The sequence below is a fragment of the Bradyrhizobium sp. BRP56 genome, assembly GCF_020194035.1.
Taxonomy (GTDB): Bacteria; Pseudomonadota; Alphaproteobacteria; order Rhizobiales; family Xanthobacteraceae; genus Bradyrhizobium; species Bradyrhizobium australafricanum.
This window is the reverse complement of sequence record NZ_JADYVV010000048.1, coordinates 1-57,671: the sequence shown is the minus strand read 5'-3', so window position 1 is coordinate 57,671 and position 57,671 is coordinate 1. Positions and strand designations below refer to the sequence as shown.

At 65.1% G+C, this 57,671-nt stretch carries 47 protein-coding genes, 2 pseudogenes and 1 riboswitch (1 of these 50 running past the window's edge); of the genes and pseudogenes, 18 read left to right on the top strand and 31 right to left on the bottom strand.

The window, feature by feature from the left end; genetic code table 11:
* Together I6F38_RS28905 and gluQRS are read right to left on the bottom strand one after the other, a co-directional pair.
* On the bottom strand, positions 1–697 hold the 5' portion of the coding sequence (locus tag I6F38_RS28905) for an ATP-binding protein (protein ID WP_225162768.1). Its footprint begins 665 nt before the window's first position; 697 of the gene's 1,362 nt are visible here — the first part of the coding sequence; the start codon lies at positions 695–697; its stop codon lies off the left edge, out of view.
* Between the two features lie 116 nt (positions 698–813).
* Positions 814–1,683 (bottom strand): tRNA glutamyl-Q(34) synthetase GluQRS, encoded by an 870-nt coding sequence (gluQRS, locus tag I6F38_RS28900; protein ID WP_225162767.1) that lies wholly within the window; start codon positions 1,681–1,683, stop codon positions 814–816.
* 133 nt (positions 1,684–1,816) lie between these two features.
* Between gluQRS and I6F38_RS28895 the strand changes: the two genes are divergently transcribed.
* Together I6F38_RS28895 and I6F38_RS28890 are read left to right on the top strand one after the other, a co-directional pair.
* The gene (locus I6F38_RS28895) at positions 1,817–2,470 is read left to right on the top strand and encodes a DNA-3-methyladenine glycosylase 2 family protein (RefSeq protein WP_225162781.1); all 654 of its coding nucleotides are present in this window, start codon (positions 1,817–1,819) and stop codon (positions 2,468–2,470) included.
* Positions 2,471–2,636: 166 nt separating this feature from the next.
* Positions 2,637–4,199, top strand: a complete 1,563-nt coding sequence (locus tag I6F38_RS28890; RefSeq protein WP_225162780.1) for a glycosyl hydrolase family 17 protein — start codon at positions 2,637–2,639, stop codon at positions 4,197–4,199.
* A 9-nt stretch (positions 4,200–4,208) separates the two neighbouring features.
* Here I6F38_RS28890 and I6F38_RS28885 read toward each other — a convergent pair whose 3' ends face one another.
* Positions 4,209–5,096 carry a LysR family transcriptional regulator gene (locus I6F38_RS28885; RefSeq protein WP_225162766.1) on the bottom strand — a complete coding sequence of 296 codons (888 nt, stop codon included), beginning with the start codon at positions 5,094–5,096 and terminating at the stop codon, positions 4,209–4,211.
* 179 nt (positions 5,097–5,275) lie between these two features.
* Between I6F38_RS28885 and I6F38_RS28880 the strand changes: the two genes are divergently transcribed.
* From I6F38_RS28880 to I6F38_RS28855, 6 genes and pseudogenes are all read left to right on the top strand, one after another.
* Positions 5,276–6,247, top strand: a complete 972-nt coding sequence (locus tag I6F38_RS28880) for a nitronate monooxygenase family protein (RefSeq protein ID WP_225162765.1) — start codon at positions 5,276–5,278, stop codon at positions 6,245–6,247.
* A 29-nt stretch (positions 6,248–6,276) separates the two neighbouring features.
* Positions 6,277–7,467, top strand: a complete 1,191-nt coding sequence (locus tag I6F38_RS28875; RefSeq protein ID WP_225162764.1) for an ABC transporter substrate-binding protein — start codon at positions 6,277–6,279, stop codon at positions 7,465–7,467.
* 15 nt (positions 7,468–7,482) lie between these two features.
* Positions 7,483–8,999 (top strand): annotated as a pseudogene (locus tag I6F38_RS28870) (acyl-CoA synthetase).
* 105 nt (positions 9,000–9,104) lie between these two features.
* Positions 9,105–10,189: pseudogene (locus tag I6F38_RS28865) on the top strand (DUF2855 family protein).
* 111 nt (positions 10,190–10,300) lie between these two features.
* A complete protein-coding gene (locus tag I6F38_RS28860) occupies positions 10,301–12,088 on the top strand; it encodes an NAD(P)/FAD-dependent oxidoreductase (RefSeq protein ID WP_225162763.1) in 1,788 nt (595 codons plus the stop codon).
* A gap of 106 nt (positions 12,089–12,194) precedes the next feature.
* Positions 12,195–13,172 (top strand): peptidyl-alpha-hydroxyglycine alpha-amidating lyase family protein, encoded by a 978-nt coding sequence (locus tag I6F38_RS28855; protein WP_225162762.1) that lies wholly within the window; start codon positions 12,195–12,197, stop codon positions 13,170–13,172.
* Positions 13,173–13,385: 213 nt separating this feature from the next.
* Here I6F38_RS28855 and I6F38_RS28850 read toward each other — a convergent pair whose 3' ends face one another.
* Positions 13,386–15,146: a chloride channel protein gene (locus I6F38_RS28850; protein ID WP_225162761.1), complete on the bottom strand. Its 1,761-nt coding sequence runs from the start codon at positions 15,144–15,146 to the stop codon at positions 13,386–13,388.
* A 191-nt stretch (positions 15,147–15,337) separates the two neighbouring features.
* Here I6F38_RS28850 and I6F38_RS28845 point away from each other — a divergent pair, with 191 nt between their 5' ends.
* Positions 15,338–15,895, top strand: a complete 558-nt coding sequence (locus I6F38_RS28845; protein ID WP_168857820.1) for an HNH endonuclease — start codon at positions 15,338–15,340, stop codon at positions 15,893–15,895.
* Positions 15,896–15,953: 58 nt separating this feature from the next.
* Here the strand turns inward: I6F38_RS28845 and I6F38_RS28840 are convergent, their stop codons facing one another.
* The 4 genes from I6F38_RS28840 to I6F38_RS28825 all read right to left on the bottom strand — a co-directional run bounded on the left by I6F38_RS28840 (position 15,954) and on the right by I6F38_RS28825 (position 16,867).
* A complete protein-coding gene (locus tag I6F38_RS28840) occupies positions 15,954–16,166 on the bottom strand; it encodes a hypothetical protein (protein WP_225162760.1) in 213 nt (70 codons plus the stop codon).
* Positions 16,167–16,195: 29 nt separating this feature from the next.
* Positions 16,196–16,351 carry a hypothetical protein gene (locus I6F38_RS28835; RefSeq protein WP_225162759.1) on the bottom strand — a complete coding sequence of 52 codons (156 nt, stop codon included), beginning with the start codon at positions 16,349–16,351 and terminating at the stop codon, positions 16,196–16,198.
* Positions 16,352–16,428: 77 nt separating this feature from the next.
* The gene (locus tag I6F38_RS28830) at positions 16,429–16,617 is read right to left on the bottom strand and encodes a hypothetical protein (protein WP_176936771.1); all 189 of its coding nucleotides are present in this window, start codon (positions 16,615–16,617) and stop codon (positions 16,429–16,431) included.
* A gap of 55 nt (positions 16,618–16,672) precedes the next feature.
* Positions 16,673–16,867, bottom strand: coding sequence for a hypothetical protein (locus I6F38_RS28825; RefSeq protein WP_225162758.1), 195 nt, complete (start codon positions 16,865–16,867; stop codon positions 16,673–16,675).
* A 212-nt stretch (positions 16,868–17,079) separates the two neighbouring features.
* Here I6F38_RS28825 and I6F38_RS28820 point away from each other — a divergent pair, with 212 nt between their 5' ends.
* Genes I6F38_RS28820 through I6F38_RS28805 form a run of 4 tightly spaced genes read left to right on the top strand, consistent with a single transcriptional unit; the run spans position 17,080 to position 20,687 of the window.
* Complete coding sequence (locus tag I6F38_RS28820; RefSeq protein ID WP_225162757.1) at positions 17,080–17,568, top strand: MarR family transcriptional regulator; 489 nt, start codon at positions 17,080–17,082, stop codon at positions 17,566–17,568.
* A 2-nt stretch (positions 17,569–17,570) separates the two neighbouring features.
* Positions 17,571–19,628 carry an FUSC family protein gene (locus tag I6F38_RS28815; RefSeq protein WP_225162756.1) on the top strand — a complete coding sequence of 686 codons (2,058 nt, stop codon included), beginning with the start codon at positions 17,571–17,573 and terminating at the stop codon, positions 19,626–19,628.
* Positions 19,618–19,824, top strand: coding sequence for a DUF1656 domain-containing protein (locus tag I6F38_RS28810; protein ID WP_028333641.1), 207 nt, complete (start codon positions 19,618–19,620; stop codon positions 19,822–19,824). The genes I6F38_RS28815 and I6F38_RS28810 overlap by 11 nt, the downstream gene beginning before the upstream one ends.
* On the top strand, positions 19,821–20,687 hold the full coding sequence (locus I6F38_RS28805) for an HlyD family secretion protein (RefSeq protein ID WP_076827398.1): 867 nt from the start codon (positions 19,821–19,823) through the stop codon (positions 20,685–20,687). The genes I6F38_RS28810 and I6F38_RS28805 overlap by 4 nt, the downstream gene beginning before the upstream one ends.
* Positions 20,688–20,740: 53 nt before the next feature.
* On the opposite strand, the gene I6F38_RS28800 is transcribed toward I6F38_RS28805, so the two are convergent.
* Together I6F38_RS28800 and I6F38_RS28795 are read right to left on the bottom strand one after the other, a co-directional pair.
* Positions 20,741–21,604: a tetratricopeptide repeat protein gene (locus tag I6F38_RS28800; protein ID WP_225162755.1), complete on the bottom strand. Its 864-nt coding sequence runs from the start codon at positions 21,602–21,604 to the stop codon at positions 20,741–20,743.
* Positions 21,605–21,642: 38 nt separating this feature from the next.
* Positions 21,643–22,293, bottom strand: coding sequence for a FecR family protein (locus I6F38_RS28795; RefSeq protein ID WP_225162754.1), 651 nt, complete (start codon positions 22,291–22,293; stop codon positions 21,643–21,645).
* 393 nt (positions 22,294–22,686) lie between these two features.
* On the opposite strand from I6F38_RS28795, the gene I6F38_RS28790 reads away from it, so the two are divergent.
* Complete coding sequence (locus I6F38_RS28790) at positions 22,687–27,231, top strand: DUF5801 repeats-in-toxin domain-containing protein (protein ID WP_225162753.1); 4,545 nt, start codon at positions 22,687–22,689, stop codon at positions 27,229–27,231.
* A gap of 88 nt (positions 27,232–27,319) precedes the next feature.
* Here I6F38_RS28790 and I6F38_RS28785 read toward each other — a convergent pair whose 3' ends face one another.
* The gene (locus tag I6F38_RS28785; protein WP_225162752.1) at positions 27,320–29,089 is read right to left on the bottom strand and encodes an alkaline phosphatase family protein; all 1,770 of its coding nucleotides are present in this window, start codon (positions 29,087–29,089) and stop codon (positions 27,320–27,322) included.
* Between the two features lie 305 nt (positions 29,090–29,394).
* Between I6F38_RS28785 and I6F38_RS28780 the strand changes: the two genes are divergently transcribed.
* Positions 29,395–30,825 carry a cytochrome c peroxidase gene (locus I6F38_RS28780; protein ID WP_225162751.1) on the top strand — a complete coding sequence of 477 codons (1,431 nt, stop codon included), beginning with the start codon at positions 29,395–29,397 and terminating at the stop codon, positions 30,823–30,825.
* Between the two features lie 12 nt (positions 30,826–30,837).
* Here I6F38_RS28780 and I6F38_RS28775 read toward each other — a convergent pair whose 3' ends face one another.
* The 4 genes from I6F38_RS28775 to I6F38_RS28760 form a co-directional block, all read right to left on the bottom strand.
* Complete coding sequence (locus tag I6F38_RS28775) at positions 30,838–31,524, bottom strand: hypothetical protein (protein WP_225162750.1); 687 nt, start codon at positions 31,522–31,524, stop codon at positions 30,838–30,840.
* A 118-nt stretch (positions 31,525–31,642) separates the two neighbouring features.
* Positions 31,643–33,700, bottom strand: coding sequence for an alkaline phosphatase family protein (locus I6F38_RS28770; RefSeq protein WP_225162749.1), 2,058 nt, complete (start codon positions 33,698–33,700; stop codon positions 31,643–31,645).
* Between the two features lie 237 nt (positions 33,701–33,937).
* Positions 33,938–35,314: a cytochrome c peroxidase gene (locus I6F38_RS28765; protein WP_225162748.1), complete on the bottom strand. Its 1,377-nt coding sequence runs from the start codon at positions 35,312–35,314 to the stop codon at positions 33,938–33,940.
* The gene (locus tag I6F38_RS28760; protein WP_057017731.1) at positions 35,311–36,096 is read right to left on the bottom strand and encodes an EfeM/EfeO family lipoprotein; all 786 of its coding nucleotides are present in this window, start codon (positions 36,094–36,096) and stop codon (positions 35,311–35,313) included. Before I6F38_RS28760 ends, I6F38_RS28765 begins: the two co-directional genes overlap by 4 nt.
* Positions 36,097–36,394: 298 nt before the next feature.
* On the opposite strand from I6F38_RS28760, the gene I6F38_RS28755 reads away from it, so the two are divergent.
* Entirely contained in the window at positions 36,395–36,832 is a 438-nt protein-coding gene (locus tag I6F38_RS28755) for an A24 family peptidase (RefSeq protein ID WP_249794344.1), read from the top strand.
* 20 nt (positions 36,833–36,852) lie between these two features.
* Here I6F38_RS28755 and I6F38_RS28750 read toward each other — a convergent pair whose 3' ends face one another.
* From I6F38_RS28750 to I6F38_RS28705, 10 genes are read right to left on the bottom strand one after another with little or no spacing between them, the layout of a single operon-like run.
* Complete coding sequence (locus tag I6F38_RS28750) at positions 36,853–37,500, bottom strand: hypothetical protein (protein WP_225162746.1); 648 nt, start codon at positions 37,498–37,500, stop codon at positions 36,853–36,855.
* Entirely contained in the window at positions 37,497–38,060 is a 564-nt protein-coding gene (gspM, locus tag I6F38_RS28745) for a type II secretion system protein GspM (protein WP_225162745.1), read from the bottom strand. Before gspM ends, I6F38_RS28750 begins: the two co-directional genes overlap by 4 nt.
* A complete protein-coding gene (locus tag I6F38_RS28740; RefSeq protein WP_225162744.1) occupies positions 38,057–39,124 on the bottom strand; it encodes a PilN domain-containing protein in 1,068 nt (355 codons plus the stop codon). Before I6F38_RS28740 ends, gspM begins: the two co-directional genes overlap by 4 nt.
* 5 nt (positions 39,125–39,129) lie before the next feature.
* Positions 39,130–40,044, bottom strand: coding sequence for a type II secretion system protein GspK (locus I6F38_RS28735; RefSeq protein WP_225162743.1), 915 nt, complete (start codon positions 40,042–40,044; stop codon positions 39,130–39,132).
* Complete coding sequence (locus I6F38_RS28730; RefSeq protein WP_225162742.1) at positions 40,044–40,751, bottom strand: prepilin-type N-terminal cleavage/methylation domain-containing protein; 708 nt, start codon at positions 40,749–40,751, stop codon at positions 40,044–40,046. The genes I6F38_RS28735 and I6F38_RS28730 overlap by 1 nt, the downstream gene beginning before the upstream one ends.
* Entirely contained in the window at positions 40,748–41,152 is a 405-nt protein-coding gene (locus I6F38_RS28725; RefSeq protein ID WP_225162741.1) for a prepilin-type N-terminal cleavage/methylation domain-containing protein, read from the bottom strand. The genes I6F38_RS28730 and I6F38_RS28725 overlap by 4 nt, the downstream gene beginning before the upstream one ends.
* Complete coding sequence (locus I6F38_RS28720) at positions 41,133–41,597, bottom strand: type II secretion system protein (protein ID WP_225162740.1); 465 nt, start codon at positions 41,595–41,597, stop codon at positions 41,133–41,135. Before I6F38_RS28720 ends, I6F38_RS28725 begins: the two co-directional genes overlap by 20 nt.
* A 15-nt stretch (positions 41,598–41,612) precedes the next feature.
* A complete protein-coding gene (gspG, locus tag I6F38_RS28715) occupies positions 41,613–42,128 on the bottom strand; it encodes a type II secretion system major pseudopilin GspG (protein ID WP_225162739.1) in 516 nt (171 codons plus the stop codon).
* A 17-nt stretch (positions 42,129–42,145) separates the two neighbouring features.
* The gene (locus tag I6F38_RS28710) at positions 42,146–43,357 is read right to left on the bottom strand and encodes a type II secretion system F family protein (protein ID WP_225162738.1); all 1,212 of its coding nucleotides are present in this window, start codon (positions 43,355–43,357) and stop codon (positions 42,146–42,148) included.
* A 4-nt stretch (positions 43,358–43,361) separates the two neighbouring features.
* Entirely contained in the window at positions 43,362–45,038 is a 1,677-nt protein-coding gene (locus I6F38_RS28705) for a GspE/PulE family protein (RefSeq protein WP_225162737.1), read from the bottom strand.
* Between the two features lie 336 nt (positions 45,039–45,374).
* Here I6F38_RS28705 and gspD point away from each other — a divergent pair, with 336 nt between their 5' ends.
* Together gspD and I6F38_RS28695 are read left to right on the top strand one after the other, a co-directional pair.
* A complete protein-coding gene (gene gspD / locus I6F38_RS28700) occupies positions 45,375–47,762 on the top strand; it encodes a type II secretion system secretin GspD (RefSeq protein WP_225162736.1) in 2,388 nt (795 codons plus the stop codon).
* Between the two features lie 76 nt (positions 47,763–47,838).
* A complete protein-coding gene (locus I6F38_RS28695) occupies positions 47,839–48,312 on the top strand; it encodes a tetratricopeptide repeat protein (RefSeq protein ID WP_225162779.1) in 474 nt (157 codons plus the stop codon).
* Between the two features lie 7 nt (positions 48,313–48,319).
* Here I6F38_RS28695 and I6F38_RS28690 read toward each other — a convergent pair whose 3' ends face one another.
* The 6 genes from I6F38_RS28690 to I6F38_RS28665 form a co-directional block, all read right to left on the bottom strand.
* On the bottom strand, positions 48,320–49,819 hold the full coding sequence (locus I6F38_RS28690) for a PepSY domain-containing protein (RefSeq protein ID WP_225162735.1): 1,500 nt from the start codon (positions 49,817–49,819) through the stop codon (positions 48,320–48,322).
* 2 nt (positions 49,820–49,821) lie between these two features.
* Positions 49,822–52,095 (bottom strand): TonB-dependent siderophore receptor, encoded by a 2,274-nt coding sequence (locus tag I6F38_RS28685; RefSeq protein WP_225162734.1) that lies wholly within the window; start codon positions 52,093–52,095, stop codon positions 49,822–49,824.
* Positions 52,096–52,201: 106 nt separating this feature from the next.
* A riboswitch (cobalamin riboswitch) is annotated at positions 52,202–52,397 on the bottom strand.
* A 250-nt stretch (positions 52,398–52,647) separates the two neighbouring features.
* A complete protein-coding gene (locus I6F38_RS28680) occupies positions 52,648–53,577 on the bottom strand; it encodes a GTP-binding protein (RefSeq protein ID WP_225162733.1) in 930 nt (309 codons plus the stop codon).
* 1 nt (position 53,578) lies between these two features.
* Positions 53,579–55,069 carry an amidohydrolase family protein gene (locus I6F38_RS28675; protein WP_225162732.1) on the bottom strand — a complete coding sequence of 497 codons (1,491 nt, stop codon included), beginning with the start codon at positions 55,067–55,069 and terminating at the stop codon, positions 53,579–53,581.
* A gap of 153 nt (positions 55,070–55,222) precedes the next feature.
* Positions 55,223–55,615 (bottom strand): hypothetical protein, encoded by a 393-nt coding sequence (locus I6F38_RS28670; RefSeq protein ID WP_225162731.1) that lies wholly within the window; start codon positions 55,613–55,615, stop codon positions 55,223–55,225.
* 152 nt (positions 55,616–55,767) lie between these two features.
* Complete coding sequence (locus I6F38_RS28665; protein ID WP_225162730.1) at positions 55,768–57,624, bottom strand: ABC transporter ATP-binding protein/permease; 1,857 nt, start codon at positions 57,622–57,624, stop codon at positions 55,768–55,770.
* Positions 57,625–57,671: the final 47 nt, after the last annotated feature.

Below are 57,671 nucleotides of genomic sequence, written 5' to 3'. Positions count from 1 at the left end.
CGATCTTGTCGCCCGACCTTCCCTTGGCCGCGCCCACCGGCGCGATACGCAGCTCGATGCTGCCCTGCTCGGTGAACTTCACCGCGTTGTCGATCAGATTTTCCAGCGCCGCGCGCAGACGGACGGGATCGCCGACCGCGAAGGCAGGCAGCTGGTCGGAGACCTCGACGGAAGCTTGCAGCCCCTTGGCTGCCGCGCGGCCGGCCAGCGAATCGGCTGCGTGGCGCGCCAGCGTGCGCAGGTCGAAGAAATCCTGCCGGATCTCGAGCCCCGGCCCCTCGCTCCGGGCGGCGTCGACGAACAGGGTCGCAAGGCTCGCCAGATGTTCGGCGCCGGCCTTGATGGTGTCGACCCAGCGCCGCTCGCGCTCACCGAGATCGGATGTCGCGAGCAGATTGCTGATCGCAAGGATTCCGGTGAGCGGCGTCCGCACCTCATGGGCAAAGGCGGCAAGCGCAGTATCGACCATGCCGGGACCGGCCTTCGGGGCCGGCTTTGGTAAGGGCCGCTTGCGGCGCGGCCTGGCCGCCACCTTGGTGGCGCTGGCCTTGGCCGTACGCGTCTTGGCGGCACCTGCCTTGGCAGTTCGTGTCTTGGCAGTTCGTGTCTTGGCAGCACGCGTTTTGGCGGCGCGCGTCTTCGGCGGCGTCCTTTTGGATGGCCGCTTGCTGCGCCGTGCGCGCGATTTTGACGCCATGGTCTCCGTGATCCCCGCCCCGGTCAACAACATGGCATGCCAGGCGTGCCGGAGTCACGGCAGCGTTTACGGCGCGTCTGCGCAAAAGCGCCATGATGCGATCAAATGGCCAAAATCTACTGCAAACCGACCAGGCGGCGAATATCGGCCGGGCTCGCCCCAGCCGCCCGCAATTCGCGCAGTCCGGTCGCCTGGGTCGATTTCGACAGCTTTTGGCCGGCCGCGTTTCGGATCAGCCGGTGGTGCCGGTAGTTTGGCACGGGCAGGCCGAGCAGTTCCTGCAACAGCCGATGCACGCTGGTCGACCAGAACAGGTCAACTCCCCTGACGACATCGGTAACGCCCTGCAGGGCGTCATCGATCACGACCGAGAGATGGTAGCTGGTTGGGGTCTCCTTGCGCGCCAGGATCACGTCGCCCCAGGCCTCAGGCCGGGCCACGACGTCTCCGCTCTCGCCAGCCGGCCCCTCGCCCGCTTCCTGCCAGCGCAGCTCGCCGGCGTGCGCGCGGGCTGAGGCCATGTCGAGCCGCAACGCGAACGGCACGCCCTGCCCGATCAGCCGGTCGCGCGCCTCGGCCGACAGCGATTTGGCTAGCCCCGGATAAAGCGGCGCGCCGTCCGGATCGCGCGGCCACGCGCCGCCGGCCTCGCGCTCCGCGACCAGCCGCGCGATCTCGGCCCGGCTTTCGAAGCTCGGGTAGACCAGCCGCTGGGCCGACAGGCGGTCGAGCGCCGCGCCATAGGCGCCGAAATGCTCGGACTGCCGCCGCACCGGGGTCTCCCAGGCGATGCCGAGCCAGGCCAGATCCTCATAAATCGCCTGCTCGAATTCCGGCCGGCAGCGCGTCGCGTCGATGTCCTCGATCCGCAGCAGCAAGCGTCCGCCCGACTGCCGCGCGAGGTCGTGGTTGAGCAGCGCCGAATAAGCGTGGCCGAGATGCAGGTAGCCGTTCGGACTCGGCGCGAAGCGGAAAACGGGTGGCATGGTGATCGGTCACGCGTCATTGCCGGACTTGCCCCGGCGACTCTGGTTCATGCGCCCGGACAAGACTCTGTTACGATAGGAGATCGATGCGCGGGTCAAGCCCGCGCCTGACAAGCCGATGCAGACCCCGCAAATGCTGATTCACCTCGAAACCCAGGCCGACCTCGACGACGCGATCCACAAACTGGTCGACCAGGACCGCCGCCTGCGCCCGATCCTGGAGCTGACCGGCATGCCGGCGATCCGGCAGCGCGAGCCCGGATTTGCCGGGCTTGCCGCGATCATCTGCGGCCAGCAGCTCTCGACCGCGAGTGCGGCGGCGATCTGGGGGCGCGTCAGCACGGCGTTCGACCCGTTCCACCATGACGCGATCCGCAAGGCGCGGGCCGACCGGCTCGGCCGGCTCGGGCTGTCGGCGGCCAAGATCAAGACGCTGAAGCACATCGCGCGCGAGCTCGCCGAGGAGCGGCTGAACCTCGACGTCCTTGCCAATGAGGAGGCCGATGCGGCGCACAACACGCTGACGGCGCTGCCCGGGATCGGCCCGTGGACCGCCGATGTCTATCTGCTGTTCTGCCTCGGCCATGGCGATGCCTGGCCCGCGGGCGACCTCGCCGTGCAGGAAGCGGTCAAGGTCGGGCTCGGCTTAAGGGAAAGGCCGACGCCGAAGCAGATGGCGCCGCTTGCGGAGCCGTGGCGTCCGCTGCGCGGCGCCGCAGCGCATCTGTGGTGGGCGTATTATCGCGTGCTCAGAAATCGCGAGGGCGTGATTGCCGGTGCAAAGTAGTCGTGGAGAAAAACACACCAACTGCGTGATCGCGTGATATAGAATCAGCAGACATATAGTTTTTCAATTTGCCGGCCTCGCCCATTTTGCACGCGCAGCACGTCCTTATTGCAAGGAGACGGACCTGATTTCTCTCCGTATCCCGCTGACGCTTCTCTCGTTATCCCTGGGCGCGATCGCCGCGGCGTGGTGGTGGCTCGGCATCCCGGTCGACCTGCCGCGCGCGCCGATCGATCCGAGCGACAAGGTGCAATGCATCTCGTACGCGCCGTTCCGTAACAATCAGACATCGCTTTCGCCGGCGACGCAGGTCTCGCCGGAACAGATCGCGGAAGACCTCGCGCAACTCGCGAAGATATCCGACTGCATCCGCACCTATGCGACCGATCTTGGTCTCGATCAGATTCCCGCACTCGCGGCCAAGGCGGGGCTGAAGGTCATCCAGGGCATCTTCCTCGATCGAGACCGCAAGAAGAATGCAACGCAGGTCGCCACCGCGATCCGCCTCGCCCAGGAATATCCGGAAACCATCATCGCGCTCGTGGTCGGCAACGAAGTCTTGCTACGCAAGGAAATGTCGGCTTCCGACCTTGCCGCCACGATCCGCTCGATCAAGGCGCAGGTCTCCGTGCCCGTCACCTACGCCGACGTCTGGGAATTCTGGCTGAGCAATCGCGAGCTTTCTGACGCCGTCGACTTCGTCACGGTTCACATCCTGCCCTATTGGGAAAATGTTCCAATCCGGGCGGAAGATGCCGCCGCTCACGCCGACGAGATGCGCCGGCAGATCGCCGCGGCTTTTCCAGGCAAGGAAATCTTTATCGGAGAAATCGGCTGGCCCAGCGAGGGGCGCATGCGCGAGTCCGCGCTGCCGTCGCGTATCAATCAGGCGCGAGTGGTTTCGGAGGTCCTCGACCTTGCCCGGCGCGAGCATTTCCGCGTCAACCTGTTCGAGGCCTACGACGAAGGATGGAAGCGGGAGATCGAGGGCACAGTCGGCGGCTCCTGGGGCCTGTTCGATTCCGAGCAGCGCATGCCGAAATATCCGCCGGGCCAGCCGGTCAGCAATTTTCCGCTCTGGAAGCTGCAAATGGTCAGCGGAATGGCCTTGGCGATCCTGGTCTTCGGTGCGGCATGGCTGACCTTGCGCCGCAAGCCGAGAAAACCCGCATCCGTGTCATGGCTTGCGGTCGCGCTATCGGCGACCACGGCTGGAATCCTGTTTGGCGTCGCCGAGCAAAGAATGGTCTATGAAAGCTACGGAACGGGAGGCTGGCTTGTGTGGGGCTCGCTGCTGGTGGCGGCCACGGCTTCGCCGGTGTTGAGTGCCAACGCCCTGATGTCGGGCCGCGCACCGCCCAGCTTTTTCGAAGTGTTGGGTCCGAAGGGCCACCACACTGAATCGGTGCTGGCGAGCCTGCAGGGACTGGCCTTGATGATCACCGTCGTGATCGGCACGGCGACCGCAATCGGTCTCGTGTTCGATCCGCGCTTCATCGATTTTCCTTTCGCGCCTCTCACCATGGCGGCGGTGCCCTTTGCGGCCGTGACGCTGCTCAATCCTCCCACCAAGGGAATCCGACCACTGGCGGAGTCGATCTTTGCCGGCATTTTCATTGCAACGGCGATCTACACAGGATTCAACGAAGGGGCGGAGAACTGGCAGTCGCTGTGGACCTGCGCGGCCTTCCTTCTGCTCGCGGTGACGCTGTTGCGGGCGCGTGCCTGACAACGCGCTCTAGCCGCGCAGCCTGACGCGGTCCTCGCGCGCGCAGTCGGTGACGAAGCCGATGACGGCGCGCACTGCGGGAAGCTCGACCAGATCGGGATGGGCGAGCAGCCAGAGATCGGAAAGGCTCGAGAGCTTTTGCGGCGCGACCCGCACCAGATCGGGGTAGTCGGCCCCGACCAGGCAGGACAGCGCGCAAATCCCGAGCCCGGCCCGCGCGGCCGCGAGCATGTCGCCCTGCGAGGAACAGCGCATCACCAGCGTGCCCTGCCGGGTGATGACGTCGCTCCAGCGCGCCAGATGCGCGTTCGAGGCCTGGTCGGCAAAGCCGATCACATGGTGGCCCCGCCACTCGTCCCGCCGCTCCGGCAGCTTGCGGCCTGCCGTATAGTCGCGGGAAGCGTAGAAGCCGGTGCCGAGCCGCCCGATCTTGCGCCCGATCAGGTTCTCCTCACCCGCATCGACCGGCCGTAGCACCACGTCGGCTTCGCGGCGGCGCACGCTGGCCGGGAACGGGTGGGTGATGATCTCGAGCTGGATGTTGGCGTGATCGCGCAGGAACGGGCCGAGGCGCGGCATCAGCCAATGCGCGGCCAGCGTCGCGCCGATCGACAGCTTCACGACGCCGCGCGCCTGCCCGCCGGTAGCGGACGCGGCCGCCTCCGCGCGCAAGGCCGCCGCGGCCATCGCTTCGGCATGCTCGCGGAATTTGCGGCCCTGCGATGTCAGCGACAGACCGTCATTGGAACGCGCGAACAGGCGGGTGCCGAGTTGCTGCTCGAGCGCCGCGACGTTGCGGCCGACGGTAGGATGGCTGATGCGCAGCCGCCGTGCCGCCCCGGCAAGGCTGCGTGTCTCCGCCACCGCGACGAATGTCTTGCAAAGCTCCCAGTCCATGCCGCTCCCCTTTCTGCGACATCGTTCATTTCTGGTCGATCCGATGTTCAATATTGAACGCCATGACCGAGCCGTCCAGCCTTATATTGCCGCGCCAAGAGAGCCGCCGCTCCAGTCATCATAACAAATCGCGATCCGCCCCGACCGCCGGCCGGGCGACGCGCATGGAGGATCCGAAAATGTCGCTGCCCGCTTCGCTCGCCAACAAGCTTGAACTGCCGGTCGTCGGCTCCCCGCTGTTCATCGTCTCGGGGCCCGAGCTCGTGATCGCGCAGTGCAAGGCCGGCATCGTCGGCTCGTTCCCGGCGCTGAACGCCCGCCCGGCCGAAAAGCTCGACGAATGGCTGACCCAGATCGAGAACGAGCTCGGCGAGTACCAGGCGCTGCATCCGAAGCAGAAGGTCGCGCCCTACGCCGTCAACCAAATCTGCCACGCCTCCAACGACCGCCTGATGCGCGACATGGAAACCTGCGTGAAGCACAAGGTGCCCGTGATCATCACCTCGCTGCGCCCGCCGTCCGAAATCGTCGAGGCCGCGCACTCCTATGGCGGCGTGGTGTTCCACGACGTCATCAATGTAAAGCACGCGCGCAAGGCCGCCGAGCAGGGCGTCGACGGCCTGATCCTGGTCTGCGCCGGCGCCGGCGGCCATGCCGGCACGCTGTCGCCGTTCGCGCTGGTGCGCGAGGTCAAGCAATGGTTCAAGGGCACGATCCTGCTGTCGGGCGCGATCTCCGACGGCTGGAGCATCGCATCCGCACTCGCGCTCGGCGCCGACCTCGCCTATATCGGCACCCGCTTCATCGCGACCGAGGAAGCCAACGCGGATATCAGGTACAAGCAGGCGCTGACCGAATACGCCGCGCACGACATCATCTATTCGAACCTGTTCACCGGCGTGCACGGCAACTATCTCGGACCATCGATCGCGGCTGCAGGCCTCGATCCGGGCAATCTGCCGGTCGCCGACAAATCCAGCATGAACTTCGGCTCCGGCGGCAACATGAAGGCCAAGGCCTGGCGCGACATCTGGGGCTCGGGCCAGGGCATCGGCCAGATCACCGACGCCCCGCCGGTCGCCGAACTGGTGGCGCGGCTCAAGTCCGAGTACGCCGCGGCGCGCAGCGACTTCCTGCGCGCCAGCGCCTGACGCTGTTTCACAAAGTCCGGGAGTGAACCATGAAACGAGCGCAACACGCGCTGGCAGCCGCGCTCGCGGTCTGCGCGATCGCCAGCACGGCCGCCGCCGACAACGGCAACGAAGCGATCCGGATCGGCCAGACGCTGCCCTATAGCGGACCGGTCTCCGGCTTCGGCACCATCGGCCGCGCCCAGGAAGCGTTTTTCGCGAAGGTCAACGCAGAGGGCGGTATCAACGGCCGGCAGGTGAAATTCATCACTCTGGACGACGCCTATTCGCCGCCGAAGACCGTCGAGCAGACGCGCAAGCTGGTGGAGCAGGAGGAGGTGCTGATGATGTTCGGCTCGCTCGGCACCGCTACCAACAACGCCGTGCACCGCTATCTCAACACCAAGAAGATCCCGCAATTGTTCGTGCTGAGCGGCGCGACCAAATGGGCCGACCCGAAGAATTATCCGTGGACCATGCCGGGCATGGCGTCTTACGAATCCGAGGGCGTGGTCTATGCGAAGTACGTGCTACAGGCCAAGCCTGACGCAAAGATCGCGATCCTTGCGCAGAACGACGATTTCGGCCGCGACTATGTCGCCGGCTTCAAGCGCGCGCTCGGCAGCAAGGCCGCGAGCATGATCGTCGCGGAAGCGAGCTACGAGACCTCGGCGCCAACCATCAGCTCGCAGCTTGCGACACTGAAGGCATCCGGTGCCGATGTGCTGTTTGGTGTCGTGCTCGGCAAGTTCACGCCACAGATGATCAAGGGCGTCGCCGAGATCGGCTGGAAGCCGGACCTGTTCTTCGTACCGACCTCCGCGTCGTCGATCTCGTTCCTGGAACCCGCCGGGCTCGAGAACGCGGTCGGCCTGATCTCGTCCAGCAACCAGAAGGACACGATGGACGCGCAATGGGCCGATGATCCCGCCGTGAAGGACTATCTTGCCTTCATGAAGCAGTACCTGCCCAATGCGGACCTCAGCAACTCGAACTACTCGGCGGGCTATCATTATGCGACACTGCTGATGGCCGTGCTGAAGGCCTGCAAGAACGATTTCAGCCGCGAAAACATCATGCGCCAGGCGGCGTCATTGCGCGACGTTCCGCTGCCGCTATTGTTGCCGGGCATGACGGTATCGACCGGGCCGGACGACTACCTGCCGTTCCAGCAGTTGCGGCTGCGCCGGTTCAACGGCAAGAGCTGGATCAGCTTCGGCGAGATCCTGGACGATCGCTAGAAGACGAGGCGCGACATGATCATCAGCGGCGAAAGACAGATCAGCTACGGCGACATTCACGCCCGCATCGCGCGGGCGGCCAGCGGCTTCCGGGCGCTCGGCGTGCAGGGCGGCAAGCCGGTCGGCATGATGCTGCGCAACGATTTCGCGCTGTTCGAGGTGGTCGCGGCTTCGGCCGCGCTCGGCAGCCCGGTGGTGCCGATCAACTGGCATCTGAAGGCCGACGAGGTCGCCTACATCCTGTCCGACAGCGGCGCCGATACGCTGGTCTGCCACGCCGATCTGCTGCCGCAGATCCGCGACGGGCTGCCGCCGGCAATCAAGCTGCTCGTGGTGACGACGCCGCCGGAGATCGCCGCGGCCTATGGCGTGGCGCCGGCGCTCACCCGCGTGCCCGACGGCATGACCGACTGGGACGTCTGGCGGGAGACGCACCAACCACTGACCGACGCACCGATCGGCGCGGCGCCGATGTTCTACACCTCGGGCACCACCGGACTGCCGAAGGGCGTCAAGCGCAAGCCGATGCGACCCGAGCAGCAGGCGGCAGCCGCGCGGGTCGGTGCCATCACCTACGGCGTCGAGCCGAACGAGGATCAGGTGATCCTGATGAACGGCCCGATGTATCATTCGGCGCCGCACTCCTACGGGATGCTCGCGTTCCGCAACGGCTGCGTGATCGTGCTCGAGCCGCGCTTCGATCCGGAGGATCTGCTGCAACTGATCGAGCGCCACCATGTCACCCACATGCATATGGTGCCGACGATGTTCGTGCGGCTGCTGCGCCTGCCCGAGGAGACGCGGCGCCGCTACGACCTGTCGTCGCTGCGCTTCATCGTCCACGGCGCGGCGCCCTGCCCCGTCGACGTCAAGCGCGCGATGATCGAGTGGTGGGGGCCGGTCATCAACGAATATCTGGCTCGACCGAGACCGGCATCCCGGTCTGGCATTCGTCAGCCGAAGCGCTGGCCAAGCCCGGCACCGTCGGCCGCGCGATCGAAGGCGGCATCGTCAAGACCTTCCGGCCCGACGGGACGCAATGCGACGTCGGCGAGCCCGGCGAGATCTTCATGCGTCAGACGTTGATCTCGGACTTCGACTATCACGGCAACGCCAAGGCGCGCGCCGAGGCCGATCACGACGGCCTGATCAGCGTCGGCGATGTCGGCTATCTCGACGCGGACGGCTATCTGTTCCTGTGCGACCGCAAGCGCGACATGGTGATCTCGGGCGGCGTCAACATCTATCCCGCCGAGATCGAGAATGCCCTGATCGGCATGGCAGGCGTCCGCGACTGCGCGGTGTTCGGCGTCCCCGACGACGAGTACGGCGAGCGGCTGTTCGCCTGCGTCGAGCCGGAAGCAGGCAGCACGCTTTCGGTTGCGGCGATCCAGGATTTCCTGCGCGACAAGCTCGCCAATTTCAAGGTACCGAAGGAGATCCGCTTCATGGAAGCGCTGCCGCGGGAAGCCACCGGCAAGATCTTCAAGCGCAAGCTGCGCGACCTCTACCGCGAAGGACAGCTCGGCTGAGCGATGTGACGGCGAAGCGAACGGCGTTTGAAACTTAGTTGCTGTTGCAAGAGGCCGGCGATCGACGCAACGATGCCGGTGCACCAAACGCCCGGATCATCCGCCATGAACTCGACCGACTTCATCGTCATCCGCAACGATCTGCAGCAATGCAAGGTGATCGAGACGCAGTTGCCCGACGGCGCGGCGCTGCCGGCCGATGCGCTGCTGGTGAAGGTGACCCGCTTCGCCTTCACCGCCAACAACATCACCTATGCCGTGATCGGCGAGCAGCTGAAATACTGGCAGCTGTTCCCGGCGCCCGAAGGCTACGGCATCATCCCGGTGTGGGGCTTCGGCGAGGCGCTGGTGTCGAAACATCCGATGATCGCAGCCGGCGAAACGCTGTTCGGCTATTTCCCGATGGCGACCCATCTGGTGATCGAGGCTACCGACGTCAGCAAGCGCGGCCTGCGCGACGGCGCCGCGCACCGGCAGGAGGTCTCGCCGGTCTACAACGCTTACGCCCGCGTCTCCGGCGATCCGACCTATGCGCGCCAGCAGGGCGATTTCCGCGCGCTGATGCTGCCGCTGTTCATGCTGTCGTTCCTGGTCGACGACTTCCTGGCCGAGAATGCGTTCTACGGCGCACGCCGCGTCATCCTGTCGTCGGCCTCGAGCAAGACCGCGTTCGGGCTCGCCCATCTCGTGCACAAGCGGGGTATCCCGGTGATCGGGCTGACCTCCAGGGGCAATGTCGATTTCGTCAGCTCGCTCGGCTGCTACGACGAGGTCGTCACTTATGATCAGGTCACTGCTATGCCGTCGGCCGAGCCGACGGCCTATGTCGACATGGCCGGCAACAGTGCGCTCCGCGAGGCCCTGCACCGGCACTTCGGCGCGCAGATGGTCTATTCCGGCCGGGTCGGGCTGACGCATCGCGCCAGCGAGGCGGAGGAGCCCACGCTGCCCGGCGCCAAGCCGGTATGGTTCTTCGCCCCGGACCAGATCCGCAAGCGCGCCAAGGAATGGGACCGGGCGGCATCGACCAGCGTTTTGGCGCCGCCTGGGCCGAGCTCGTGCCGCATCTGCCGAAATGGCTTGATGTGGTCGAGCGGCGCGGCCCGGCCGCGGTGCGCGAGGCCTATCTCGATACCCTGCAAGGCCGCGTTCCGCCGGATCAAGGCCTGATCCTCTCGCTGGCCGAATAGGCGCTATCCCGTCGCGCCCTTTCTGCGTGCCTTCGAATAGGTATAGGCTTTGCGGAAAGGGAACGCCGCCAAGAAAACGTCAGCAAGGCGGCCGATGACGAGAAACGCTCAATGCTCGACAAGACGGACGATATTTCGGTCGCCGCCGACAATTGGCTTGTGCAGTTCGAAGATGCGCTGGCCAGCCCCGACGATGTGCTGCTGAAGCCGCTGTTCCATCCCGACAGCTACTGGCGCGACGTGCTGGCGCTGAGCTGGAACATCCAGACCGTCAATCGGGCCTTCGCAATCATCGAGGAGCTGCCGGCGCATGCGCGCCGCAGCGCGCCACATGACTTCCGCATCGATGCCGAGCGCGCGGCGCCGCGCCGGGTGACGCGCGCCGGTACCCATGCGATCGAGGCAATCTTCAAATTCGAGACGGCGGTTGGCCGCGGCCACGGCATCGTGCGGCTGGTCCCCGATGCCGCCGACGACGATCGCCTGAAGGCCTGGACCTTGCTGACGGCGCTCGAGGAGCTGAAGGGTCTTGAGGAGCAGCAGGGCCACACCAGGCCGCGCGGGCAGTCCTATTCGCGCGACTTCCGCGGCCCCAACTGGCTCGACCTGCGCAAGGCATCCGCCGAATATGCCGACCGCAACCCTGATGTGCTGGTGGTCGGCGGCGGACAGGCCGGGCTTGCGATCGCCGCGCGGCTGCAGCAGCTCAAGATCGACGCGCTGATCGTCGACCGCGAGGCGCGCGTCGGCGACAACTGGCGCAAGCGCTATCACGCGCTGACCCTGCACAACCAGGTACAGGTCAATCATTTGCCCTACATGCCATTCCCGCCGAACTGGCCGACCTACATCCCGAAGGACAAGCTCGCCAACTGGTTCGAATCCTATGTTGATGCGATGGAGCTGAACTTCTGGACCGGCACGGAATTTGTCGGCGGCAGCTATGACGACGCAACGGGGCGTTGGACCGTCGAGTTGCGCTGCGCCGACGGCACGACCCGCAAGATGCAGCCGCGCCATGTCGTGATGGCAACCGGCGTCAGCGGCATCCCCAATCTGCCCGATATCCCGGGTTTGAAAGATTTTGGCGGCAAGGTGATGCATTCCAGCCGCTACGAGGACGGCGAGAACTGGACCGGCAAGCGCGCGCTGGTGATCGGTACCGGCAACAGCGGCCACGACATCGCGCAGGACCTTCATTCCTCGGGCGCCGAGGTCACGCTGGTGCAGCGCTCCTCGACGCTGATCACCAATATCGAGCCGTCGGCGCAGCTGGCCTATGCCGCCTACAATGAAGGTACGCTCGAGGACAATGATCTGATTGCAACCTCGATGCCGCTCGCGCTCGCCAAACACAGCCATGTGCTGATGACCGAGCAGTCGAAAGAGCTCGACAAGCCGCTGCTCGACGGCCTCGCGCGCAAAGGCTTCAAGCTTGATTTCGGCGATGGCGGCACCGGCTGGCAGTTCAAATACCTGACCCGCGGCGGCGGCTATTACTTCAATGTCGGCTGCTCCGATCTGGTCGCGAGCGGCGCGGTCGCCCTGCAGCAATTCACCGACATCGACACCTTGGTCAGCGAGGGCGCGCGGTTGAAGAACGGCGAGACGGTTGAGGCCGACCTGATCGTGCTCGCGACCGGCTACCGGCCGCAGGAAGAGCTGGTGAAGAAGCTGTTCGGCGAGGCCATGGCCGCGCGTGTCGGCCCGATCTGGGGCTTTGGCGACGGCCAGGAGCTGCGCAACATGTACACCCGCACGCCGCAGCCCGGCCTCTGGTTCATCGCCGGCAGCCTCGCGCAATGCCGGATCAACTCGCGCTATCTCGCATTGCAGATCAAGGCGATCGAGGAAGGCCTGTTGCCGCGCGACGTCGGGCCACAGGCGGATTTTTCGTAGAAACCTGCCGTCGTTCCGGGATGCGCGAAGCGCAGACCCGGAACCTCGAGATTTCGGGTTCGATGCTGCGCATCGCTCCGGAATGACGATCTTGGGGAGACATCTTATGCCAACCACCCTCGGCACCGGCGAACACCGCTATCGCGTGGTGGAGAACTTCGCAAAACTCCCCGACGGCTGGAGCCTGACCGATGTTGCCTCCGTCGCGGTCGACAGCAAGGACCGCGTCTACGTTTTCAACCGCGGCGACCATCCGATGGTGGTGCTCGACCGCGAGGGGAATTTCATGAAGAGCTGGGGCGAAGGCCTGTTCTCGCGTGCCCACGGCCTGCATATCGACGCCGACGACAATCTCTATTGCACCGATGACGGCGACCACACCGTGCGCAAATACTCGACCGACGGCAAGGTGCTGCTGACGATCGGCATCCCGAACAAGCCGGCGCCGTTCATGAGCGGCGAGCCGTTCCACCGCTGCACCCATACCGCGCTGTCGCCGAAGGGCGAGATCTATGTCTCCGATGGCTACGGCAATGCCTGCGTCCACAAATACACGCCGGATGGCAAGCTGATCAAAACCTGGGGCGAGCCCGGCACCGACCCCGGCCAGTTCAACATCGTGCACAACATCGCGACCGACGCCGATGGCTGGGTCTATGTCGCCGACCGCGAGAACCACCGCGTCCAGGTGTTCGACGGCAACGGTAAATACGAGACGCAGTGGAACAACCTGCACCGGCCCTGCGCGCTGTGCTGCTGCGGCGGCGGCAAGCAGCCGAACTTCGTGATCGGCGAGCTCGGCCCCGGCATGGCGGTGAATCGCAAGGTGCCCAATCTCGGCCCGAGGCTGTCGATCGTGGATCACACCGGTCAGCGCATCGCGCGCCTCGGCGGCGAGCAAGGCCCCGGCGTCGAGACCGGCAAATTCCTGGCGCCGCACGGCATCGCGCTGGATTCCCGCGGCGACATCTATGTCGGCGAGGTCGGCGTCACCGACTGGAAGACCAGCTTTCCCGACACCGAGATGCCAGCCGCGGTGCGTGTGACGCGATGTTTGCAGAAGCTGGAGCGGATTCGGACCTGAACTCCGCTCCATCACCGTCACCCTGAGGAGCGCGCATCGCGCGCGTCTCGAAGGGTCGACGGCCCGGCCGGTGGCCGTGCATCCTTCGAGACGCCGCTTCGCGGCTTCCCCAGCGACAAAGGCGAAGCCTTTGCGCGGGGATGACGGGTCAGGCAGCGCCGCGACTGAGATCAATCCCGCTTGATGCCCGACGCCGTGGCCTCACTCCCGCAATCAAATCTCGCCGATCACCTCGCGGCGGCGCTGCTCGGATTCTTCCGCATAGCGCCGCATGGCGTGCGCTTCGGTGAGCAGGCCGATCGGCCGGCGGTCGCCGTCGCCTTCGACCACGGCGAGCGATTCCGCTTCGGCCGCGTCGAACACCGCGATCGCCTCCTGCACGTTCATGCCGGGATGCAGCACCACGTCGGCGTAACGCAAGATGGCAGCAAGCCCCTTGTCGGCCTCGAGATCCGGCGCGTGCGCTTCGGCGACCAGCGCAAGCCCGGCGTAATGCCCCTCGCCGTCGACCGCGACGACCTGGGTCTTCGAGCCCGGGGGGAATTCCTCGCGGAACGCTTCGATCGGCATCGCGGCGTTCACCGTCGTCATGTCCTGCCGCATCATCTTGCCGACCGTGAGATCGCGGATCCAGCCGATATCGGCGGCGCTGCGGATGGTCTCGCCGCGCAGATGCAAACGCCAGGTCGCGAACGAGTAGCCGAACAGCTCGCGCGTGATCGTGGTCGAGATGATGACCGCGACCAGCACCGCGGTGGTGAGCCAGAGGTTGCCGGTGGATTCCAGCGCGATGAACGACATCGTGAGCGGGCCGCCGATCACCGAGGCCGACAGCGCGCTCATGCCGATCACCGCATAGGCATTGGGGTCGAGGTTCAGCCCCGGCCACGCGATGTCGACGCCGGCGGCGAACAGCCGGCCGCCGAGCGCGCCCATGAACAGCGTGGCGAAGAACAATCCCCCGCGGAAGCCCGAGCCGAGCGAAACGATCGACGCAACCGCCTTCAGCGCGAACACGCCGGCGATGAAGGCAAGCGGCATCGCCACGATGCCGGCAAAGCGCAGCGCGCCGTGGCCCGACGACATCACCTGCGGTGTCAAAAGGGCCATCGCGCCGACTGCAAGCCCGCCGAGCGCCGGCCGCAGCGGCGGCCAGAGCCGGCTCTTGGTCAGCAGCGCCTCGCACAGCGTCACCCCGCGCATGATCGCAATGCCGGTCAGGGCCGCGACCATGCCGAGCAGCGCGGCAATCGCAAGATCCCGCCCGAGCACATCGCCGACGGTTCCGACGCCGACGCCGAGCGGCAGCGGCTCGAAGGCATGAGCGACGAAGTAGCCGGTCACCGCCGCCACGCCGACCGGGGTCAGGCTGGCCGGCGTATAGCCGCCGATCACAAGTTCGAAAGCGTAGAACGCGCCCGCAAGCGGCGCGCTGAAGGCGCCGGCGATCGCCGCCGCCGCGCCGCAGCCCACCATGATTCGCTGGTCGTTGCGGCGGAGGTGAAAGCCGCGCCCGAGCGAGGCGGCGAGGCCGCTGGAGAGCTGGGTGTAGCCGGCCTCGAGCCCGACCGAGCCACCGACGCCGCTTGACCAGATCGTCTGCAGCGACACGATCACGCTGCCGCGGAACGACATCCGCCCGCCATAAAGCGCGTTGGCCTCGATCGGGTCGATTTCGCGGGCCGGCCGGACCCGGAGCAACAGAAGGAACGCAAATCCCAGCAACAGGCCGCCGATCGTGGGAACCACGAGCGCGCGCACGGGATCAATGCTGGGCTGGCTCGACAACCGGTCGCCGAGCGGCAGATTGAACAGCACCGAATGCAGCACCGTGACGAGGCTGCTCATGACCGCCACCACGAGGCCGCCAATGGCGCCGATCAGCACCGCCAGCACCACAAGGCTCGTCTCGTGCGCGCGCACGAACGCGCGCAACCGGCGCGGCGCCTCGAGATAGCTTGAGGTCGTGGTCATCGGCAGGGTCCGTCACTGGCCGACAGGGCCTTGCGGCTCCCTTTACGGGCCTCGCGGGCGGGAGGCAATCGGGGCAGGAACATGGCAGGGCGCGGCGGATAAGCCGCTCATTGCTCTTCACAATCCCGTCACGCTGCCTGTAGTATGTGAGTGCATGCTGCTTCGCAGCTAATGGGAGTCAGGAGCGTTATTTGAACGCACATGTCTCGCAAGGCGGTTGGCCGGTGCTGGTCTTGAATGCGGACTTCCGGCCGCTGAGTTATTACCCGCTGTCGCTCTGGTCCTGGCAGGACGCGATCAAGGCGGTGTTCCTCGATCGTGTCAACATCGTCGAATATTACGACCGGGCGGTACGAAGTCCTTCCTTCGAAATCCAGCTGCCGAGCGTCGTATCCCTCAAGTCCTTCGTCAAGCCGACCACCCACCCCGCCTTCACCCGGTTCAACGTTTTCCTGCGCGACCGATTCAGCTGCCAGTATTGCCTGTCGGGCGACGATCTCACCTTCGATCACATCATTCCGCGCAGCAAGGGTGGCCAGACCACCTGGGAAAACGTCGTCGCCGCCTGCTCGCCCTGCAATTTGCGCAAGGGCAATCTGACGCCGCAGCAGGCCAGGATGTTTCCGAAGCAGACGCCCTACGCCCCGACCGTGCATCAGCTGCATCGCAACGGCCGGCTGTTTCCGCCGAACTATCTGCACGAGAGCTGGCTCGATTATCTCTACTGGGATACTGAGCTCGATCCGTAGAGCGCGCTGGCGCGCGCCGTCCTCACACCGAATGCAAGCCGTACTGCTGTGATCTGGATCAGGCGGGTCGCTTGGTGAGGCCCGCTTCCCCCTCCTCGCGTCCGGGAACGCTGACGTGAACCTCGTGCCCCATCCTGATCGCCAGTGCCGCGGCGGCCGCCGCCGATTCGAATGCAGCTTCCTTGGTGGCGTATCCGCCGTTGAGATTGCCGTCGTGCAGGACGCCCCATTCCTCACCGGACGCAATCACCGCATATTGAGCCAATCCCATCGTCTCCTCCTTGCGCCAGCGGCGCTGCGTCAGGTCTCGTCCCGCTTGTATCTGTCGCGGACGACCTCCTCGCCGGCCTGCACCGCATGCCTGCTGCGAAAATGGTGTTGAAGCACGCCGAAGATCAAAGCAGTCAGCAGCACGAGCGCTCCGATGCCGTAGATGATTTCAAGGCCCATATCCATTCAGTCTCTCCAAGCCTTGTTCTCAAAGCCTTGCTCTTAAAGCCTTGCTCTCTTGCCGCCCGCCGGGGCGGCATCGTTCAACCGCTCTTCGCGGCGCTGTCGATGCTTTCGCGGTGAATTTCGCGCGCGTCGCTGCCGATCACCGAGATGAAGTAGCCGCGTCCCAGATATTCCTGTCGGGTCTCGGCAAGGTCGATGGCGAGCCGCTTGGCGACGGCAATGGCTTCATCGCGGTCGGTAACCGGCTGACCGGTTGCATCGATCACACGCTCATCATTCACGATCGCGAAGTGAAAGGCGGACATTCACTATCTCCGCGCATCAATGCGTGTTCGATTCTTGCCACTTTTCCAGGTCCGGCTGCTCGTCTCCGGAGCGCTTCGCGTCTCCAGAGCGCTTCGCATCCCCAGAGCGCTGCTCCTTCTCCGGGTTTCCCTTCCACGGCTTGTCGGTTTGCGCGTGGGAACCCCAGTCGCTCGAGCGTCCGGAATCCTGCGTTACAGGCTTTCTGCTCATGACAATCTCCTCAAGGACAGAAGCATCTGTATCCCGATGTGTTCCTAACCGGCCGCGCTCAAGGTCCGCCCGCAACCGAGCATAACCAGCGCATCGAGGTCGATCCCGCAGCAGTATTGACGCTTCCTCACGCAGGATCGCATTCGCGTGATCGTCCGCGATGTTCGCAGTATATCATTGCATCCTAATAGTTCGCATCCTATCTAATTTGCATGCCGCCTTCGCAGCCCCATATCCACGCCGAGATCGGCCGCCTGGTGACCAGGCTGGCCCGGATCTGGCGTCGCGAGTCGGATCAGGCCTTGTCCGACCACGACCTGTCCTACGCGACGGCGATTCCGCTGCTGGTGTTGTCGCGCCAGGGGGAAAACGTCCGGCAAGGCGTGCTCGCGGATGAACTGGGAATCGAGGGGCCTTCACTGGTGCGGCTGATCGATCTGCTCCAGTCCGAAGGCCTGGTCGAGCGTCGCGAGGACCCGACCGACCGGCGCGCCAAGACGCTGCATCTCACCGCGGCCGGCGGAGCCAAGGTCGAGGAGATCAATCGGGTGCTGCGTCGCGTACGGGCCAGCCTGCTGAAGGATATCGGCAGCGCGGAACTTGCGGTAACCTTCGAGACGCTGCAGCTCATCGAGCAGCGGGCGAGCCGCCTGCAGGACGCCAGGACTGCGCCAGCCAGGACTGCTCCAGAGGCGAAATAGTCATGCGCGCGGAAGAGCCGTTCCTGGTCCGCCACGCGGATCTCATCTTCGCGTTGAAGACGTTCGCGGCGTCGATGCTGGCGCTTGTCATCGCCCTGGCGATCGATCTGCCGCGTCCCTATTGGGCGATGGCGACGGTCTACATCACCTCGCAGCCGCTGGCCGGCGCGACCAGCTCGAAGGCGTTCTTCCGCGTGATCGGTACGCTGGTCGGCGCGAGCGTCACGGTCGCCATGGTGCCGAACCTCGTCAACGCGCCGGAGCTGCTGTGCCTCGCGATCGCGCTCTGGGTCGGACTCTGCCTTTATCTGTCGCTGCTCGACGGCACGCCGCGCAGCTATGTCTTCATGCTGGGCGGATATACCGTCGCACTGATCGGCTTTCCGTCGGTGGCCGAGCCGGGCAGCATCTTCGATGTAGCGCTGGCACGGGTCGAGGAGATCTCGCTCGGCATCATCTGTGCGAGCCTGGTGTCGACGGTGGTGTTTCCCCGCAGCGTCGCGCCGGCGGTCGGCGGCCGCATCAGGAGCTGGCTGTCGGATGCGCGCCGTCTGTCACGCGACGTGCTGCTTGACCGTGGGACCGGCGAGACGCGCCGGGCCCAACGCCTCCGTCTTGCGACCGACATTGTCGAGATCGATACGCTGGCGACCCATGTCGCCTATGACCGGCTGGCCGACGCCGGCACCGTGCGTGGCCTCGGCGAGGTCCGGCTGCGCATGCTGATGCTGTTGCCGATCATCACGTCGATCGAAGACCGGCTTGCTGCACTTGGTGAGGCGGCGCTGCGACGGCAACCGGAGCTGCAACGCCTGATCGGCGATATCGCCGCATGGATCGTGGACGAGGACCGCCAGCGGCAATCCGGCGAGCAGATCCGCACTGCAATCGCCGAGCGGCAATCTGCGCTCGACGGCATCGCGCCGCGGGAGCGCATCATCACGATCAGCCTGCTGCTCCGGCTCCGCGAGCTTGTCGATATTTCGGCCGACTGCCGCGTGCTGGGCGATGCGATCACCGCGGGCCGGGATATTTCCAGCGTCCAGCTGGCGTTCCACCCCGAGTCGGGGGCCGCACCGGTCCGTCATCGCGACCACGGCATGGCGCTGTGGTCGGCCGTGGGCGCGGCGGTCGCCATCCTGATCTGCTGCGGCCTGTGGATTGCGACCGGCTGGGCCGATGGCGCCTCGGCGCCGATGATGGCCGCGGTCGCCTGCTCCTTCTTCGCCGCACAGGACGAGCCTGCGCGCAGCATCCGGGCCTTCGGCCTGTTTTCACTGTTCGCGATCGTCATCGTCGCGATCTACCAGTTCGCGCTGGTGCCGGGCATCTCCCATGTCGAGGTCCTGATCGCGGCGCTGGCGCCGACCTTCCTCCTGTACGGCTTTTTGATCGCACGACCCAAGACCGCGCCGATCGGCATGGCGCTCGCCGCCAACACCGCGACGCTGCTCGCGCTGCAATCGACCTACAGCGCGGATTTCGCCAGTTTCGCCAATACGTCGGTCGCCTTCTTCCTCGGTGTTGTCATCGCGGAGATCGTAACGCGGATCGCGCGCGGCGTCGGCGCCGAATGGATCGCCAAGCGGCTGATGACGTCGAGCTGGCAGACGCTCGCAGTCGCGGCCGAGCGGCGCGGCCACGGCGATCGCGCGCAGTTTGCCGGCCTGATGCTGCATCGGCTCGGCCTGTTGGTCCAGCGCATCGCCTTCATCTCTGAGAGCGACCGCCGCGATGCTGACAGCTTGGTCCAGCTCCGCATCGGGCTCAACATCATCGACCTCAGGCGGGCGCGCTACGGCCTCGCCGCAGTGACCGTGCGTGCCATCGACGATATGCTGGACGACCTCGCGGCGGCGTTCCGCGCCCGTGCGGACCAGGCAATGCCGGCCGAACTGGTGTCATGCATCGATACGGCGCTGACCGCGGTCGTCAAGGACCCGAATGAGCGCGCGCGGGACGATGCATTGCTCGGCCTCGTCGGCATCCGCCGCTGCCTGTTTCCGGATGCACCCGCGTATCGATCGCAGCCGAGGAGAGTTTCGCCGCATGAGATATGAGCTCGACATTTACGGCGTGCTCGTTCCGGCGCTGCTGCTGTGGCTCATCGTCGCCTATGCGCTGAGCGCAGTGGTGAGCCGGATCATGCAGCGCTTCGGATTCTACCGGCTGGTCTGGCATCGCGCGCTGTTCAATTTCGCCCTGTACGTATGCCTGCTCGGCGTCGTGGTTTATCTTTCGGAGTTTCTGCCATGAAAGCGAATTTCGCCTGGCTCGGCCGGGTTGCGCTGACCGCGGTCGCCGTCGTCGCCGCGCTCGCTGTCGCTCGCGCGCTCTGGGTCTACTATATGGAATCGCCATGGACCCGCGACGGCAGGGTCCGCGCCGACGTGATCCAGGTGGCCCCCGACGTCTCCGGCTTCGTCACCGACGTGCTGGTCAGGGACAATCAGCCGGTGCGTCGCGGCGACATCCTGTTCCGGATCGATCGCGCACGCTTTGCCCTGGCGCTGAAGCAGGCCGATGCTGCGGTCGCCGGCCATCGCGCGACGCTGGATCAGGCCGACGCCGACCTCAAGCGCTACAGCTCGCTGACCACCGATGCGGTGTCGCAGCAGAAGCAGGAGCAGGTTCTGGCGACCCAGCTGCAGGCCAAGGCGGCCTATGACCAGGCGGTCGCCGACCGCGCCGTCGCTCAGCTCAATCTGGATCGCAGCGAGGTGCACGCTTCGGTGAACGGCACCATCACCAATATGGACCTGCGGCCGGGCGCCTACGTCACCGCCGGCAAGGGCGTGATGGCGCTGGTCGACACCGACACGCTGCATGTGGAAGGCTATTTCGAGGAGACCAAGCTCGCGCGCATTCGCGTCGGCGACAAGGCGCAGATCCGGCTGATGGGCGAGCCGGTGCGGCTCACCGGACATGTCGAGAGCATTGCGGCCGGCATCGAGGATCGCGACCGCGCGGCCGGCGCGAGCCTGCTCGCAAACGTCAATCCGACCTTCAGCTGGGTTCGGCTCGCACAGCGCATCCCCGTGCGCATCGCGCTGGACCACCTGCCGGATCGCATCGCGCTGGTCGCCGGCCGTTCGGCGACGGTCGAGATCATGGACTAGCCGGCTGGCCGGGGCGCATCCGCGGCGATAGCATCAAGTCGTCGACCACTCGCCTATCGCACGCCGTAGCGTGTGAAATCGTCGCCGATGCTGCCCTGGATTGCCTTGGCCGCCGCCATGTCGGTATTGCCGCCGGCCTTGTCACCCTGCTTCAACTTCGCCAGGCCGCGACCATAAAGTGCGCTTGCGAGCTTGGGATCGATGCGAAGTGCGGAGCTGTAGTCGGCGATCGCCGCGCCCAGCTCGCCGGTCTTCAGATAGATAAGGGCACGCGAGTCATACGTCGCGGCGTTGGCTGACGCCAATTGAAGGGCCTTGTTGCAATCTTCCAGCGCCGCCTGCAATTCGCCGAGGATGGCCCGGCTCCAGCAGCGTCCGTTCCACACCCCGTCCAGTTTCGGCTCGAGGCGAATGGCCTCATCGTAGTCCTGCGCCGCGCGCGCATAATCGTTCTTCTTCAAATAGGCGCCGGCGCGGTTGGCGAAGGCCTCGCCGTAGTTCGGGTTGAGCCTGATGGCCTGATCGAAGGCGTCGGTCGCGCGATCATAGTCGCGCTTCCTGAGATAGGCCACGCCGCGGTTGTTGAACGGCTTGGTGTAGGTCGGATTGAGTTCGATCGATCGATCGAAATCCCGGATGGCGCCGTCGTAGTCTCCCTTGGCGGCGTAGGCGTTGCCACGGTTGTTGTAGGCGATCGCTAGGCCAGCCTGGGTCATGTCCTGCCCCGCATCGATCAGCGCCGTGCAGGCAGCAATGCGCGCGTCGGCCGGTGTGCGGTCGAGGCCGCTGCACAACCCGATCGTGCGGAGATAGCTATCCTTCTTCGGGTTCTGCGCGACCGCCGGCAACACTGGGAGCGTCGCAACGAGGAGCGATATCAGGCTGACAATTGCGCCGGCGCTTGCACGAAGTTTCATATCGGGCCTTGCTTTGCACGAAATTGGCTGCGCCTGGCCTAGCACCCTCGACAGATGTTTGGATTGAACTTGTGGAGGGTGTTTTGCTCAGGTTGCTGCGGCGTTCGTGCCCCGACCTTCCTGACTTTGCTCTTGCCCTCTTCAACGAGCGTGGCGAACCTCACCGTTCCATCGTCCGATATCTCGATGCGTGGCGTGGTGCCTCGAATGCCCATCGTTGCGACGGGGGTGTCGATCTTCATGTCGCCGGTCTTCGCGATGTTGCCGGCAACGAAGGTGAAGGTCCCGTTGGTCAGTTTGAGCAAGGTCGAGTTCGACTTGCCGTTCGGGTCGTACACGAACTCGGTCATCGCCATCTTGGCGTTGCTCGACAGATTGAACGAAGTGCCGTCGGAGAAATTGATCCCGACGCGTCCGTCAGCTCCAGTTTGCACCACGTCGCCCAGATAAACGGGGTCGCCAACCTGCGCCTGAGGCAGTTTGCCGGGCAGCCCTGCCTGAACGACGACTGCATTCGGATGCTCGATCGTGACCGAACCAGTGGCGGCTACGACCCTTCCGATGAATTTCAATTGGATATTGTCCGGTTCGGTTTGCGCCTGGACCTGGCCGGACGTGAGCGTTGCGAGCGCCAGGACGAAGCTTGCAAGCAATTGAACAATCAAATGGATGCGCACGATCCCCTCCACGAGAAGATCTTGTCGTGTCGTGGCTCGATGGTGATCGGGACCACCGGGCCGAGACCGCAGGACCTTGAGTGCCAAACGAGTTGTCGCAGACAGGCCTAAATGCCTGACGCAGTTCGACTAAAAATTAATAAGTGGACAATTTGCATGGTAATCATACTATTAATTTTGCGGGGCTGCACGCGCGATAAAGGACAGCTGTTCTGACCTTTTCGTAAGGCTCCCCGCAGTATTGGAATTCCATTTTTACTGCCGAATTTGGTTTCAATCAGGACGTTTCAGCGGACAAGCCTATGGCTGACGGCGCGGGGTTTTTCGCCGCGTGGCCGAACCAAGCCAAAATAAAAAAACTGCGGCGCCACTTTCCGCTCGAACTGCCCAACAGGCAAAAAGCCAATGTCAGTTGCGTCCGGCGTAGAGTTCGGGGACGCGTGCATGGCCGTTTTGGGCCAGCCGCCCCGTGTAGTTGGCACTGTTCGGACGGCGATCGGCTGCGGCACAATCGCGCGTGCCCGCGGCATACCGATTCAAATCGTAGCTGGCGATCCCGTTCGCCAGGGTGACGTCATCGAGGTCGGAGCCGGCGGGCGGATCGAAATCCGCCTGGTCGATGGCAGGGCGCTCAATTTGCCAGCCGGCACCCGGCTGGAGTTGGACATCGCGCAGGACCCCAGCGGGGGCTTGCGGCCGGGCCTGTTCGCGAAAACCAGAAGCCTCTTCCGCCTCATCGGCAGCCGGCTCGCAGGGTCTGGCGTCCTGACGGCGGACACACCGGTTGGCACCATCCGCGTCAGCGGCCTCGGCATGCTGTCGTTGGCCGCCCTGACCTTCTCGCTGCTGGAGGACGCCCGGGCCGCGGAGCCGAACGTCACGTTCCTGGACGACGACAACATCAAATACAAGGACCTCCACCACGGCGTGTTCGAACTCGTCACCAAGGAGGCGATCCCCCGTCACATCATCGTCGAGGATCCCGAAGAGACGATCATCCTGAGCAGAAGAGGCTCCTCCGTCGGCGTGAACCATGCCACGAATTCCCCTTCGCACATGGAGGAATTACGGGAGGCCCAACAGGAGACCCTTGCCTATTTCGAGAAAGGACCGGCATCGAAAGGATCCGGCATGCCTGCTCTCGAAGGCGGACAACTGCTGCTGCCGATCAATTTTATTCAGCAGTCCCCGCTGTCGCCGGTGCAAGATACGCTCGGGCCGCTGCCGGTAGCGACCTTCGCGAAAAATGATCTCTTCAAGCTGCCGCCGGTTCCGCCGAAGCTGAACCTCGGAGCGGGGCCGACTGAAATCGATACGGTGATATTTGACGACTTCAATGCGGCGAGCGGGACCTTTTCCGCGAGCAGCATCAAGGGCGGCGCACTGAAATTCGGCATCAGCGGAGGCGCCACAGGCGATACGGTGCTGGGACAGGCGACATACGACGTATCGAGCGTCGGTACATTTGGCACGCTCTATCTCAACAGCGCGACCGGAAGCTACACCTTCGTTCCGAACAATACCGCAATCAACGCGCTGAAGGCCAACACGACCCAGAGCTTCGTGATCACGGTCTCGGACGGCGCGCTTTCGGCCAGCGAGAGCTTCGACATCAGCATCCTGGGCGCCGACGACGCCTCCATCATCTCCGGCACCATGGCCGGCTCGGTGGTGGGTGCGGTCGGCGTCAGTCATGCCTCGCCCGGCCTGCTCATCGCAAACGGCACGCTCACCGACACCGATGTCGACGATCCCGCCAATACCTTCACCGCCGTGAACGCGCCGACGACAAGCGCAGGTGGCTACGGCTCATTCACGCTCACAACGGCCGGCGTGTGGACCTATACGCTCGACAACGCCAACAGCTCCGTGCAAGCCCTCCATGTCGGCAACACGCTGACCGACAGCTTCACGGTGACCACGATCGGCGGAACCCCGCAGACGGTGACACTCACCATCCACGGCCCGCTGATCGAGGTTGGAACCGCGCCATCGCTGACGTTGAGCGAGACCCGTCTGACAGCGACGACGCTGGACGACAACATCGCCGGCTCGGCACCGGACGCCGCGCTGACGACGACATCAGGCGAGTTCTCGGCGGCATTCGTCACCGAACCGGGTCTAACGGTCAGCTACGCACTGACGATCACCGGCGGCAACGGTACGGCGTCAGGACTGATCGATTCGCATACCGGTCTCGCTGATCTGCTGGTTCTGAACGGCAACACCATCGAAGGCCATGTCGGCACGGCAAGCGGGGCGCTCGCGTTCACCATCACGGTTGACCCGGCCACGGGCCGCGTGACCTTCGTCGAGCACCGCGCGGTCGAACAATCGTCGGGCACCAGCCCTGACGGCGGCGAAGGGATCGCGCTGGGGACCGGCCTCGTCAACCTGATCGCGACGGTCACGGAGAGCGACGGCCAGTACCAGGATCTAAGCATCGATCTCGGCAAGCAGCTGACAATCACGGACGATGGCCCGCGCATCGAGGCGGCGGGCACAGCCCCATCGCTGACGCTGAGTGAGACGCATCTGACGGCAACAGCGCTGGACGACCACATCGCCGGCTCGGCGCCGGACGCGGCGCTGACGACGACTTCCGCCGATTTCTCGACGGCGTTCACTTCGGTGCAAGGCGCCGATGGCGCGACCGTCCGCTACGCGCTGACGATCACCGGCGGCAACGGCACGGCGTCGGGGCTGATCGACTCGCATACCGGCCTCGCTGACCTGCTGGTTCTGAACGGCAACACGATCGAAGGCCGCGTCGGCGCGACCAACGGCACACTGGCATTCACCATCACGCTCGATCCGGCCACGGGACGCGTGACCTTCACCGACTACCGGCCGGTGGAGCAACCGCTCGGCACCAGCCCGGACAGCGGCGAAGCCGTATCGCTGGCCGCGGGCATCGTGAGCCTGAACGCCACGATCACGGACAAGGACGGCGACTTCCAGAGCGCCGGCCTCGACCTCGGCAGCAGGCTGACCATCAGCGACGATGGCCCCTGCATCCGGGCCAATTGCACCGCTCCGTCGCTGACGCTGAGCGAGACGCACCTGACGGCAACGGCGCTGGACGACCATGTCGCGGGCTCGGCATCGGACGCCGCGCTGACGAAAATTTCCGCCGATTTCTCGACGGCGTTCACCTCGCTCCAGGGCGCCGACGGCGCGACGACTCACTATGCACTGACGCTCAACGGAGGTGACTGCACCCCATCCGGGCTGATCGATTCGCATACCGGCTGCTCCGACGTGCTGGTTCTGAACGGCAACACGATCGAAGGCCATGTCGGCACAGCAAGTGGCGCGCTGGCATTCACCATCGCGGTTGATCCGGCCACGGGATGCGTCACCTTCACCGAATATCGCGCGGTGACGCATCCGGCCTGCGCCGGCCCTGACAGCGGCGAAGCCGTGTCGCTGACCGCCGGCGTCGTAAGCCTGGTTGCCACCATCACGGACAAGGACGGCGACTTCCAGAGCGCGTGCATCGACCTCGGCAAGCAACTGACGATCACGGACGATCACCCGACCATTTGCGGCTTCCCGGAGACCTTCGTCGCCGCTCAGGATCATCAGACTGCGACAGGTACCTACGATATCAATTTCGGCGCGGATGGCGATGCTGCGATGTTCGTTGCCGTCCACAACGGTCCAGTCGGCTGCACGGGATATGATCTGGCCACATCATGCCTGGGCAACGGCATCACCGCGGTACACGTCACCGGACATGGCGATGATTACAACTTCTACTATACGACCCATGAGGTGGGCGGCGGCGTCGAACTCGACGCGTATCTTACCGATTGCGGCGGCAGGTTGGACGATCCTTATTTCAAGTTGCTGATCAATCCGGATGGAACATTCTGCTTTGATCTCGAGCACGCCGGACCGTCGAAGGACGTCACCGTCCATGGCTCCGATTTTGATGCCCCGATCTGCGGCACGCCGTCATTGACGGCTCCGGACGGACAACTGGTGATTACCGGGTCGGACTGCGCCGGCCAGCCGCTCGATGTCAAGGCATCGGGCTGCGGTATCGCGGTCGGCGACAGTGGACTGCAGATGGACCCGGCCGAGCAGCTGAATCTCGCGTTCACCGAGAAGCAGTCGCAGGTCGGCTTCAATCTCACGGAATGGCAGGGCTACGGCACCGCCGGTGTGATCCTCAAGGTTCTTGATGGCAGCGCCGACGTTCACGACTTCTGCATCGATGTTCCCAGGCCGCTCTGCGGCAGTGCCGGCTTCGTGGTGCAGGAGACATCGGATGCTTCGCTGATCGACACCTACACCTTTGATGCCACGACGACGACGTATACGCTTTACGTTGACAGGTCGTTCGATCAAGTCCAGGTCGACTACGATCGGGTGGAAGCCGGGTGTCCCACCTTCGCGATCAACAACATCAGCTATACCGAAAAGACGAGCATCAATGCGGATCTGCTGTTCGATGTGACGGCGGTCGATGCGGACGGCGATTCGGCCACGAGCAGCCTTCAGGTCGATATTCAGTGCCACACGGCGGGGATGGACACCTTCATATTCGCCGCCAGCCAGGACAGCCCCGCGCCGCCGGTCGGCGCCAGCGCTCCCGCACCCGATGTTAGTCCGATGTCAACGAGTAGCCACGAGGACGCGGCGTTGTCTCAGGCAATCTTGCCCTTTGTAGACGGCGGAACGTCGGGAATGACCGAGCAGTCCTTTCATTTCGCGGAGCCTTCGAGCCTCGAACAGCAGGGAGCTTCGTCCCCTCCACAATTTGATCAAAGCCTCGCGTGGTTCGGCCGCCAGGACGATTCCGCTGGATTCCAGCTGGCACAAGGAGTTGCGGCTGGTGGAACGCCGGCAGTTGGGCCGGTCCCGGAGCACCAAACAGACTTCTTCCCGGACCATACGCCGGACACCGTCGTGACCCATCCGCTACACGATCTGATCGTGTAGCGATCACTTCGTCTAGCGATCACTTGGGCGCGTGGCCGGCACTCCGGCCCGCGTCAGACGTTGACGCGGGCCGGCAGCGTTTCTCGGGTCAGTGCCAGCCCTCGCCGGCCTTCAGCGCCGCCGAGAGGCTGCGCACCGGGCGGGTCACCAGCGGATCGAGATCGAAGCGCTTTTCGAGCATCTTGAGGATCGACGTGGTGTCGAAGTCCTCGTGCGCGACGCCCGACTTGTTGAACCGCTTGGCGATCAAGAGCGCCGGAATGCGGGTGCCCGGGCCCCACTGATCCGCAGCCTTGGCTTCGGCACCATGACGGTTGAACGGCGGCGGGGGAACGTGATCCCACTGCCCGCCGAACTCATCATAGGTGATGACGATCAGCGTGTCCTTGCCATTCGGCCCCTCGACGATCGCCTTGACGAGATCGACGAGATGCTGGCTGCCTTCGGACTCGCTGGTGTAGCCCGGATGCTCGTTCTCCTCGCCGATCGGCTTGATGAAGCTGACCTGCTTCAGCCGGCCGGTCTTCGCCGCCTGGATGAACTCCGCCTCGTCCTTCAGGTGATCCTTGCGGGCCTGCGTTCCGGGCGCGTAGTTGGCGAAGTAGTTAAGCGCCTGATGGTGGTACTGGAAATCCACGTCCGGGCAGTTCGGGAACACCGCCGTGGAAACATGGTTCGGGTCGGTGCAGGTCGTACCGTTGCCGTTGGTCCAGCCCGAAGCGCCGACGTCGCCGTTGGCGTTCGACCAGCCGCCCGAATACCAGGCCCAATCGACGCGCTTTGCCGACAGCCGATCGCCGATGTTCGGCGTGTGCAGCGGCGGCAGACGCTTGATGTCGGCGGTGCCCGGGGAATAGGGCTGATAGAACGGCTGCGTCGTGTTGACCGCGTAGTCGCCGCAGGCGAGGCCCGCCGGCAGGCCGGCCTGATTGCACTTCGCCGTCAGCTGCGCATCCTTCACGGTCGAGAGCGGCGTGTAGAGCGGCGTGCTGGTCGGCATGCCGTTGGCATCGACGATCGAGTGGAAGTCGTTGGCGCTGCCGTCATTCAGGGCACCGACGAACTGGGGCGCCACGGCGGCGACCAGGAACTGATGGTTGAGGAACGAACCGCCGAAGGCACCCTGGAAGAAGCTGTCGGCAATGATGTAGTTCGGCGCGCCGTTGCCGTGGAGATAGGTGTAGATGGGTAGCTTCTTGGTGTCGTAATAGCCCATCACCAGACCGGCCGCATCACTGCCGGTCATGTAGCGGTTTTGCCGGCCGCCGTTCAGCTGGTACTGCTCGCTGTAGAAGCGGTGCACGATGTCCGCGGTGCAGCCGCCGGGCGCGCCGGTGCCGTTGAGGAAACCGTGAGCCGCGAAAGCGCCGAGCGGCTTCGGGCAGGTCGTGGCCGAGGTCGGAATGAATTCATTGATCTCGAACGGCTTGTTCTTGAAGGCGCTCAGGATCGCGACCGTGCCCGTATTGTCGGTGCAGCTCGTCGGTTGCGGCGACGGAGAAGTCAGGTTGACGTCGTTCTGCAGCAGACAAGCATAGACGGTCTGGTTGTCCTGCCGAACCTGCAAGGTGTGCGCCTGATCGGCATAGGATGTGCCGTTGATCCGGTCGCGGCCGACGTCACCCCAGTGACCGTAGAGGTTATCGAAGCTGTGGTTCTCCTGATAGATGACGACGATGTGCTTGTACTGGTGCACGCCTTCATGGCCGCGATCCCGCAGATCGCGCAGCTCGTCCCTGATCTCGTGCTTGAACTCATCAACGATCTTTTCGACCAAATTCTCCGCGTTCGCTACCGGCGAGATGGCAACGGCGCCAGCAACAACCGCGAGCGCCGGAATGGCTCCCCAAAGCCGCATAGTGCTCTCCTGATTTAGAAAGAAATAGAAATGGAGCTACACGCTATGCAAAACACATTTCGCTGGGATGACTGTTTTTCGACGCGCGCGCAAACGCGCGGAAGGATGCTCGCGCATCAACAGACTTCATCCTGTCAAACGCAGACTGCATTGCGCTTCGCTGATCGCGCGTCATCAAACCGCAATCAAAATTCGTCTATCCAGTCAGATGGTCATTGATCCTGCCGACAGGAAACTGTCACCTCCGTGACATCTTCCGACGCACGGCAGCGCATATGCATTTGTGACAGGGGCGTTTTCGCGCAATGGCTTGGGATATTCTGGCGTCCGGCTCCGGAAAACATCGTGCGACAGCCGCTGATCGCGGCGTCAGACCGGCACGGGTCGCGTGGCTGGCGCTCGTCGTTGCCCTGCTCCCGTTGCGCGCGACGGCGTTCCCGCTCGGCGGCGACCAGACCGTGCTGCCGGCCGGCACCGAATTTTCCGAGGAAGCGCTGGCGCGGCCACGCGAGCTCTTTCATTCCGAGGCCGTCGGCGGGCGAAAGTCCTATTTGGTCAATCTCGGCGATCTTGCGTTCAACTCGCCTTCCATCCTGGGTGGCAAGGCGCGTCAGGCTGAGATGAGCTGCGGCACCTGTCACGTCAACGGCGCATCGAACCCGAAACTGTTCGTTCCGGGCGCATCCTCCCGCCCCGGCACCTTCGATACGACCAGCCTTGTCTTCAACGCGAAGACGTTCAACAGCATCCTCGATCCGGTCAGGATTCCGAGCCTGCGCGGCGCCCGCTTCCTCGCCCCCTACGGACATGACGGCCGCATCACCTCGCTGCGCGACTTCGTCTATAATGTCATCGTCAATGAATTTTCCGGTCCGAGGCCGCGCGACGAGGTTCTCGACGGCCTCGTCGCCTATATCAACGATATCGATTTCCTCCCCAATCCGAAGATTGCGCCCGGCGGCAGGCTTGCCGCGGAGGCGAGCCTGGCCGAGCGCCGCGGCGAGGCGCTGTTCTTCAAGCCCTTCCCGAAGCAGGCCGAGCTGAGCTGCGCCGGTTGTCATGTTCCGGGTGGCACCTTCAACGACCAGATGCGCCACGACGTCGGATCCGGTGGACTGGTCAAGACCCCGACTTTGCTGAACGCCAACTTCAACGCCCCGTATTTCCACGATGGCCGCTACGACAGCTATGAACAGGTGGTCGATCATTTCGATCGTGTGTTCGACCTCGAACTGTCGACCCAGGACACCCAGGACCTCGTGGCCTATCTGAATGCGGTCGGCGACGGCGAACGCCCGTTCGACAAGGACGGCGTCATGCTCCGGATGAAAGAGGTGCTCGAGCTCTCGAGCGTCCTCGAGGTCGCGATCCCGGCTGCCGACACCGCGGTGGTGTCACTGGCCGTGACCGGGGTCGGGGCCGAACTGCGCGAACTGACCGAGCGCATCCCGGACATCAGGAACACCTCGATCGGTGGCAAGGACGAGCGGCTGGCGGCGCGCGCGATCCTGAAGGACCTCGTTCTCACCCTGCGCCGCATCGATCTCGACGTCGCCGCCGGCCGTATCGACGATGCGATGGCCGAATATCGCAACTTTGCGCAGCTGGTGCACTTCGACGTACCCGTCGCCCTGAAAAAGGCCGAACCCTGGTCGCTGTTCAACAGCAACGTGCATCAGTCGCACTACACTGCGCTCGGCCGGATCCTGCCGATAACAAGCCGGCAGTCGCAGTAACGGACGGCGTGCTCACTCCGAAGCCGGCGACTCAACCCATACGTCACTCTGCTGGATCCGACGGATCAGCGCTTGCGGGTCGAACTTGCGCAAGCCTGCGGGGATTTCAAACGTCTGCGCCGGCTGCGGCTCGTCGCGGATGTGATCGGCAGCGATCACCGTCCCATCCGCGGTCTTGATCCGTACCGGAAATCTGCGCGCGCGGTCGATCCAGCCGACAAAGCTCAAACCGGACGGCGCGGCGATTCGAAAGACGTCTGTGTCGTGCCCCGCGATGGTTTCCGCTCCATCGCGCTGGCAGTGCCACGTCGCAAGGTCGATCGGCGCGGACAGCTGCGCCATCGCCAGCCATTGCCGGCAGGGATCATCCGGATCAACTGGAATGAACATCCGGGTGAGCGGGCTCGATTGCCGCGCGTCCATGTAAACCCGTGCCGCCGGACGGACGAAATAGGCCGCGGGCTTGCCCATATCGATCAGGAAGAAGCCGTCGGGCAGCGCGCTTGTCTCGATCCGTGCTTTTCCGCCCGAGACGCGCAAGGCACCCATGGCGGTTGCCGTATCGTCCTTGTTCGCGACGAGGTCGGCGGAAAACTGCTGCGCCATGGCCGGGATCGCCGCGCCGGCCAGGATGGCAACGGCAAGCAGGCCGGCCGCGACGCTGCTGCTGATCGCGCACGTCTTCTCGTTGCGTTTCATCGCGTGTCTCCGGTCGATCAGGTGGTGGGGACAGAACATGACGGCGCCGACCGAACCATTGGTTCGATCGGCGCCGGCCTCGGATGCAGTCAAGACCTCGCCGTGGGCGAGAGCTTGATCACTCGGTGTAGGACAACGTGACCGGCTTGCTGAAGTCGAACGCGTCGAACATGTCGGACAATGCCGGGCTGTTGGTCGGAACGTACTCGTTGTTCTTCGAGTAGGTCGGGTTCGGCAGGTTGTCGCGGCTGCGGTTCGTGAGCGGCTGGAGAGCCCAGTTGCGTTCGATGAACTTCAGCAGCGAAACGTGGTCGGCGTAGTTGTGGTTGACCTTGCCGCCCGTCGAATAGGGCGAAAGGATCAGGGTCGGAATGCGCGGTCCGTCGCCGAAGAAGTCGATGGACTGCTGGTAGCCGGAGTCCCAATAGCCGCCGGCCTCGTCCCAGGTGATGAAGACAGCGGTTTCAGCCTTCAGCTCCGGATTGTTGTCCAGCGAGTTGAGCACGTTCAGGACATAGGCCTCGAACAGATCAACCTTCGAGCTCTGCGGATGACCGTCGAGCAGGCCGTCCGGCTTGCCGAACGACACCGCAGGCAGCGTGTTGTTCTGGATCGCCGTGATCAGATCGGCAGTGTCCTTCATGTGAGCCTGACGCACGGCCGGGTTGGCCATGATAGAGGTCGCATACTGGAACGGATTGCAGATCTGGCAGTAGGCAACACCGAGCGCGTGCGCCGGATCGGCGACCGCAGCGGCGCTGAGGTTGGGGTTCGACGGATTGGCAGCAACCGCGGCGTTAGAAAGCGCCACGGCGTCGTTGAACGCGCCGCCATAGAACGCCCAGGAGATGTTCTTCTCCATGAGCGCATCGCCGATCGTGCGAACCGACGACGGCGGCACGTTGTTGCCACCCGACAGCGCGCCGTTCGGCAGATAGCCCGGGTTGACGTTGTTGAGCATGTAGTAGTGGTTGGGCTTGCAGTTCGGCTCCGCCGCGTACGGCAGATTGTTGAGGTAGGTCACGATCGGCTTGACGCCGGGCTGGAAGACATCAGAGCAATTGCTCCAATTGCCATCGACGGTGTAGCGGTTGACCGAACCCGCGACCGGATTCGGATTGGCGATCAGGTTGGCCGGCGGCGTCACCGGATTGCCCTTGCCGTCGCTCCAGAAGGCCGCGTCACCGGTACCGAGCATGAAGTGGTTCGCGCCGGTGCCGCCGTGGAACGACTGGTGGAAGTTGTCGCTCAGGGTGAAGCGGTCGGCCAGCATCTTCAGGACCGGAGCCTGCCCCTGCTGGGCGTTGTAGTAGCCCATCGAGTTGGCCATGCTCTTGTTGGACGCCGAATAGGTCGCCATCACGAACGGGAACAAATCGTTCAGGCAGCCCGAATTGTTCTTCTTGGTGGCGTTGGCGGCGCTGCAGTCTTCCTGCTGCCAATCCTGATAGAAGCGATGCGTCGAGTCGCCGGTGTAGTCGTCGTCGCTGATCTGCTCACCCTGCAGCTGGAACGGTCCGTTCAGACCGCCGGCGCCGGGAATGCGGGTATCCAGCACATTGGTCGGCAGGCCGCTGAAGCCGGTGGTGAGGATATCGAGATCGGCCGGATCCATGTCCTTCTCGACGCTGGCTTCGGCGATCGTCTTGAACGGAGCGCCGGTGTCGCTCTGCGCGGTCGGCGTGCCGGCCGTGTTCGGCTGCGGCATCGGGTTGGTCGCGTTGTAGGGCGACTTCCCGATCGTCGGTGCGCCGATATAGTACAAGGGCTGGCCCGCGACCGAGGACTGCTGCGCCTGCGCAAAGTTCGGTCCCGGCGTTCCATCCTCGTTGACGATGCCCTTCGACAACAGGTTGGAGATGGTCTGTCCCTTGCCCTTCGGCTTGTAGATACCGAAGGTGTGATCGAGGCCGCGGTTCTCACCGATCAGGATGATGACGTGCTTGATCGGCGACGCGGTCTTCACGCCGTGATCGCCGTCACCATGATGGCCATGGTTCTCATGATTCGCACGATCGCCCTCTTCGTGCGCCTGGTGATTGTGATGCGGACGCTTGTCCCAATCACTGCGACCGCCCGGATAGTGAGCGGCATATGCGGCCGTTGCGACGAGCACCGTTGACGCGATGCAGAGCGCGGTGCTGGTTCGCCAGTGCTTTTTGTAATTCAAACTCATTGTCGACCTCAGGGTGTTTGCGGTTAGCAACACACACTGCTTAGTGCGACAATATGACGCATGGTTTTCGCTTACATGAAAGCGCGCAAGAAATTTCGAAACGTTCAAATATTTTCTGAGGAGACATCTGCCGCCGCGCAGTGCATCTCCACGATTCAACCATGCAACCAATGAACGAAAATTGATCACGCATCCGCGCCGCAGCGCGGATCGCAAAATCACTCCAATACAACGCAATCAGTGCGAAAGGTGCTTGGAGCGCATCACCTGGCGAAGCGCAGCATAATGTTGGTCATGCACGCCTTGATTGAATAGCGACCACGGCTCGGCGCTGGCCAACAGCGCAGGCACTGCAGCAGCCATCAGATTGCGATAATTCCTGAACTCGGTTGCGGCATCCGCGTTGCGTCCTGCCGCAACCGCCATCTCGATTCGCCGCAGCGTGAGCACGAGCTCCTTGAGGCCGTTGCGCGCAAGTACGCGCTGCTGCTCCCCGCCCGAGACGCTGGTGTTCTTGCGGTCGGGATACTGCTCGGTCAACTCGCGCAGTTCGCGGCCGATCGTATCGACCGCCAGCGCGACGATGTCCTTGTCACCGGACGGAATCGCAGTCGCGAGCACCATCGAGAAATCGTTGATCTCTTTCAACGTTGCACCGGCACCGTCGCGCTCATAGGGCTGAACGCCATCGCCGACCGCCGTGAGATAGGCGACGAGGTCGTCCTTGTCCTGCGCCGAGAGGTCGAGCTGAAAAGTCCGATCGAAATAGTCGACAACCTGGTTGTAATTGTCGAAGCGGCCGTCGTGAAAGTACGGCGCGTTGAAGTCGGCGTTGCGCAGCGTCGGCGTCTTGAACAGGCCGCCGGAACCTACGTCGTGCTGCTGGTGATCGACAAAGCCGGACGACGGAACGTGGCATCCCGCGCAGCTCAATGACGGATCGTGCGGGAACGGCTTTGCGAACAGGGCTTCGCCGCGGCGCTCCGCGGCGCTGATCTTGCCGGCCAGCCGTCCGACGGGACCAAGGCTCGGATTGGGCAGGAAGTCGATGTCGTGAATATACGCCACGATCGCATCGAGCGTTGCCGGCGACGGCTCGGGACCTGCGAACTCGTTGGTGATGACGTTGTGGACGAAGTCGCGCAGCGAGGCGAATCGGCCGTCTGCGCCGTAGGGCGCTAGATAACGGGCGCCGCGCAGGCTCGGGATCCGCACGGGATCGAACGCCAGATTGTTGGCCTTCGGATTGAACAGCGGACCGGTGGTGTCGAACGTGCCGGGCCGGCTCGACATCTTCGGCATGAAAAATTTGGCGTTGTTCGCGCCATTGACATGGCAGGTGCCGCAGCTCACGCCGGCCTGCCGCGCCACGTCACCGAGCAGCCCGGGCGAATTGAACGCGAGATCGCCGAGATTCACCAGATAGGACTTGGCCCCGATCCGCTCGGACTGGAACACCTCGCGCGGCTTGTCGAGCGCATCCTCGTTCAGCTCGGTCGCGACAGGCAGCACGGTCTTGTCACCGTCGACCGGAAACGCCACCGCACGCCCGAACAGTGCCAGGGCGATGACACCGGAGAGCAGCGCAGCCAGACGCAGGTGAAGCGATGTCATCGCGCCTGGGCCTCCAGGGTCGGCCGCTGCAGCCCGAGCTTTGCGGAGGCGCTCTGCAGCGCAACCACCAGTTCCTCGCTGGTCTGGCGCAGATCGGCAATGTTGACATGCGGCAGGTCGGGCGTGGCGACGATCGCTTCGAGCTGTTCGATCCGGTTGGTCACCATCTCGTCGAGCTTGCCGTCGACCGTGTTGAGCGCGGCCGAAAAGATCGTGTGGTAGGCGAAGTCGATGCCGGCGATGTTGTTGCGCATGTCGTCCAGCGAGGTGCCGCTGATGCGCGACTCGCCGCCATCCGCCTTGCTCTCTCCGACTTCGTAGGCGAGCCGTACCGTGCCATCCAGAAGGCCCTGCGGCGTCAGCTTGATATCCTTGAGCTTGCCGTGGAGATCGTTCAGATGCTCGACAAGGCCGGTCGCATCGGTGGCAACGTCGGTGCTGGCAGCTCCGAACAGTTTCGCCTCGATGGCGTGGAACCCGCTGTCCGCGTTGGGCCAGGCGTCGATCTGCGCGTCGAGCTCAGGCACGAACCCCGCGGTGAACACCTCCGAGCGCTCCCAGCCGGCGCGCGCCGACAGCCAGGCCTTCTTCGCTCCAGGCAAATCCGCCGCCGCGGCGCGCTCGCGAAGCGCACGCGCGCCTGTCAGCGCACTGGCGACGCCCTCGATCAAATATGGCCGGTAGCGCTCGGCCCCCTCCTCAAGAGCGCCGGCATTCGCGGCGCGCACGCCTGCGAACGCTGCCAGCAAAGCAAGGCACGCCGCCACTTGCATCTTGTGCATAGTCAACCCACTCGTCTGCCACGAAGGGCTCGCGGCATGTAGCGGGGTGAACTATTGTCGGTATCCTATGCGGATTTGTGACAGCGCAGACTTTTTGTCGCATCTTTTCTGCTTCGCGATCGTCGACAACGATCACAATCTCGCAAACTCGTTCGCGCTGCTGCAGACGGATTGAAATTGGACTGTTCAACGCGCGTGAGTTGTTGCAACACAACGTTCGCACCCGTCACACTTGTCCGTCGTCATGCAGATTGATCGCGAAGCTCTCTATTTTATCGAATCTTACGGCGCGCTTTGCATGCTCTGCTGCGCGGTCGCGCTGATCGATCTTCGCCACGGCATCATCCCGAATTGGCTGAACCTTGCGATCGCGGCGCTCGGTCTCGCCAACGTCGTCGTCACCGAAGGCACGATGGCCGCCTTCACCGCCATGGCGATCGCGGTCATGATCGGCATCGTGTTCCTTCTACTGCAGCGTCTTTACTTCGCCTTGCGGCAAGTCGACGGATTGGGACTTGGCGACGTCAAGTTTCTTGCCGCCGCAGCGATCTGGGTCGGCGCGACAGGCATTCCGACCTTGCTGCTGATCGCGGCACTCGCGGCGCTCGGTGTTGCCGGCGGCCTGCAACTCGCAGGTCACGAGATGAAGCGCCAGACCTCGATCCCGTTCGGCCCGTTTCTGGCGCTCGGGCTTCTCGTGACGCCGGCCCTTCAGAGCTGGGTCGCGTTGAACTAGCATCTCGGTCCGACGCGCAATCACATCTGGCGCCGCGCGGCCAAGGGCTTCCTTTCCGTGCTGACCGGAACCAGGCGGACATCGCCGCTCTCGTCGCCGCCGGGCTGGGGCAATGTGAGCACGGCCCCCTGATCGTCCTTCTGCATCGTGACTTCGCGGCCGTTGATGGACCGCAGCTTCCATCCCTGGAAGTCGTCGCCGATCTTCAGCCGCAGCGCCGTCTTGGTCGACTGATCGAGAAAGATCCCGAAGCTTTCGTCATCTCCCGCGATGGTGCCGACCAGCGACAGCGGCGGTGGCTCGATCGCGACCTTGCGCGGCGGCGGCGGCGCCGGCTTGCTGACCTCCGGTTCCGCAACGACGGCAGGCGGCGGTCGCCGCGACGGCGAGAACACCGGGCGGTCGCGCGTGTTGGACAGCGTCTTGAGCGGGATGCCCCACAACGGATTTGCGCTGAGCGGCCGGGGCGTCGGTGCCGGCGACGGGGCCACCCGGACCGATGTCACCGGTTCGGACGGCGGCGGTGAACTCAGCACCGGTCCACCGAGGCGTGTATCGTCGAGCATCCCGGCGTCCAATGCATCGCCGGACGAGGCAGGCACCGCAGCCGGCGCCGAATAGGCCGACAGCGCCAACAGCACGATGGTCGCAGCGAAGCGTCGCATCATTTGGCTCCTCGCCATTGTCCGGAGACGCTGAGCAGCACGCGCAGCTTGCCGGGATCGGCGCCCTTGGCGGCCTCGTCGGCGACGGGTTGCACGACCAGTTGGTCGATGAACAGGAACGGCATGCCGGCTTCCAGATCGTAGAGCACCTGCTGCAATTGCGCCTGCTCGATCTCGCTGCTCGCGACCATGCTGATGAAGCCGGCCTTGGCCGGCGCGTTGGGAACATCGAGCTGCGTCGACAGCACGTTGCCGCCGGCCTTGATCACCGCACCCGACACCCGTTGCAGCAAGGTGGCGCCGGCCACCGTGACGGTCGCCCCCTCGAGATAGGCCGAGCCGGTCGGCATCGCCGGCTGACCGGGCGCGGTATTCGCCCTGGATCGCCCCTCCAGTTGCTCGAGCATTCCGGCCGCTGCCGCGACATCGCTGCGCAGGCCGATGATGTCCGAGAGCGAGGAGATAACGACAAAGAGCAGCAGCACGAACAGGCCGAGATAGCTCGCGGTCGCGACCATTGGCGAGGTGCTGACAGCGGTCAGCGATCGGGATGCTGCGCTCATGAGCCGGACCCAAAATAAGCAGTGATGTTGGCCTCGACGTGGAACCGCTCGGCCGATTCATTTGCCGCGCGCGTCGTCGGCGCGAAGAACGTCGCGCGGGTGAATTGCGGCGACTGCTCCAGCAGCCGGATCAGGGATGGCGCATCCTGGGTCAGTCCCACCACCTGCACCTTGTTGCCCTCGATACGAAGCTCCGTCACATAGGTCGTGTCGGGCAGCACGCGCGAGACCGCTTCCAGGACCATGACGCTCGACGGCGTCGTCTGCTTGCGCTTGGCCAGCAGGCCGAGCCCGGACGAGTCGCCATTGGCATCGAGACGCAGCGCGGCGCGGCGCTGCGCGATCCGGTGTTGCAGGTCGTCCTGCTCGGATTGCAGCCACCCGCCGAGATAGATGTTCAGCAGCAGCGAGACTGCAGCCGCGGCCGCCGTCGAGACCAGGCTGACGCGCAACAGGCGCGGAACCGAAGGCCCGGCAAGGCCGCGCAGCGACCTGTCGAGCAGCGTCACCTGCTGCGCGGCGCCATCGCCGCCAACCGCCGGCGCGAAGACCGCAACGGAGGCAGCGCCGAGCATCCTCGCCATCCGGATCAACGGATCGACCTTCGTCGCCGCGGTCGCGCCGAACGCGACTTCAATGCGGTCATTGGCGATCGGCTGCGGCGAACTCCAGCCAAACACGGCATCCGCGGCGCTCCATGGTGTCAGCCGGTCGACCTGTGCGCGGATCATGCCGTCGAGGAAGTCGCTTGCCTGGCTCGGGAAATCGAGCACGCGGCTGACGATTTGATCCGATCGCAAACGCACCTCGATGCGGCTGCCGTCGAACGCGGTCTTCCACTCCGCCGGCAGCGGAGGCTGCGGCGCATCGTGATCGAGCCGGAACGAAGCCGGCATCGAAGGCGAGCCGTCCTTCGAGACCGCGAGGCGGGCGGTGAACGTGCCGTCGCCATTCTCGTCGAGCTCGATGCTGCGCCGGCGCATGAACCTGCCGGCGACGCCGTCGACGGCGGTCGCGACCGCGCCGATCCATTGCTCGAACCATTGCCGTGCCTCGGCAAGCATTGCCATCATCCTCTCTTGCGCAGCAGAACCGGGTTTCGCGGCTCGACGTCGTTTTGCCAGGACAACACCCGATAGGGCTCGACCTTGTCGCCGAGCGCGATCACCGCCTCGGACGTGGTACGGTGACCGTTGCGGAAGCGGATCGAGATTGCGATCCGGTAGCACGGGCTCTGCGCCGTCGATGCCGCGCTTTGCTGGCTTGGGGCCTGCGTTCCGGCAGCGATTCCGTTCGGCGAAGCCGGACGCGCCCCGAAGCCGTCCTGGTCCTTCCCCGACGCCTTATCGACGGCGAGAGCGACTTCCGGCGCGGCGATGGTCGGATCAACATCCGGACCGCCGTTGAACACCGTCACGAAAGGCAACACGCGATCGACAAACGCTTCGGGGATGCCGGCGACCAGCGCCAGCTCGTTGACATGGGTGAACAGCCCCTGCCGCGGCGAATAGCCAAGCGCGTTGTAGCGCGCCGCCTCCACATTCTCGCTGCCTGGCGCGGGCCGGGTTCGCCAACCGACGATCCGGTCGGCGTATTCGCTGGCGGCGTCCTTCCTGGCGCCGAGCACGACGAACAGGCCGATCAGCATCTCCTTCGACGCGTAGTTCAGATCAAGGCGGCCGGCCTCCGACGTGAAGCTGACACTGACGCTGGCATCGTCCAGCCCGAACTGAAACGCCCCGTACTGTGGCCTCGTCTTCTCGTCCGTCAGCGTCAGCTGATAGGCGGTGAGCTCAAGCCCGGCCGACACCAGCGCCTCGGTCTGCAACGACAGGTCGCTGGCCGCCAGCGCGCGCGCCGACGCGGCCAGATAGGCCGAGAAGATGATCGCCAGCGACGACAGCGCCAGCAGGATCCAGAGCACCGCAACGATGACGAAACCGCGATTGGCCGGCGATCGGCCGATCTTGCCGGACGCGCCCATCACGTCTTCCCCTGGTCAGTGGCACTGCCGGAACTCTGCTTGTCGCCGCAATTGCCGTCCGGCTTGGTGCAGTCGCTCGGAATCTGGACATGGACCGGCGCGATGGTCGAAACCGACAGGACGCGCTGGCTCGCCGCGTCGCGCACGGTCAGCCGGATCATCGCCGGCAGTCTGTCGGCGTCCTTCCACGCGCTCTTCCAGGCCCGGTCAGCACCGGCATAGGCGAACGACAGCCGATAGGGCGCGCGCAGCAGCACCACCGGACTGCCGAGATGGACCTGCTCCGACAGCGACACCCCGTCGGCAAGCGGCGTGAACCGCGTCTGCGTGCGAACCGTGACGAACTCGCCGCGATCGCGCTTCTCGCCAAGGCGCACCACGTCGAGCCCCGGCCCGGCATTCGGTCCCACCGACGTGCGCACGAACGTCACGGACAACTCCGATCCGTCGAACAGCGGCTTGTGGCTGTCGCGGTTGGCGGCAACGAACTCCGCGGCGGCAAGATCGGCGCCGATCCGCTCCAGCGCGATCCCGATCAATTCGCTGCGCTGGATCCGGTCGAGGCCCCTGTTCCAGCTCGGCAGCCATTGCGCCGTGATGCTGGCGAGCGCCGACAGCAACAGCCCCATCAGCGCCAGCGCGACGATGGTCTCGGTCAGCGTGAAGCCGCGCTCGCCCGTTCGCTGGTCTGCCCATGCCCGGGTCATTCCGATGCCCTCGGCATCAGGCGCACCGTACGAATGTCGGACAGCGCTCCGCCCGGAGATTTGACGCGAATCCGTACCAACTCCGGAGCCCAGGGCACGTTGCCCTCGGGCACCTTCCAGTCGCCGCCGAGCGGACTGACATCGATTGTCCAGCGATAGCCTTCCGCCTGCCCCGTCGAGGTGCCCGACTGCAATTCCGCGCGGGGCGGGATGCCGACCGTCATCAAGGTGCGCACCGCCTGCATCAGCGCCACGTGCTGCTCGAGCGCCCGCACGCCGCGCGTCTTGACGCCCATGACGGCGCCGATCGCAACGATCGAGACAGCCACCAGCGCCAGCGCCACCAGCACCTCGATGATGGTGAACCCCGCATCAGCGCGGTCAGTTGGTGGCGACGTCACGAGCAACGATTTCAACCCTTCCGGTAAGCCAGTTGACGCGAACCTCATATCCCGCATCGAGCCGCGTCAGCGCGATGGAGCCGCCGCAGGAACCGCCATTGGCGAAGAAGCGGATCGTCGACAGTGCGGCGCGGCGCTGACAGCTCTGCGGCAGCACGGCATCGAACCGCACGTCTTCGGGGATCCGCACCGTCATGCGCGACGCGCCGGAGTGGATCACCCGGCTCGGCGCATCGACCAGCGTCGCAACACTGGTGCTGCGCTCGATGGCGGCATTCCGATCGGCCTTCAGCAGCGTCGCGGTCTGCAATGCATAGGCCTGCAGGCGCGATCGCGAGGTCTGGTGCGGAATGAACGGAAGCAGCACGGCCGCCAGCAGCGCGATGATGGCGAGCACGCACACCATCTCGAGCAGGGTGAAACCGCGCTGCGTCGCGTCATTCATGCTTGCCATGCATCCTTATTGATCGTTGTTGGCAGCGGTGGTCTTCTCGAGCGAGATATCGGCCGAGGTGCCGCTGCCGCCCTCCTGACCGTCGGAGCCGTAGGAGACGATGTCATAGGGTCCGTGCTCGCCGGGCGAGCGATAGAGATAAGGATGGTTCCAGGGATCGTTCGGCACGTTGCCGCCCTTCAGATACGGGCCGTTCCAGGCCGCGACGCCCGGCGTGCGCCGCACCAGCGCGGCCAGTCCCTCTGCCGTCGACGGGAAGCGCCCGGCGTCGAGATAGAACAGGTCGAGCGCGCTGGAGAAGCTCTGCAACTGAATGCGCGCGGTCTTGACCTTGGATTCGCTGAGATAGTTGAGCACGCGCGGGCCGATCAGCCCCATGATCAGGCCGATGATCGCGATCACCACCAGCATCTCGACCAGCGTGAAGCCCTCCTGCCCCGAACGCCTCTGGCTTTGCGACGGCGCGCGGGCGCGTTCCACTCGCGTGGCGAATGCCTTTATGATGATGTTGCGCGATATCATGGCCGATGACCCCTGCTCTAACCGACTAGCTGCGTGACCGAGAGCAGCGCCGTCATGACCGACACGATCAGCCCGCCGACCACGGTGCTGATCGTGATGATCGCCAGCGGACCGACAATGCCGACGACGCGGTCCAGGCTGCGCTGCAATTTTGCTTCGTAGAATTCCGCGACCCGCCCGGCCAGCACCGGCAGCTGCCCGGTCTCTTCACCGAGCCGCAGCATGCGGACCGCCATCGGCGGCAGGCTGTCCGCCACGGCGAGTGCTTCCGACAATTTGCCGCCATGGCGGACGCGGTCGGCGGCGGCGGTCCAGTTCGCCTCGCTTCCGGTCACTGACATGATGTCGACCAGGATGCGCAGCGCGGCGGTGAGGTTGACGCCGCTGCCGAGCAGGACGCCGAGATTGCGGCAGAACAGGCTGGCCCGATAGAACTGGAAAGCGCTGCTGATGCCCGGCACCCGCGAGATGGCGTTGACCAGCGCGGCACGGACGCGCGCCTGCCGCAGCAGCCACCATGCGAGCGCAATCGTCGCCGCGCTGATCAGGCTTGCCGCGGCGGCATTGGCGCGCAGGAAATCCGATACCGCAATGAAGCTGGCGAGCGCCGTGTCCGACTTGCCGCCGAAATCGCCGAGCACGGTCGAGAATTGCGGCAACACGAACAGCAGGAAGAACAGCATCACACCGGACGCCGCGACCAGCACGAAGGCCGGATATTGCATGGCGTCGGTCAGCTTTCGCCGCATCTGCTCGGAACGCGCGCGCTCGGTGCCCAGCATCTCCAGCACGGAATCGAGCGTGCCGGAGATTTCTCCCACCCGGACCAGGGCGATGTACATCGGCTGGAACAGGGTTGGATGATCGGCGACCGCGTCGGCAAAGCTCTCGCCGGTGAGCAGGGCGGCGCGAATTTTCGCCACCACCGGACGCATCCGGCCCACGTCCGCGTCGCCCGACAGCAGCTCCAAGGCATCGTCGAGACGCGCACCGGCCTTGAGCAGCAGTGCGAGATCACGCGTGAACGTAGTGACCTCGGCCGCGCTCGGCCCGCCGAACAGGCTGCGGCCACCGGTGGCGCCGGACGCGCGCTTGTCCTCGGTGGTTTCGATCGGCAGCAGCTTGAGATATTCGATCCGCCGCGCCACCTCGGCCGCCGTCGGGGCGGAGATCGTGCCGTTCACGATCTCGCCGGCCTGGGTCAGAGCGCGATAGCGATAATTCGGCACGGCGTCACCGCACCGTTGCGACGCGGAGGATCTCGGCGGGCGAGGTCAATCCGGCGCGGCATTTCGCGACCCCATCGTCGAGCATCGTGGTCATGCCCGAGCGGATCGCCATCGTATCGATCTTCAGCCCGTCGGTTCGCTCCCCGATCAGTTCGCGCAGTTCATTGGACAGTTCGAGCAGTTCGAACACGCCGAGGCGGCCGCGATAGCCGGTCCCGCCGCAGCGCTCGCAGCCGCATGGCTCCTGAATGATCTCGTCGGCCTTGAAGCCGAGCGCGGCGAGCCGGGGGTCCTCGGCGAAATCGGCTGTTGCAAGCGGCCGCGCCGTCTTGCAGCGCTCGCAGAGTTGCCGGACCAGACGCTGCGCGATCACGCCGCGCAGCACCGAACGCAACAGATAGCCTTCGACCCCGAGGTCGAGCAGACGCGGCACCGCGGCAGCCGCGGTCTCGGTGTGCAAGGTCGTGAGCACCAGATGCCCGGTCAGCGCCGCATGAACCGCGACATGCGCGGTCTCGGAATCTCTGACTTCGCCGACCATGATCACATCCGGGTCCTGGCGAACGAACGACCGCAGCGCGGTGGCGAAGGTCAGGCCGATCGCGGGCTTGATCTGGGACTGGTTGACGCCGGGAAGCTCGTATTCGACCGGATCCTCGATGGTCAGGATCTTGCGGCTCGGCTCATTGAGGATCGACAGGATCGTCGCCAGCGTCGTGGTCTTGCCGCTGCCGGTCGGTCCCGTGATCACGACCATGCCGTGCGGCAGCTTCAAGAGCCGCCGCAGCTTGGCTTCGTCAGGCTCGGAGAATCCGAGCTTTTCCACCACCAGCAGGCCGCGATCCTTGGGCAGGATGCGGATGACACAGGATTCGCCGTGCTGCGTCGGCATGATCGCGACGCGGATATCGATGTCGGTGCGACCGGCCCGCAGCCGTGCCGCGCCATCCTGCGGCAGGCGGCGCTCGGCGATATTGAGGTTGGCGATGATCTTGATGCGCGAGACCACCGCCTGGGGCAGCACGCCCGACAGCGCGGCGACCGGCCGGAGCAGGCCGTCGATCCGTAAGCGCACCATCAGGCCGGCGGAAAACGGCTCGATATGGATGTCGCTGGCGCGGAGCTCGACCGCCTTCTCGATGAGATCGTTGACCGCGCGCACCACCGGCGCGCCGCTGGCGAGATCGCGCAGGCTCTCGATGTCGTCTTCGCGGGGCAGCGCCGCCGCGCTATCGGCGGCCTCGGCCTCCTCGGCGCTGGACGAGTTGTTCAGCGCGATGGCGACGTCTTCAGACGAAGCCACTTTCACATCGATATCGGCGCCAAGCACGATCTGTGCCGCCCGCAGCGTCGCCTGGTCGGTCGGATCGACGACCGCGAGGACCGTGGTCCCGTCGGCCGCCCGGCACGGATAGACCATGGTCTCGCGCAGGAAACGCGGCGAGAACGCGCCGGCCAGCGGCTCGGCCGAGGTCATGTCCTGAAGCGTCAGCCGGCCGAGCGCAAAGAAGCGCGCGGCTTCGTCGGCGAAGTCGGTCGGCGAGAGGCTGGTGACCTCCCACAGCTTCAACTGCCTGACGTCGGCGCCCTGCCCGGTCCGCTCAGCCGGTCCATCGCTCGGCGCCAGGTGATTGTTCTGACGCAGATAATCCACGAACCGAACGGACAGGTCGTTGGCCATTCTCGATATCCCGCCACACTATCCCGGATCAGTTCGTGCCAAGTGCCGCTGCGTGCCGTCGCGCTCGGCTCCCGGCAATTGTGCGGTTATCGATCCGAAGTGTGACAGCTGTGCGAAGTCACATCATTCGTCCCGCTCAAGAAACTTTGAGGGTGGCATCGCGGACACAAGCAGCGCGCCGGCAGCACGATTTCGGTGCGATGCGATGGGCAGGTCGCGAACGACAATCATGTAACCAATTTATTTCTGTCATGTTCGATCGCTAAGAGTCCCTCCGGGGTAGGACCGATCGTCGCAAGCAATCGAAATTTCAGTTAGTCAAAGCGAAGGGCCTTCATGCAACGCGTAGGCACAGTGGGCCGCTGCCCGACGATCCGTGGCGGCCTCGCAGCCATTTTTGCCTTGACGTCACTGGGGCTGTTGGCGTCCTGCAATTCCGCGACGGTCGGCGAGAGCGTGGACGCATCCCAACTCGACGTCACCGACAAGGTGCGCTCGCTGGACCTGGCGCAGCGCCAGCCGCAGCCGGTGAACGCACTGGCGGCGACGGGCGGCAGCCAGAGCGGCAGCGTCCGCGCGGCGATGTATGACGGAAGCGAAGTGACGGCGGTTGCCGATGCGCGGCCGCAACCGGCGTCGAACGGCAATGGCTTCGATCTGAATTTCGAGAGCACGCCGGTGGCGACCGTCGCCAAGGTGGTGCTCGGCGACATCCTGCATGTCGGCTACACCATCGATCCGCGGGTGCAAGGCACGGTCAGCCTGGTCTCGGTCCGCCCGGTGCCGAAGTCCGACATGGTGTTCGTGCTTGAAAACGCACTCCGCCTGAGCGGCGTCGTGCTGCTCACGGATACGGCAGGCTATCGCCTGACGCCGCTCGGCGACGCCGTCGGCGGCGGCCGCGTCGATGCCGCAGCGGCCAATCCCGAACCCGGATTCGGCATCTCGGTGGTCCCCCTGCAATATGTGTCGGCGCAGACCCTCATGAAGCTGACCGACAGCTTCGCCACCCGGGCCGGCGCGGTCCGCGCCGATACGACGCGCAACCTGCTGCTGATCCAGGGCACCGGCGCCGAGCGCCGCACCGCGGTCGATACCGTGCTCAGTTTCGACGTCGACTGGATGCGCGGCCAATCCGTCGGCATCTTCCCGATCTCGAGCGGCTCGCCCGCGCCTGTCATTGCCGAGTTGGAGAAGATCGTTGATTCCGGCGAGAACGGCCTCAGCCAGAATGTCATCAAGTTCATGCCGATCGCGCGCCTGAACGCGATTTTGGTGGTGACCAAGAAGCCCGACATGCTGCACACGGCCGCGACCTGGATCAAGCGCCTCGACCGCAACGACACGGCGCGCACCTCGGTCCATGTCTACCGCGTCAAATACGGCGATGCGCGCCAGATCGCGCGGGTCCTGACCGACATGTTCCTTGGCGGATCGTCCGGCAACCTGCTCGACAGTGCCGACAGCCAGCTTGCGCCCGGCTCCGGCACCTCGTCGACCTCAAGCGTCGCCGATCGTCTGTCGCTCAACAACAACAACGGCGCGAATTCAGGCATGAGCGGCTTCGCATCCCGCGGCACGTCGGGGACAGGCGCAACAGGCCAGGGCCTGGGCCAGGGATTCGGCGCCGGCGGGCAAGCGAACAATCCCAACAATCCGGGCCAAGGCAACAATGCCGCGCTGGATGCCGGACGCGGTGCCGGCGGCGGCAACGGGCAGCCCGTCATGCAGGACGTCCGGATCACGCCCGATGTCGTGAACAACAATCTCCTGATCTATGCCGACCAGGCCAACTACCGCATCATCGAGTCGACCCTGCTGCAGATCGATGAGCCGCAGCTCCAGGTCGCGATCGACGCGACGATCGCCGAGGTCACGCTCAACAACACCTTGTCCTATGGCGTACAGACCTATCTCACCAGCCAGAACCTCGGCCTGAAGCCGAACACCGGCTCGATCCTCGGCACCCAGGCCACTTCCGCGCCCGCGACCACCACCGACGCGACCACCGGCGCGGTCTCGGTCGCGGGATCGCTCACCAATGCCTTCATCAACCAGAGCTTCCCGGGCTTCAACTTCCTGATCGGAAATGCAACGCAGCCGAGCCTGATCCTGGATGCGCTGCACGCCGTCACCAGCGTCAAGGTGCTCTCCAATCCCTCGCTGGTCGTGATCAACAACCAGGTCGCGACCCTGCAGGTCGGCGACGTCGTCCCGGTCTCGACCGGCAGCGCGACGGTGCTGACCACGAGCAACACGGTGGTCAACACCATCGACTATCGCAACACCGGCATCATCCTGAAGGTCTCGCCACGCGTCAGCGTGAACGGCACCGTGCGGCTCGACGTCGAACAGGAGATCAGCAATGTTCCCCAAAGCAGTGGCAGCACGGTCAACCTGACGCCGACGGTTTCGGAACGACGGGTCAAGAGCCAGATCTCGGTGGCCAACGGTCAGACCGTGCTGCTGGCCGGCCTGATCAGCGAACAGCAGAGCGGCGCCCGCAATGCGCTTCCGGTGCTCGACCAGATTCCGGGCCTCGGTGACGCCTTCGGACATCAGAGCAACGGCACCCAGCGTACCGAGCTGATCATCTTCATCCGCCCGCAGATCATCCGCAACGGCTCCGACGCCCAGACCGTGGCCGAGGAGCTTCGATCGAAATTGCGCGGCAGCATCGCCACGACATCGACCAATGCACCAATCACCACCAGCTATCACTGAGCCGGACAGCAGGATGCGCCGCGTTCTCGCACAACGGACAGGCCTCTCGGCCTCGCTTGCGATCATGCTTTGGGCGATGACCGCCTGTGTCGCAAGCGCCGACAGCGTCGCGCGCGGATCAGCCGCCTTCCATCGCGGCGACTATGTCCGGGCGGCCCGGGAGCTCGCGCCGGCCGCCGAGCGCGGCAATCCGCGCGCCCTCGGCATGCTCGGCTTCTTGTATGAGCACGGCTTCGGCGTGCCGCAGGCCTACGCAGCCGCCGCCGACTGCTACTATCGCGGCGCCGTGCAGGGCGACCCGTTCGCGCAGGCCCAGCTCGGCCTGATGTACGACAAGGGTCACGGCGTTCCGACGGATTTCGTGCTGGCGTACAAATGGCTCAATCTGGCCGCGGCCCGCTCGAACGGGCGGCAGCGCGATGCCTATCTCCGGTTCCGCGATGCGGTCGCATCCAAGCTCTCGACCTATGAGATCATTGCCGGTCAGCGGTTTGCACTGGAATGGGCCCCCGATCGGCCGGCGCCGGACGTGCACCTGACCGTCAAGTAGTCGCGGCTTACGTGGACGTGCGCACGAGGCTCGCCGACACGCGCCTGCCTCGTACCTTCCGCCGCCGCAACCGGCGCCAGCCGATCACGATTCCGCTGATCGAGATAATCGTGCCAGCCGCCGATAGCAGCCACACCACGACGTCGCGCGCCGGCGAGATGCGCAGCAGCAGCGGGACATCGAGGCTGTGCAGCGCGTTGAACAGCCAGCGGTAGGACCGGCGGCTGTCGTCGCTGCGATCGAGGATCTCGCCGGTGACGGGGGAGATGTGCAGCCAGGTGTGGGCGGGATCGTCGAAGCCGATCCGCAATACCGGAAGCTCGCGCGCCTGGTGCAGCGTGTACCAATAGGCATCAGGTTGATCCAGCTGTCGCGCCGATATCATCGTTGCTCCCGGCATGGCGCGCCGGGCCGCCGCGATGATCTTGTCACGCGAGATCGCTACAGGCGCGCCGGTCGCGGGATCGGCGAGGCTGCGCCGGCCACTACCATCGTCGAGCAACATCAACCGGTGTCCGCCGATCCAGACGAAGCGGGCCTCCACCGCCGGCATCGATGGCGACGACTGGAAGCCAGCGACGATGTCGGGCGTCTCATGGCCGCTGTAGCCGATTGTAATCTCGCGGGTGATGCCGCGTGCCGAGAACGCGCCGCCGGGATTGAGCGACAGCCAGCCGCTGAACATCCAGGTCAAGACGCAGATGCCGCCGATCAGGCCGGCGATGTGATGCCAGGCCATCCAGCCGCGATAGGGCGAGACGGCGCCATCAGCGTAGCGGCGCATCAGCCGCAGGCGGAGGACGCCGATCCAGAAGCCGGTGATCGCGACGACAAGACAGACACCCGAGATCCACAGCACCACATCCCGCCACAGCGGGCCGTCCTTGCGCAACACGGTCGGATAGATCCAGTGCGGGATCGAGCCGAGCCAATTCCAGATCCGCTCGCAACGTGTGGTGTCGAGCGCGATCTCGCCGGTGCGCGAGGAGAGGTAGAGTTCGGTGCCATCGGCGTCGCCGAGACCGATCAGATAGAGCGGCCGCAACGGATCGAAGCGCGCGGTCACCGACCATTGGTCGCGCGTGATCGTTTCGATCAAGCGGGGCTGCAAGGCATGCGGATGATGAGCGGCAATGGCCAGCGCCTGGTCCGGCGTGATCCGGTCAATCACGCTGCCGTCGGTCGCCGAAATGGTGATCGTCCCTCCCTTCCAGCCGGTCACCCGATAGACGGGCGTGTCATCCATCATCGCGAGCCGCAGATCACGCGGATAGCGCTCCACGCCCGCGATCGCCATCGCGCGATCCGGTGCGATCTGCACCTTGCCCCACGAAATGACAGGGAGCGCGGCGAGGCGCTCGCTGTCGGTGAGGCGCGGAAAGGCCACGTACATCACGACGAGGCCGGAGATGAACCACATCGCGAACAAAAGACACGTCGCAATGCCGATCCAGCGATGGACGATATAGAGCCACCGCCGCCCGCGCCGGATCAGAGCGTTGCGCATGGTCAGAACTTCACGTTGACGGACAATTCGGCGGTACGCGGCATGCCGAGCAGCCACTGCCCGGTGCCGTTCGAGGTCACCGCGTAAGCCTTGTCGAACAGATTGTAGAGGCGGAACGCGACCGTGGTACGGTCATCCGGCTTCCACCTGACGCCGCCATTGACCACGTTGTAGCCCGGCCGCAGCTGGGTATTGGCAAGATCGGAGTACATCGCACCGACGATCTGCACGCCGCCATAGACCGACCAGTTGGGCGCGAAATCCCAGGTCAGCCAGACATTCGAGACCTGCTGCGGCACGTTGACCGGGACATTGCCGTTGAAGCTGACGATCTTGCCGCCGACCACCTGGCTGTTGTTGTCGTATCTGGCGCGCAGCAGTGCAAGATTGGCGTCGACGCGCCAGCCGTCGCTCAGCGCGAGCCCGATCGATCCTTCGATCCCGCGCGATGATTGCTGGCCGATCTGCAATGCCAGGCCGCCGGTGGGATTGCCGGGATCGGGAATCGTGAGCCCGGTCTTGACGATCTCGTAGGCAGCCAGCGTCCACTCGCCGCGGCCGCCCCAGAACGATTGCTTGACCCCGATCTCGGTCTGCTTGCCGGTCGCAAGCTGGAACGTTTTCTGCGTGGTCGACAGTGAGATCAAATTGCTGACCGGATCGACGCCGACCGCGTACTGGCCATAGAATGCGAGGTTCTTGATCGGCTCGTAAACGAGGCCCGCACGCCAGCTGGTGCCCGATAGCGCCGTCTCGAAACTGTTCGCCGGTGTCTTGTAGTCGGTGCGGTCCACCTCGGGACGGTCATACCTGACACCGGTCACCAGCGACAACTGATCGGTCAGCAAGAGACGATCCTCGGCGAACAGCGCGTATTGATTGACCACCGCGTTGAAGCCCGGCATGGTCGCCGTCGTCGTCGCAAAGAACGATCCCGGATCGAACACATAAGGATTGACCGACGACGCGCCGCGATAGGGCGAGTTGTTGGTGTGGGTGAAGTCGATCCGGTTGACGTCGAATCCAGCGACGACCTGGTTCGCAAGGCCGAACACGTGACCGCTGAAGGTCGCATCCATCCGATTGCCGAGTTGCTTCTGGTCGTGGAAGATCTCGATATAGCTCGAGCGATCGATCAGCTGGGTCTTCGGATTCCAGGTGTAGTTTTCGATGTCGCGCCAGTGCCGCTCGCTGGTCAGATAATACAGCGTGTTGTTGACCTTGATGCCGTCGGCGACGTCCCACTCGGTCTTGAACTGGGTCCAGCTGTCCTGGTAGCGGATCGTGCTGTCCAATGCGTTGTAGTTCTTGAAGCGCAGCGCGTCCTGGATCGAGCCGTTGATCAGCGGCGTGCCGAAATAGCGCGACGGGCTGCGGTCGCCGTAGTCCTCCGACAGCGTGAAGGCCAGATTGTCCGACGCCTGCACCCGCACGGCAGCGGAGACCACCGCGTTCGAGGTCTTGTCGCGATCGACCCAGCCGTCCGACATGTTGCCGGTGGCGTTGATGCGGTACGACACATTGGGATTGATCGGACCGGTGCTGTCCACCGAGAGCCGCCGGGTCATGTTGCTGTCGAGCGAAACCTCGGCCTCGTTATAGGGCGTGCTCTGCGGTTTCTTCGGGATCACGTTGATGACGCCGCCGATCGCGCCTTCGCCGTACAGCACCGAGGCCGGGCCGCGCAGCACTTCGATGCGCTGCGTCGACCAGGTGTCGTAGGGGAACGTCAGCGTGCCGGAGCCGATATAGAAGCGCGTGCCGTCATACAGCGTCATCACCGAGTTGCTGCCGGCAAAGCCTCGGGTGCTGAACGACAGGCCGCCATTGCCGGGTGCCGGCGTTGCGATGAAGCCAGCCGCGTCCTGGGTGACGGCATCGAGCACATTATGCTGGCCGCGTTCGGCGATGGTCTGCGCCGTGATGATCTCGACGCTGGCCGGCGTCTGCAGCGGCGTCAGATTGAGACGACTACCGGTGCCGCCCTGCGTGGCGGCATTGAGTGTCGGCGATGCCGCCCCCGATACGCCTGACGCCGCGGCGCGCGGCGTGTTGCCGGCCGTCGCGGGCCTCGGCCGTGGCCGCGCCGCAGCGGCCATGTCACGGCTGCGCGCCGCGGGCTTCGGCTTTGCCGCAGCGGAAGGCGCGACCTCGATCGGATCGAGCCTGGTTGGTGGCGGTGTTTGTGCCGAGGCTTCGGCCGGCAATAGCAATGATGACAGGGAGCAGAGAAGACCGAGGCGCCATTTGCGCCCAACGGGAGAGGACGGAGACATGAAAAGGACTCGCGGTAACGTGGCACGTCACCGCGAACGCGGACTGGCGCATTGCCCAAAAGGCAGTGCTCCGATCCCACCAGGACGCCCCCGCCCGATGTGCTCGCGTGTGACCACGACTGACGGCAGGTCTCCTGGCTCACGGGTCATCGCCTGTCGACGCCTTCCCGGGCCGATGGCCCAGTGGCAAATTGACGAAAGGCTCGCCGTTTACAGTTGCGGGGACAGCTGCGGCATTGGGGTTACCCTCGCACCGCATTCCCTTTTGATCCCCGAAGGGAACCGTCGGCAAAAACGATAGGTGGTGCCGGCAAGGCTGTCAATTCGATGCGATTGTCGCACACATGCTTTGCGGGTGATGCTGCGGCGATGACACAGGCATCTGCGGATGACGTGGAGCTCCCTCTAATCCCGTCATCCTGAGGAGCCGCGCAGCGGCGTCTCGAAGGATCGACGGCCACCAGCCGGGCCGTGCATCCTTCGAGGCTCGCCCAGCGGCGCAATTGCGCCGCAAGGCTCGCACCTCAGGATGACGGGAAACGTAGGTTCGCGTCACTGAGCCTCGACGCATCCTGCCATGATCGCATCAATCTCCGCGCGCGACAGCGCACCCATCTCGGCGATGAACACGATGCGCGTGCGCGGCACGCCGGGCGACGGCACGCCGCCCGCAGCCAGGGTCGCGCGGCCGCCGGCGAGTTGAAACACCGTCAGCCGCCCGGGCTGCTCCACCGTCTCGAACAATCCCTTCGCCCGCGCCAGCTTCGGCGCCAGTTTGCCGATCGCCTGTTGCAGCCGCGGCAGCACGACGGGCCGCTCCGAGGTCCAGCTCAGCGTCTCGAAGCGATCGGACGACGGCCGGCGCGGCGCGGTCTCGCGCGGCGCCGACAGATGATCGAGGTCCGCCGGGAACAATAGCGCGGCCGGCACTTCGCCATGCAAGGCATCGACCACCACGGCCGCCGGACGCACCGCACGCACTGCGTCGCGGATCGCGGCGCACGCGGCGGCGTCAGTCAGATCGACCTTGCTCAGCGCCACCACGTCCGCCGCCCGGAGCTGCGAGCGCAGCAGCGCGTCGTTCAGCATCGCCGCGGGCTGCGTCGCGTCGACCACGCACAGCACCGTCTCCAGCGGCGCCACCTTCCAGATCACGGGATCCATCAGGTTGCGCACGATGTCGGCGGGATCGGCGATCCCGCTGGTCTCGATCACGATGAATTCGGGACACGGATCACGCCGCAGCAGCGTGGCGAGCGTGCGCACCAGGTCGCCTTCCAGGGTGCAGCAGATGCAGCCATTAGCCAAGCTGACCACGCCGTCGCTGGCGCCCGCGATCAGCTCGGCGTCGATATTGATCGCACCGAAATCGTTGACCACCGCGGCGATGCGCCGTCCTTGCGCATGCGCCAGCAGATGGTTGACGACCGTGGTCTTGCCCGCCCCGAGGAAGCCCGCGACCAGCAGGATCGGGACCGGCACCTCAGCCCCCCGTGATAGGCCGGCGCACCGGCCGGCCGGGACGCGCCGCGACATCCAGCACACCATCGCTGATCAGCGGCTGGCCGCTGACCACGAGATGCCGCACGCCCTCCGCCGGACGATTCATCGCCGAGAAGGTCGCGCGATCGCTCAGCGTCTCGTAGTCGAACACCACAACATCGGCGTCGGCGCCGACCTGCAGCCGGCCCTTGGCTCGCATCGCCGGCGTGCTCGCCGACAGGATCTCGGCCGGGATCAGCGCGCATTTGCGGATGCCTTCGAGCAGCGACACTTTCTTGCGCTCGCGCACCCATTCACGGATGAAGCGGGTGAAGCAGCCGGCCGAGCGCGGATGCGAGGTGGCATCGTCGGGCAGCGGCCAGGCGTCGCCGCTGTAGGGGCGGCCGTCCGACAGCGTCCACGGCATCGCGTCGGAGGCGATCGCGCCGCCCGGATACAGCACCGCCATATCGAGCAGATCGCGATGATGCGCGTTGTTCTCGATGTCGAGCACATGCCACAGCACCAAGGTCGAGGGCTCTTCGGCCTGTGCCGCCAGCAATTCCTCGCGGCTGCCGAAGCGGTGACCGTCGGTCACGCGCTGCACCGAATCGTAGCCGAGGCCGTTGCGCTCCTCGAATTTCGGATCGCTGAAGAAGGTCGCCGCCAGCACGGTCGAGCCGGTGCCGTAGGGATAGGCCTCCACCGTGATCGGCAGGCCCTGCGCCTGCGCTTTCGCGATCAGCCCAACACAGCGTTCGATATCCGTCTTGCTCGACGAGTTGAAGTGGCAGATGTGCATATGCGCGCCGGTGGCGCCGGCATAGCCGATCAGGCGGATATAGGCCTCGGCCGCGCTCTCGGGATCGATCCGCGACATGTAGGCGACGTGGGTGAAGGTCGGCACCGCATGATTCGCCGCGAGCTGGCACACCGCGGTCAATTCCTGCACGCCGGCACCCGGCGCATAGGCGTTGAGAATGCCGATGCCGATACCGCCCTCGTTCAGGCCGATCGCGAGGCGCTCCAGGATGCCGCCGACCTCGCCTTCGGTCGCGACGTTTTCGATCCAGCGGCGATCGCGCATCGCGGCACCAAACGATTCCAGCGAGCTTTCCGAATTCGAACCGGTCATCGCGCCGATGCGCGCGAAGGCCCAGTTGGCGGCGGCGCCGTAGTTCAGCACCCTGCCCTTCTCGGCCTGGCGCTTGTACCAGGACGCGACCGGCAACACGCCGGCCTCGAGGTCGAGCGAGGTCGTCACCCCGTCGAACGCCTGCATGCGGTCGGCCGGTATGGTCTGGCCATGCGCGTGCAGGTCGATGAAGCCCGGCGCCACCACGAGCCCGGTCGCGTCGATCTGCCGTTCGGAACCGCCGAGGCCGGTGCCGACCGCGGCGATCTTGCCGTCGACGACGGCGACATCGCCGATCGCGTCCATCCCGCTGGCCGGATCCACCACCCGGCCGCCGCTGATCACCAAGCCACCCATCTCGCCACTCCCCGCATTCCGAAACCGACCGGTCTCCTGTCGAGCACAGAGAAGCGCATCGCACTGATCGCAGCAAGCCGGCCAGGGTTGTGGCGACATGCTGTGACGGAATATCCGCCGCGCCGTGATGGCGATTGCAGAGTGAGGCCCTTCCTACGTTCCGGTTGCGCGCCGCGACGCCAGCCCGCGCCAGAGATCGGGGCCGGGCTTCACGCGGCTCGCCACGAGTTTCGGCGGCGTGCGGTCCTTGGCGATCGCCGCTTCGACCGCACGCTTGAGCCTGACATTGTCGATCTGCGCCAGGAAGCGCCGGATGACGGCGTCCTGATCCGCGCCCTGACCGGAGATCGCCGCGCACAGCTCCGCGGTCGTCCTGCGGAAGAAGTGGAAGGCGTCATCGGCCGCGCCGCCCAGCCGGTCGACCTCGCCGGCCACACCGAGCGCGTGCATCCGATCGTCGTCGTCGAGCGTCACTGCGAAGCGCAGCACGGCAAGCTGCCAGGCACGGACCAGCTTGCTCTCCGGTTCGGTCGCATTCTCGCGCATCAGTCGAACACCCCGTGCGCCTGACTTCCCTCGGCTGTCGAGGGAGGTCGGGCGCGGCGCGACTATCCTTGCGCGGGAATAGGTTTTCGAGGGGAGCGCGCGCCCGATTGCATAGGAATCGCATAGGCGGAGCGCGCCGAGGCCCAATTCGCTCAGATCCCCTCGAACTGCAGCCGGGCCAGCCGGGCATAGAGGCCGCCCGCGGCGACCAGTTCGGCGTGGGTGCCCTGCTCGACGATCCTGCCCTGGTCCATCACCAGGATGCGGTCGCACGACAGAACGGTCGCCAGCCGATGCGCGATCACCAGCGTAGTGCGGTGGCGCATCAGTTCCTCCAGCGCGGTCTGCACCAGCGTCTCGCTCTCGGCGTCGAGCGCCGAGGTCGCCTCGTCGAGCAGCAGCAGCGGCGCATCGCGCAGGATCGCGCGCGCGATCGCGATGCGCTGGCGCTGGCCGCCTGACAGCGTCACGCCACGCTCGCCAAGCTGGGCGTCGAAGCCTTCGGGCAGGCGGCGCAGGAATTCGCTGGCATGGGCGAGATCGGCGGCACGCTCGACCTCGGCGTCGGTCGCATCGGGCCGGCCGAACCGGATGTTCTCGCGGGCGCTTGCGGCGAACACCACGGAATCCTGCGGCACCAGCGCGATGCGCGCGCGCACCTCGGCCGGATCGGCCTGCCGGATCGGCACGCCGTCGAGCGAGATGGTGCCCGATTTCGGATCGTAGAAGCGCAGCAGCAGATGGAACAGCGTGCTCTTGCCGGCGCCGGACGGGCCGACGATCGCGACCTTCTCACCTGACCGGACCGAGAGCGACACTTCATCGACCGCAAGCGCGTTGGGCCGGGTCGGATAGGCGAAGCTGACATTGTCGAAGCCGACATCGCCGCGCGCCGGCTGCGGCAGCGCGCGCGGCGACGCGGGCGCCGCGATCTGCGGCCTGACGCGCAAGATCTCGAACAGCCGCTCGGCGGCGCCCGATGCGGCCGACACCTCGCCCCAGACCTCGCTGAGCTGGCCGAGGCCGCTCGCGGCGAACGCCGTGTAGAGAATGAACTGGCCGAGCCGGCCCGGACTGATGGTTCCGACCAGCACATCGTGCGAGCCGACCCAGAGGATCACGACGACGCTGGCGAACACGATGAAGATGACGATCAGCGTCAGCACCGCGCGCGCTTTGGTCGAGCTGCGCGCGGCTTGATAGGCCTGCTCGACCTCGCCGGCAAAACGCGTCCTGGCGAGCCGCTCGCCGGTATAGGCCTGCACGGTGCGGATCGCATTGACCAGCTCCGAGGCATAGGCGCTGGCATCGGCCAGCGTGTCCTGGGCGGTGCGCGACAGCCGCCGCACCCAGCGGCCGAACGCCACCAGCGGAATCACGATGATCGGGATCGCGAGCAGCACGAAGCCGGACAGCCGCGGGCTGGTGATCACCATCATCGCGGCGGCGCCGAAGAACAGCATCAGATTGCGCAGCGCAATCGACACCGACGCGCCGACCGCGGACTTGATCTGCGTGGTATCGGCGGTGAGCCGCGACACCAATTCGCCTGATCGCGCGGAATCGAAGAACGAGGGCGACAGCGAGATCAGATGCGCGAACACGTCGCGCCGGAGATCGGCGACAATGCGCTCGCCGATCGTCATCACGAGGTAATAGCGCGAGGCGCTGGCACAGGCGAGCACCGCGACGACCGCGATCATCACGCTGAAATAGCTGTTGATCATCGCGATGCCTTCGGGCGTGAAGCCCATGTCGATCATCCGCCGCACCGCGACCGGCACGATCAGCGTGGTGATCGCGGCGATCGTCAGCGAGATCAGCGCGAGGATCGCCCGGCCCTTGTAGCGCGCCACATAGGGCGCGAGCGCAAGCAACGGCCGCAACCGGGCACGGCTCTTCGCCGGCTCCGTGATCTGGCTCTCGATGAAGGCTTCCTCATCGAGCAACGCGTCGCGCGGAGGCTGCGGGGCGCCGCGCGGGGTCTCAAGCTGTTCGGCTACGCTCATCAATCTAGACCGGTTCTATCGCCCCCCACATAGGCCCTGTCTCTTAT

Bases quoted from the DNA above. Each gene is read 5' to 3' on its own strand.
- I6F38_RS28850 (WP_225162761.1), bottom strand. From the start codon at position 15,146: ATGACCACGACCTCAAGCTATCTCGAGGCGCCGCGCCGGTTGCGCGCG.
- I6F38_RS28895 (WP_225162781.1), top strand. From the start codon at position 1,817: ATGCTGATTCACCTCGAAACCCAGGCCGACCTCGACGACGCGATCCAC.
- I6F38_RS28665 (WP_225162730.1), bottom strand. From the start codon at position 57,624: ATGAGCGTAGCCGAACAGCTTGAGACCCCGCGCGGCGCCCCGCAGCCT.
- I6F38_RS28790 (WP_225162753.1), top strand. From the start codon at position 22,687: ATGTCAGTTGCGTCCGGCGTAGAGTTCGGGGACGCGTGCATGGCCGTT.
- I6F38_RS28740 (WP_225162744.1), bottom strand. From the start codon at position 39,124: ATGCTTGCCGAGGCACGGCAATGGTTCGAGCAATGGATCGGCGCGGTC.
- I6F38_RS28840 (WP_225162760.1), bottom strand. From the start codon at position 16,166: ATGGGATTGGCTCAATATGCGGTGATTGCGTCCGGTGAGGAATGGGGC.
- I6F38_RS28750 (WP_225162746.1), bottom strand. From the start codon at position 37,500: ATGATGCGACGCTTCGCTGCGACCATCGTGCTGTTGGCGCTGTCGGCC.
- I6F38_RS28875 (WP_225162764.1), top strand. From the start codon at position 6,277: ATGAAACGAGCGCAACACGCGCTGGCAGCCGCGCTCGCGGTCTGCGCG.
- I6F38_RS28810 (WP_028333641.1), top strand. From the start codon at position 19,618: ATGAGATATGAGCTCGACATTTACGGCGTGCTCGTTCCGGCGCTGCTG.
- I6F38_RS28695 (WP_225162779.1), top strand. From the start codon at position 47,839: ATGACCGCCTGTGTCGCAAGCGCCGACAGCGTCGCGCGCGGATCAGCC.
- I6F38_RS28730 (WP_225162742.1), bottom strand. From the start codon at position 40,751: ATGACCCGGGCATGGGCAGACCAGCGAACGGGCGAGCGCGGCTTCACG.
- I6F38_RS28670 (WP_225162731.1), bottom strand. From the start codon at position 55,615: ATGCGCGAGAATGCGACCGAACCGGAGAGCAAGCTGGTCCGTGCCTGG.
- I6F38_RS28855 (WP_225162762.1), top strand. From the start codon at position 12,195: ATGCCAACCACCCTCGGCACCGGCGAACACCGCTATCGCGTGGTGGAG.
- I6F38_RS28780 (WP_225162751.1), top strand. From the start codon at position 29,395: ATGGCTTGGGATATTCTGGCGTCCGGCTCCGGAAAACATCGTGCGACA.
- I6F38_RS28735 (WP_225162743.1), bottom strand. From the start codon at position 40,044: ATGGGCGCGTCCGGCAAGATCGGCCGATCGCCGGCCAATCGCGGTTTC.
- I6F38_RS28685 (WP_225162734.1), bottom strand. From the start codon at position 52,095: ATGTCTCCGTCCTCTCCCGTTGGGCGCAAATGGCGCCTCGGTCTTCTC.
- I6F38_RS28885 (WP_225162766.1), bottom strand. From the start codon at position 5,096: ATGGACTGGGAGCTTTGCAAGACATTCGTCGCGGTGGCGGAGACACGC.
- I6F38_RS28760 (WP_057017731.1), bottom strand. From the start codon at position 36,096: ATGCACAAGATGCAAGTGGCGGCGTGCCTTGCTTTGCTGGCAGCGTTC.
- I6F38_RS28800 (WP_225162755.1), bottom strand. From the start codon at position 21,604: ATGAAACTTCGTGCAAGCGCCGGCGCAATTGTCAGCCTGATATCGCTC.
- I6F38_RS28785 (WP_225162752.1), bottom strand. From the start codon at position 29,089: ATGCGGCTTTGGGGAGCCATTCCGGCGCTCGCGGTTGTTGCTGGCGCC.
- gluQRS (WP_225162767.1), bottom strand. From the start codon at position 1,683: ATGCCACCCGTTTTCCGCTTCGCGCCGAGTCCGAACGGCTACCTGCAT.
- I6F38_RS28765 (WP_225162748.1), bottom strand. From the start codon at position 35,314: ATGACATCGCTTCACCTGCGTCTGGCTGCGCTGCTCTCCGGTGTCATC.
- I6F38_RS28690 (WP_225162735.1), bottom strand. From the start codon at position 49,819: ATGCGCAACGCTCTGATCCGGCGCGGGCGGCGGTGGCTCTATATCGTC.
- I6F38_RS28720 (WP_225162740.1), bottom strand. From the start codon at position 41,597: ATGAATGACGCGACGCAGCGCGGTTTCACCCTGCTCGAGATGGTGTGC.
- I6F38_RS28825 (WP_225162758.1), bottom strand. From the start codon at position 16,867: ATGAGCAGAAAGCCTGTAACGCAGGATTCCGGACGCTCGAGCGACTGG.
- I6F38_RS28820 (WP_225162757.1), top strand. From the start codon at position 17,080: ATGCCGCCTTCGCAGCCCCATATCCACGCCGAGATCGGCCGCCTGGTG.
- I6F38_RS28860 (WP_225162763.1), top strand. From the start codon at position 10,301: ATGCTCGACAAGACGGACGATATTTCGGTCGCCGCCGACAATTGGCTT.
- gspG (WP_225162739.1), bottom strand. From the start codon at position 42,128: ATGATATCGCGCAACATCATCATAAAGGCATTCGCCACGCGAGTGGAA.
- I6F38_RS28835 (WP_225162759.1), bottom strand. From the start codon at position 16,351: ATGGATATGGGCCTTGAAATCATCTACGGCATCGGAGCGCTCGTGCTG.
- I6F38_RS28805 (WP_076827398.1), top strand. From the start codon at position 19,821: ATGAAAGCGAATTTCGCCTGGCTCGGCCGGGTTGCGCTGACCGCGGTC.
- I6F38_RS28770 (WP_225162749.1), bottom strand. From the start codon at position 33,700: ATGAGTTTGAATTACAAAAAGCACTGGCGAACCAGCACCGCGCTCTGC.
- I6F38_RS28815 (WP_225162756.1), top strand. From the start codon at position 17,571: ATGCGCGCGGAAGAGCCGTTCCTGGTCCGCCACGCGGATCTCATCTTC.
- gspM (WP_225162745.1), bottom strand. From the start codon at position 38,060: ATGAGCGCAGCATCCCGATCGCTGACCGCTGTCAGCACCTCGCCAATG.
- I6F38_RS28755 (WP_249794344.1), top strand. From the start codon at position 36,395: ATGCTCTGCTGCGCGGTCGCGCTGATCGATCTTCGCCACGGCATCATC.
- I6F38_RS28675 (WP_225162732.1), bottom strand. From the start codon at position 55,069: ATGGGTGGCTTGGTGATCAGCGGCGGCCGGGTGGTGGATCCGGCCAGC.
- I6F38_RS28880 (WP_225162765.1), top strand. From the start codon at position 5,276: ATGTCGCTGCCCGCTTCGCTCGCCAACAAGCTTGAACTGCCGGTCGTC.
- gspD (WP_225162736.1), top strand. From the start codon at position 45,375: ATGCAACGCGTAGGCACAGTGGGCCGCTGCCCGACGATCCGTGGCGGC.
- I6F38_RS28775 (WP_225162750.1), bottom strand. From the start codon at position 31,524: ATGAAACGCAACGAGAAGACGTGCGCGATCAGCAGCAGCGTCGCGGCC.
- I6F38_RS28705 (WP_225162737.1), bottom strand. From the start codon at position 45,038: ATGGCCAACGACCTGTCCGTTCGGTTCGTGGATTATCTGCGTCAGAAC.